Raw genomic sequence first — 52,870 nt, 5'->3', positions numbered from 1 at the left:
AGTCGGTCGCCGCCAGGTCTGCAAATCGCAAGCGTGATAACTTCACAACAAACAATCAGCACACATCGCCATATCAACGAACGCCCCCGTCCTAAAAACGGGGGCGTTCGTGCGTCCGGATTCTGGATGAGGCGAAGCCACGCGGGGTTGTCGGCGCGCGTTTACTGAGCCCGCTTGATACCCGTTGTGGCCGCGATCGGTGGACGATCGCTGGTCAGGCGTGGCATCGCCGCTATTTCGCCTTGTGGGACAGACACATGAGGCGCTCGAAGGGCGTTACCACGGAGTATCCAATATGGTCATCAGATCCGCAGTCATCACGCTTGTCGCAGCGACGCTGGTCGTGTCGGCCGGTTGCAGCCGCACCCAGCGCACGGTTGCCGGCGCCGGCATCGGCGGCGTCTCGGGCGCGCTCATCGGCGATGCGGTGGCGGGTACCGGCGGCGCGGTCGTGGGCGGCGTCGGCGGTGCCGTCGCGGGCGGCGCCATCGGCCGCAACTACTGAGTTTCAAAGGGCTGCTATCGGCCTTTTCGCCAGCGAACAAAAAAGGGGCGGCGTCGCAAGACGCCGCCCCTTTCTCGTTCAGGCCAGGCGCGGTGCGGTCAGCCGGCGGTGAGCGGCGAGATGGCGATCTCGACGCGCCGGTTCTGGGCCCGCCCGGACTCGGTGGCGTTGGAGGCTACCGGCTGCGTCTCGCCGAAGCCCTGCGTGTTCAGGCGTCGGGAATCGACCCCCTGGGTGGCCAGATACTGGCTGACCGAGGTGGCACGCTGCTGGGAGAGCTGGAAATTGTAGGCGTCGGACCCCTGGCTGTCGGTGTGGCCGTAGACGTCGACGATCGAGCGGTCGTATTCCTTCAGCACCAGCGCGACCGAGGTCAGCGTCGAGTAGAAGCCCGGCAGGATCGACGACTGGTCGGTCGGGAAGGTGATGTTCGACGGCATGTTGAGGATGATCCGGTCGCCGACGCGGGTCACCGAGACGCCGGTGCCCTGCAGCTGCGCCCGCAGCTTGGCTTCCTGGTTGTCCATGTAGGCACCGACGCCGGCGCCGCCGATCGTGCCGATGCCGGCGCCGATCAGCGCCGCGCGCCCGGCATCGACGCCGGTGGCGCGGCCGACGAGATAGCCGCCCAGCGCGCCGACGCCGGCGCCGATACCGGCACCGCCCACGGTATTCGAGAGCTGCGATTCACCCGTGTAGGGATTGGTGGTGCAGCCGGCGAGGGCCGTGCTGAGGGCAAGTACGAGAGCGATCTTCTTCATGCGCGTTCCATCCAGCCTGTAGTGGGCGGCGCTCGTCGGCGCGGCCTCGTGGTGCGATCCTGAGGGCGTTAGACAGCACAGATGACTGGAATGGGGCTGGCGCAAGGCGAAAAGCAATATCTGCGGCTTGTTGCCGGGCTGTCACGCCGCGCCTCGTCGCTTGACGCGGATCAAGGCCCGGCGGAACCGACCGCTCGATGATGGGGACATGTCGTCCTTTCGGAGCGCGTCACGATGGACAGCGAACTCGAAGCCAAGATTCTCGACATTCTGGACCGGCATCGCATCATGACGATCGCCACGCTGCGGCCCGACGGGTGGCCGCAGGCGACGACAGTCGGCTATGCGAGCGTCGGGCTGACGCTGTATTTCCTGTGCGCCCTGGACAGCCAGAAAGCCGCCAATCTGGCGCATGACGACCGCGTCTCGCTGACCATCGACCACGATACGCCGGATCTGATGGCGATCACCGGTCTCTCGATGGCCGCGCTGGCCGAAGCCGTGACGGATCGCGCCGAAGCGGAAACGGCGCTGCGGTTGATGCCGGCGAAATATCCCGCCTCCACGACCCTGCCGATGCCGATGCCGGGACCCGATGAGGTGCGGATCTTCCGGCTGACGCCGGTGGTGATTTCGGTACTCGACTATGCCAAGGGATTCGGCCACAGCGACCTCGTCACCGTCTGAGGCGGTAGCCTCCCAACGCGCGGCGCCGCATTGCGGGGCGCCGCGCGGCGCCTCGGAGCCGGCTGGACCGTTCCCCGAGGCCGCTGCATCGCGAGGTAAGAGCCTCAGGCGGCCTTGGCGGACTTCAGCAGGCCGCGATTGACCAGCAGCTCGGCGATCTGGACGGTGTTCAGCGCCGCGCCCTTGCGCAGGTTGTCGGCGACGATCCAAATGTTGAGGCCGTTCTCGAGCGTCTGGTCCTCGCGGATGCGCGAGATGTAGGTCGCGTCCTCGCCGGCGCACTCGTAGGGGGTGATGTAGCCACCGTTCTCGTGCTTGTCGACGACCAGGCAGCCCGGCGCCTCGCGCAGGATGTCGCGGGCCTCGTCGGCGGTGATCGGCTTCTCGAACTCGATGTTGACCGCCTCGGCATGGCCGATGAACACCGGCACGCGCACCGCGGTGCAGGTCACCTTGATCTTCGGGTCGAGCATCTTCTTGGTCTCGACCATCACCTTCCATTCCTCCTTGGTGGAGCCGTCATCCATGAAGACGTCGATGTGGGGAATTACGTTGAAGGCGATGCGCTTGGTGAACTTCCTGGTCTCGATCTCGTCGGCGACGAACACCGCGCGCGACTGCGTGAACAGCTCGTCCATGCCTTCCTTGCCGGCGCCGGAGACCGACTGGTAGGTCGACACGACGATGCGCTTGATCGTCGCGAAGTCGTGCAGCGGCTTCAACGCGACGACGAGCTGGGCGGTCGAGCAGTTGGGATTGGCGATGATGTTCTTGCGCGAGAAGCCGACGATCGCGTCGGCGTTCACTTCCGGCACGATCAGCGGCACGTCCTGGTCGTAGCGGAAGGCGGAGGAATTATCGATGACGACGCAGCCCTTGGCGGCGATGCGCGGCGACCATTCCTTCGAGACGTCGCCCCCGGCGGACATCAGGCAGATGTCGGTGCCGGTGAAGTCATACTGGTCGAGGGGCTTGGTCTTCAGCGTCTTGTCGCCGTAGGAGACCTCGGTGTTGAGGCTGCGGCGTGAGGCCAGCGCCACGACCTCGTCGGCCGGAAAACCGCGCTCGGCGAGGATGTTGAGCATCTCGCGACCGACATTGCCGGTAGCGCCGACGACAGCGACCTTGTAACCCATGAAAGCACCCTTCGCTCTCCCCACCGATCGTCGCACGCTTGTGTACCGCCCCGGGGGAGACCAGCGGGGCAGGCGGCGTCAGATCAACGGCGTTTTGGTGGAGCGCGCGGACATCGTGGCGATATGCGCGGGATCGGCCGGATTGTCAATCACGCGAGCTTTATGCGACGTCGGCGCGCAGCGCGATAGTTGCTGGTGCCAGGCGGCCATGCGGGCAGCATGGCCGGGTTCATCAGCACGGGAGTTTCCGCATGATCCGCAGCAGACTGATACTGCCGGTGGCGCTTGCCGCCACCGCGCTCGCCGCCTTGCCGGCGCTTGCCCATCATGGCTGGGCCTGGACCGAGGACCAGGAGAGCCGGCTGGCTGGCACAATAGAGGCGATGTCTCTCGGCAATCCGCATGCGTATTTCGATATCGCCGCAGAGGACGGCGTCTGGCGGGTCGACCTGGCGCCGCCCTCGGCGACGGCGCGCTCAGGCCTCGTCGAAGGGGTTGCCGCGGTCGGCGACACGGCATCGTTCACCGGGCACCGCTCGCGCGACCCGCAGGAGCGCGTGTTCAAGGCGGAGACGGTCACGGTGAACGGCGAGACCTACGACGTCTATCCGCGCCGCGAGAAGACGCTGACGCCGCAGACGTGAGCGAGGCCCCGCGATGATCGGCGACCTCCTCGCCGGTCTTGGCGCGACGCCGCTGGCAGCGGCCCTGCGGGCCTCGCTCTACGCCTATCCGCTCGTCAACGCGGCGCATATCCTGTCACTGGCGGCGCTGTTCGGCTCGATCCTGGCGCTGGATCTACGGCTGCTCGGCGTGGCGAAGGCCTTGCCGGTCCAGCCGCTGGCCGTGCTCCTGCCGCGCGTCGCCGCGGGCGGACTGGCGATGGCGGTGCTGACGGGAGCGCTGCTGTTCCTGGTGCAACCGGTGGATTATGCCGCTAACCGGTTCTTCCTGGCGAAGATCGGCCTCGTCGCCATCGGTACGGCGCATGCCGTCCTCGTCAGGCGCAGCCGCGGCTGGCAGGTCGTGCGCAGCCCGCTCGGCATCGTCACGCGTGGGCTGCGCCTATCGGCTCTGGCATCGCTGCTGATCTGGACCGCGGCGATCGTTTGCGGACGCTTCATCGGCTTCGAATAGCGGCCAGGCAACGAAAAACGGCGCCCGTGGGCGCCGTTTGGACTATCGGTCACGCAACGGTGACCTCTCGGTGAGCCGCCGGATCAATCCGGGCGGCGCTGCGGAGCGCGATTGCCGCCGAATCCACGGCTGGCCTTCTTCGCGATCCAGCCGAGGAACAGTGCCTTGAGGATGCCTCTGATCATGATCTTATCTCCGGTTTCATGTACCGAAAATGCACGAAACCGCGAAGGGTTGCGCCGCCGGCGCAGCGGATCGGCGCCGATTCCTGGCCCCGCCTCGGTGTTTCAGCGGGAGACTCGCTCGCGGAACCGGGTGACGACCGCGTCGCCCATCTCGCTCGTTCCGACACGCCGGCAGCCGTCCGCCATGATGTCGCCCGTGCGCACGCTCTCCAGAACGTCCGCGATCGAGGCCTCGAGCGCGTCGGCCTCGGCGATCATCGCGAAGGAATAGCGCAGCGCCATGGCGAAGGAGGCGATCATCGCGAGCGGGTTGGCGATGCCCTGGCCGGCGATGTCAGGCGCCGAGCCATGGACGGGTTCGTAGAGCGCCTTGCGCCTTCCGGTGGCCGCGTCCGCCGCGCCGAGCGATGCGGAGGGCAGCATGCCGAGCGAGCCGGTCAACATGGCGGCGATATCGGACAGCATGTCGCCGAAGAGATTGTCGGTGACGATGACGTCGAACTGCCGGGGCGCGCGCACCAGCTGCATGCCGCCGGAATCGGCCAGCATGTGCTCGAGCGTCAGGTCGGCATATTCGTCGCGGTGGATGCGCGTGACGACCTCGTTCCAGTAGAGGCCGGACTTCATGACGTTGCGTTTTTCCATCGACGTCACCTTGCCGCGGCGGGTGCGCGCCAGTTCGAAGGCGGCGCGTGCGATGCGCTCGATCTCGTAGGTGTCGTAGACCTGCGTGTCGATCGCGCGCTTCTGGCCGTTGCCGAGATCGATGATTTCCTTGGGCTCGCCGAAATAGACCCCGCCGGTGAGCTCGCGGACGATCAGGAGGTCCAGCCCCTCGATGATCTCGCGCTTGAGGCTCGAGGCATCGGCAAGCGCCGGATAGCAGATCGCCGGCCGCAGATTGGCGAAGAGCTGCATGTCCTTGCGCAGGCGCAGCAGGCCGGCCTCGGGCCGCATCTCGTAGGCGACGCCATCCCATTTCGGACCGCCGACGGCGCCAAACAGCACCGCATCGGCGGCGAGCGCCAGTGCCATGGTGGCATCGGACACTGGCGCGCCCTCGGCGTCGTAGGCCGCGCCGCCGACGAGGGCCGTCTCGGTGACAAAGCTCGATCCCGTGGCCTCGTTCATCACCGCGACCAGCTTCTCGACCTCCGCCATGGCCTCCGGGCCGATGCCGTCGCCGGGAAGGAGCAGGAGCTTACGGGTGGTCATGGGGCGGGTCCTCTGTGCTGCCGTCAGGTCGCGTCGGCTTTACACCAAAGATCTGCGGCGGACACCCTGCGGGCCGGAAAACCGCTGGAACCCGGACAGGTGAGGTTGCAGCCCGCGATCTGAATAAAGTCTTGCAATGGTCACAATCCGGCAAGTTCCCGTTAACCGCGCCGGGCGGATAAGCGGCAATCAACCCATGACACAACGCCTCGCCGGCCACTGCTCTCCCGGAGAGTTGCCAGCCGGTGCCGGCGTTCGGGAGACGGTTCTTGCCCTTCTTCATTCCTTCCCATGTCGCCGACAACATCACGCTCAGCCTGATGATCCTCGCCGGCGTGACGGTCTCGCGCTGGACGGTCGAATGGGCGGTGACGCGGCGCTGCGACGCGCTGGCCGCGCGGCGGCGCCGCTTCACCATCCGCGCCGTCTGCAACGCCGCCGTTGCCATTGCGCTGCTGGGCATCTGGCTGAGCGAAATCCAGAACATCATGTTCTCGCTCGCCGCCGTCATGGTGGCGCTGGTGGTGGCGACGAAGGAGCTGCTGATGTGCGTTGCCGGCTCGGTGCTGCGTTTCGGCGGACATCTGTTCAAGGTCGGCGACCGGATCGAGCTGACCGGCATCCACGGCGAGGTCATCGACCACGGGCTGTTCTCGACCACCATCATGGAGCTGCCGCCGCATCATCTCGGCCATGCCGGTACGGGGCGGATGGTGATGCTGCCGAACTCGATCCTGCTCACCGGCCCGGTGCGGGTCGAGCCGCAGCCGCGCCAATATGCGCCGCATCGCTTCACCCTGACGCTGGAGGGACAGGCTGCGCCGCGCGAGGTGGTGAACCATATCCGCGCCGCGGCGCTGGCGGCGCTGGCCGGCGATCTCGACCGGGCGACGCGCTTTCACCGGCTGACCGCCGGCAAGGCGGGGGCCGACATCGCCGGTCCCGGCCACGAGGTCGCCGTCGCCACCACCGATCTCGGCAAGCTGCAGTTCCACATCATGATCTATTGCCTGGTGAAGGACGCGCGGGCGCTGGAGCAGACCATCCTGCTGGACGTACTGGAAAAGCTGCCGCTCGGCGAGCGGACGCCGCGGCCGGCGGAGGCGAAGGCCTGGGCGGAGATCGCGCAGCAGCTGCGCGAGGGGGCCGGCCAGCGCCGCGGCGCCGCAGCCTGACGCGGCTGCAGGAGGCCTCGCCGCCTACATGTGGCGCGCCATCTGGCGCCGCAGCTTGAGGCGGGCCCGGCGCGAGCGCAGCTGAAGCGTCTCCACGCTCTGCGGCACAATTCGCACCACGCCATCCCGCGTTTCCAGCGCGAAGTGACGCTCGGCGCCGACCGGGCGATGGCTTGAGCCGTAGAGTGCGACGACGACCAGTTCCAGCTTGGTCACCTCGTTCGGCGTTGGTGCGCCGGGCCGGTCCTGCCCCAGGAGCGTGATCAGATCGTCGAAATGGCCGAGGTCGATATACTGGCCGGTGACGAGGCTGCCCTGCGCCATCGTCGAGCGCGGATCGGCGCCCAGATCCTCCGGCAGGTCGCGCAGGTCGGTGAGCGCCACCTCGTAGTGGCCCTCGGGCGAGAGCATCGTGGCGATCAGGCTGGTCACGTAGATCGGCTCGACGCTCATGTTGGTGACGAGGCAACGCGAGCGAAGCCCGGAGCCGGCGCCGCGGGTGATCAGGATGGAGGAGCGCCGCTGGCGCCGGTAGCCGTTGAGCAGCAGCTGCAGATAGACGATCCAGACGCCGAGCATGGCAACGTTCACCGCCAGACCGAGCAGGTCGACATTGGCCGATAGCCAGGCAGTCATCGAGCGACGCCGGAAAGGCGCAAGGGCACGTAACGTCCGGTCATGCGGATGACGGGCGTGCGCTCATGCCCAGGGCCGGCGTTCGGCAAGGGCGTCCTCGTAACTGCCGATCGCATCGGCCTTCTCCATCGTCAGGCCGATATCGTCGAGCCCGTTGAGCAGGCAGTGCTTGCGGAACGGATCGATTTCGAAGCCGATCGTACCGCCGTCCGGGCCGCTGATGGTCTGCGAGACGAGGTCGATGGTGAGCCGGGCATTGGCGCCGCGTTCGGCGTCGTCCATCAGCAGCGCCAGCTGCTCGGGCGTGACGCGGATCGGCAGGATGCCGTTCTTGAAGCAGTTGTTGTAGAAGATGTCGGCGAAGGACGTCGAGATCACGCAGCGAATGCCGAAATCGAGAAGCGCCCAGGGCGCATGCTCGCGCGACGAGCCGCAGCCGAAATTGTCGCCGGCGACGAGGACGCTGGCCTGGCGATAGGCCGGCTTGTTCAGGACGAAATCGGGATTCTCCGAGCCATCGTCGCGATAGCGCATCTCGGCGAAGAGGCCGCTGCCGAGGCCGGTGCGCTTGATCGTCTTCAGATAGTCCTTCGGGATGATCATGTCGGTGTCGACATTGACCATCGGCAGCGGCGCGGCGATCCCCGTCAGCGTGTCGAACTTCTGCATCCCCGGCATCCTTCCCTGGCGTGGCGTTGCTTGTGGCAAGGGCAATAGCACCTCGCGCGGACGGGGCAAACTCCGCTAGCCGCCACCGCGATTGCCTGTTTCACGTGAATCGGCGAAGAGGGCGCATGACCCTTGCCATCCGTCCTCGCCGGTCGCTGCTGTTCGTGCCCGCCGCCAATTCCCGCGCGCTGGAGAAGTCGGCGTCGCTCGCCGCCGACGGGCTGATCTACGACCTCGAGGACTCTGCTGCGCCGGAAGAGAAGGAAGCCGCGCGCGAGCGGCTGCGCGAGCATCTGGCGGGCAGCCATTTTGGCGGCGCGCGCATCGTGCGCATCAATCCGCTGGACAGCCGCAACGGGACCGAGGATTTCCTGATGGCGCGCGGTGCCGGCGTCGACGCGATTCTCGTGCCGAAGGTGGAAAGCGTCGCCGGGCTCAAGCAGGTGGCCGACGCGCTGGCCGAGACCGACGCGCCGGGGTCGATGCGGCTCTGGGCGATGATCGAGACACCGCGCGGCATTCTCGACGTCGGCGAGATCGCCGCCGCTTCCTCCTTGTGCCGTCTCGATGCGCTGGTGGTCGGGCCGAACGATATCGCCCTGTCGACTGGAATCGAGCCCGGGCCGGACCGGGCCGAGCTGCTGCCCTGGCTGATGCGGATCGTGCTGGCGGCCAAGGCCCATGGCTTGGTCACGCTCGACGGCGTTTATGCAGATTTTCGCGACGCGGCCGGATTCGCCGCTGAATGCGCGGCCGGGCGGCGCATGGGGTTCGACGGCAAGACGCTCATCCATCCGGCGCAGGTCGACGCCGCCAACGCGGCCTTCGGTCCGTCGCCCGAGGCGGTCGCCGGGGCGGAGCGCGTGGTGGCGGCCTTTGCCGATCCGAAAAATGCCGGCAAGGGCGTGATCCAGATCGACGGCCGCATGGTGGAACGCCTGCACCTTGAACAGGCGCGGCGACTGCTGGATCTCCAGGCCGCGATCACGGCGGCTGGGCATCGACGCAACGAAGGGACCGACTTGCGATGAAACTCTATCGACTGCTTACCGGCGAAGACGATGCCGCCTTCTGCCACAAGGTCTCGCTGGCGCTGTCCAGAGGCTGGGAACTGCATGGCTCGCCGACCTACGCCTTCGATGCGGCGAGCGACAAAATGCGCTGTGGCCAGGCGGTCATCAAGACCGTCGAGGGCAAGGACTACGACCCGGCGATGAAGCTCGGCGAGCAATAGAACGCCCTCAGTCGGCGTTCTCCTCCAGCGTTTCCATGTCGTCGTCCGACAGGCCGAAATGATGGCCGATCTCGTGGATCAGCACGTGCCGGACGAGATAGTCGAGCGTCTCCTCGTGCTCGGCCCAGTAGTCGAGCATCGGCCGGCGGTAGAGCAGGATGCGGTTCGGCATCTCGCCGGTCACCGGCGTTCCCAGCTCGCCGACGCCGCGGCCCTCGAACAGGCCGAGAATGTCGAACGGGCTCTCGAGCGCCATCTCCTTGACGACGTCGTCATCGGGAAAGTCGGCCACCAGAAAGCGGATGTCGCCGCAGAGCGCGCGGAACGCCTCGGGCAACTCCGCATAGGCCTCGATCGCCAGCGCCTCGATGTCGTCGAGGCCGGGGGCCATCCGCCCGCGCCAACCGGTGGCGTCGTTCTCTGCCGTCATGCGTCTTGTCCTCCGAGGCTGGTCACGCCGCCCATCTAGGCGCGCGGTGTCGCCGTTGGAAGACGGGGCCTCATCGGCCGGCCGGCAGGGAAGCGTACCAGGCGGCGACGGCGTCGATCTGCTCGTCGGTCAGGTTGATGGCGATCGGCCGCATGAGATGCGAGAATCGGGTGCCGCCGCGATCGTCCTCCTTCCAGAGATGGAGGTGGGTGCGCGCGTACCATTCCGGTTGGCCGGCGAGATACGGATAGAGCGGATTCTGATCCCGTTCCGCCGCCCCGTGACAGCTCTCGCAGGCCGGGATCTTGCGCGAGGGAATGCCGCGCTCGGCGATCAGGCGGCCGAGAGCAAGAAGTTCCTGCCCCTCTTCGGGCAGGCCGCCGGCGGCCGCGGCTGGGACCAGCTGGTTGTCGGTACGCGCCTCGGCCGGCAGGATCTGCGGCGGGATGCCGTCTTCGCGCGCCGCCTGTGGTGCGTCCGTGGCGGCGGTTCCGGGTTCTTCGGGGGATGATGGGGGAAGCCCGGCCTGCGGCGGCGCGACCGGATTGGCCGCTTGACCGCCCGGCGTCGGCCGGCCGGCATACCAGGCGGCAAGACGGCGCAGCACGTCTTCAGGATAGCGCCTGGCTGGCGGCTGCATGAAGCCGGAATGGCGATCGCCTTCCGCAAATGCCTGCAGTGTCGCGAACAGATAGGGTTCCGGCTGGCCGGCGATCACTGGAAAGGCATCCGAGTCCGGGCCCGCGCCCAGTCCGTCGCGACCGTGACAGCGGGCGCAATCGGCCAGCGCTTCCTCGACGATGCCGTCGAGCGCGGCGAGGGTCTCGCCGCCGGCTTCGAGCTCAAGGGTCGGTCGCGCGCCGCCCAGCGCCAGATCGGCATAAATCTGCGGCGTCATCTCCGGCAGGGCGCGCAGGAAGGCAACCTGCGCCCACACCTCGTCGTCGCGATCGAGGGTCGGCCAGGCCGGCATGCCGGAATACTTGATCCCGTGCTTGACGATCCAGAAGAGCTCGCGGTCTTCCCATTCAGGCACCTGCGCTTCCAGCCGGGGCGGTGGCGGCGTCATCGACAAGACCACCGGCGATTGCGGCACGCCGGGCGCGCCATGGCAGGCCGCGCAGCCGGTGGCGAAATGGCCGACGGACCGGCGCACCAGTGCCGGATCGTCGAGGTCGATGTCCTCCGGCACCTCGATCAGCATCGACTGTCGGTCGACGACGTTCTGCATGGTGAAATGCAGGAACCAGCCGACCGGTCCGAAATGTCCGGACGAGGCGGCGATGGGCACGAGGCCCGAAAGGCTGACGGCGAAGGCGAGGACGACCGCGCCGGCGATCGCGGCGAAGAGGGTCTTCCAGGTGGCGACGAAGGCGATCCGCATCACTCGCTCCCGCCGGCTGCGGACGCCGGATCGCGCAGGATCGAGGCGAGCAGCACGAGGCCGCCGGCCAGATAGGCGCTGCCGCCGACCGCCAGCATGATGGCGCCGCCCAGTTGCTGGTCGCCGAGCGGCGTCAGGGTCGCGGCCGGCGAACAGAGCGCGGCGCAGGCATAGAGCGGGCGCGGCGCGAAGAGGAGGAGCCCGCCCAGCAGCGTCATATGCATCGAGGTGACGAGCAGGGCGCCGATGCCGGCTGCCCGCGCCGCCGGCCGCCGGCTGTCCGCCGCACCGATGGCGCTGGTCCAGACCAGCAGGCCGACGGTCAGAAAGGACGCCTGCTCAAGCACGAAGATCGCGGGCTCGACGCGCGCCGCGTCGTGCAGCGCCGGCGCATGCCAGGCCCAGACGGCGGCGAACTCGGCGAAGGAGGCGACGATGGCGACGGAAGGCGTCAGCCTTGCGACGCTGGCGGGAAGCAGGCGGGCGAGACCCACCGCCAGGAGCGGCGCGGCCAGCGCGACGACGCCCATATGCATGACCATGTGGGCAGCGAAGGACCCTTCGGCGCGAATCGGCAGGGGTCCGAGCCAGAGCAGCGCGAGCAGCAGCGCGCCGGCGGCGAGCGGCCAGGCCTTCGCCACCGAATGGCCCGACGAGCCGGGCATGGCCGCCGGTCCAGCGTCGGCGTGGGGCAGGAGCCGGGCGCGGGTCATCGGCAGTCCACGTTGAAGAAGGCCGGCAGGGCGACGAAGATCACCGAGACGAAGGACAAAGCGGCGAGGAGCAGCGTCGAGAATTCCAGGAAGCGCTCCCGGTCGAGGTCGGTGTCGGCGTCGTGCGTGAAGCCGCGATCATGGCCGCGCCATTCGCGCAGGGCCCGCCGGAAGACCACCGCGATGATTGCCAGCGCCAGCACCGTCAGCCCGGCGACGACCAGCCGCGTGACGACGATCGGCTCGAAGATCGCGACATTCGGGGCGCATTCGAAGGCGGCGACGATGTAGCAGAGCAGGAAATGCAGCGCCCAGACGGTGGGCGCGACGATGAGGGTCCAGAGCGTGTCCTGGGTCTGCTTCGGCGTGTCCATCTGCGCCTCCTCAAACCGCCAGGGGGAACAGGGCGACGGTGGCGACGGCAATCGCCGCCGTCGCTGCCATGAAGTGCCAGTAGAGCGCGACATTGGCTATGTCGATGTCGTGTTCCGGCGTCATCCGGCCAGCCAGCGAGCGGGCCAGACAGTAGAACAGCATCAGCGCGCCGACGGCTGCATGGACCGCGGTCCAGATCGCCAGCACCCAGACCGTCGCCGGATAGACGTGCGTCACCGGGTCGAGGCCGGTGACGAAGGGGGCGTAGACCAGCGCCGCGCCGCCGGCGAGCGCGAGGCCGCCGCCGCCTGCCATGAGCAGCTGCGCCTCGGGGACCGCACCGGCCCTGTTGATCCGCAATGCCAGCAGCGCGGCGAGCCAGGCGGCCAGCATCAGCGCCAGCGCAACGAGCGGCCAGAACAGGCCCGGACCGTCGGCGTCGGCGGGCGGGAAATCGGCGTGGATGGTGAAGAAGAAATAATAGCCGAAGACCAGCGACAGGAAGGCCGTGCCGTCGCCGATCATGGTGATCAGCATCGCCCACCAGCCGACCGAATGCGGCCCGGAGGCATAGAGCGGCAGGCTGAGACCCCGCCCGACGTCCTTCACCCGCTTTTCCGGGATGATGGCGGTGCCGCGCCAGAGCCAGAGGATGATGGCACCGGTCGCCAGCACCATCGAGGCCATCGTCGCCAGCCACCAGTGGAAGGTGGCGAGGATGAACACCGCGCCGAGCAGGACCGCCGCGCAGAACGGCATGAAGGACGGGCCGGGCACGCGCAGGCACTGGACGGGCGTCGCGTCGAGCACGCCGGTGACCAGCGTCTCGCGCTTCATCTCCTCGGCATCGGGCAGATAGAACCGGCCCTTGTCGACGTCGTCGACGAAGTTCGGCTGTTGCCAGATCGGGTAGCGGGTGGTGATCAGCGGAATCGAGCGGACGCCCCAGCCCTTGTCCTCGGTGTCGGCCAGCCATTCCAGCGTGCCTGCATTCCAGACATTGCGCGGCGCGAAGGGAAGGTGGCCGCGCGGGCGCAGCGCGTCGAAAACGACGAGCAGGAAGCCGGACGCGAAGACGAAGGCGCCGATGGACGAGAGCAGGTTGGGCAGGTCGAGGGACAGCCCCGCCGGATAGGTCCAGACGCGCCGCGGCATGCCCATGAGGCCCGACCAATGCATCGGCAGGAAGGCGAGGTTGAAGCCGACGAACATCAGCCAGAAGGCGACCTTGCCGACCCGGTCCGACAGGCGGCGGCCGGTGAGCATCGGCCAGTAGTAGTAGATCCCGGCGACGACCGGGAACAGCATGCCGCCGATCAGCACGTAATGCAGGTGCGCGACGACGAAATAGGTGTCGTGCGCCTGCCAGTCGAAGGGCACGATCGCCACCATGACGCCGGTCAGCCCGCCGAGGACGAAGATCGCCAGGGCGCCGGAGACGAACAGCATCGGCACCGAATAGATCACCCGGCCGGTGAGCAGCGTCGCCAGGAAGACGAAGATCTGCACGCCGGTGGGGATCGCCACCGCTTCCGAGGCGGCGGAGAAGAAGCTGAGCGATATCGACGGCAGGCCGGTCGTGTACATGTGATGGGCCCACAGGCCGAAGGAGATGAAGCCTGTGCCGACGGCGGCGAGCACGATCCAGGAATAGCCGAGCAGCGGGCGCTGGGCGAAGGTCGGCACGATCATCGCCAGCAGCGCGATCGCCGGCAGGAAGACGATGTAGACCTCCGGATGGCCGAAGATCCAGAAAAGGTGCTGCCACAGCATCGGATCGCCGCCGCGCTCCGGATCGAAGAACGGCCAGTTGAACAGCCGTTCGAGCTCGAACAATATGTCGCCGGCGATCAGCGGCGGGAAGGCGAAGAGGATCATCCCGGCGACGACCAGCACGTACCAGGCATAGAGCGGCATCAGATTGAGCCGCATGCCGGGCGGCCGGCATTTCAGCGTGCCGACGATCAGTTCAACCGCCGCGGCAATCGACGCCACCTCGATGAAGGATAGGCCGAGCAGCCAGATGTCCGGCCCGTAGCCGGGGGTGAAGCGCTCCTGCGTGGTCAGCGGCGGGTACATGAACCAGCCGCTGGTCGGCGCCGACGAGAAGAAGATCGAGCCGCAGACGAAGACCCCGCCGATCAGGAAGCACCAGTAGCCGAAGGACGACAGTCGCGGGAACGGCAGGTCGCGGGCGCCCAGCATCTGCGGCAGGATGACGATCGCCACGGCCTCGAAGATCGGCACGGCGAAGAGGAACATCATCACCGTGCCGTGCAGCGTGTAGGCCTGGTTGTAGAGATTGGCGGTGAGGAAGTCGTTCTCCGGAACCGCCAGCTGCACCCGCATCATCAGGCCGAGCACGCCGGCAAACAGCATGAAGGCGAAGGCGGTGGCGGTGTACCAGATGCCGACTTCGGTGTTGTTGACCGCCGACCAGTAGCGCCAGCCCTTCGGCGCCGCCCAGACCTCGCCGAGGCGGGCTTCCTGAGCCTCGCGGACCGCCGGGTCTTCCTGGTCGGCATTTGTCGCGCCGGTGATCCCCGGCAGGCCGAAGTCGCTCATCGCAGGTCTCCCAGCCAGCCGGCGATGGCGGCGATCTCGGCGTCGGGCAGGACGCCGAAGGCCGGCATCTCCACCCCAGGCTTGACGTGATCGGGCGAGTGGATGAAGGCGGCGATGTTGGCTTCGCTCGTCTCGAGCAGCCCGGCGCCGATGGTGCGGCGCGCGGCGACATGGGTCAGGTCCGGCCCCACCGCGCCATCGGCCGGCGTGCCGCGCACGGTATGGCATGCGCCGCAACCGCTCGACAGGAAGAGGTCCAGCCCCGGACCGGCGGTGACCGCGGCAGATTCGGCCTGGCGGGCGACATAGGCTGCATAGTCTGCCTCCGGCACGGCGACGACGCGGAAACCCATCTGCGCATGGGCGTCGCCGCAGAACTCGGCGCAGACGCCGTTGTAGACGCCCTCGCGCGTCGGCTCGAGCACCAGGCGGTTGACGCGGCCGGGGATGGCGTCGGTCTTGCCGGCGATGGCCGGCACCCACAGCGAATGGATGACGTCGGGACTGCCGATCAGGATCTCGGAGCGGCGGCCGACCGGCAGCCACAGCTCGTTGGCGCTCTCGACGCCGCCGGAGGGCAGGCTCTTGGCGACGCCCGGCTCGCCTTCGACGTCATAGGCGATGCGCCACCAGAAGCGTTCGGCCGAAACCGCGATGGTGGGACCGTCCGCCTCGCGGCGGAAATCCGGCATGATCGACAGGCCCCAGGTCAGAAGCGCGGCAAGGACGACGACCGGGAAGACGCCGCCGCCCCAGATGATCAGCCTGAGGCCCGCCGCCTCGCTGAAGGCGCCCGGATGCGCCTTGGTGACGTAGATACTAAGGCCGATGACGAGGACCCAGATCACCACGGCGCCGACGACCATGACCCAGAACAGGAAGGCGACGTTTTCGGCCTCGGTGCCGGCTCCGGCGAAGGTGGATTGCGGTCCGGTGCAGCCGGTCATGAGCCCGGCAAGCGAAACGGCGGCAAGGGGCGCCAGGGCAATTGCCCGGGGCGTGGTTTCGGCTGGGCGAACAGCATGGATCGTCGGCTGCGATCGGCTGGACTGCTTTCGCCGCATGATCTTTCTTCCCCTCGCACGGCCCGATTTCTGCCGCATTGCGACAACTAGCAGGCCCAGTGGTTTCGGCCACCCTGGCGGGTCGTCGAAGCCGGCCTACTGGAAATTCCGTCCCTTCGGCAGGACCTGGCGAATCTCGCGGTCGTTGGCGGGGCCGGGCGGGCCGTTGCCGGCGGCGACCATGCGCAGATGGCGGTGCATGAGCTTCTTCTGCAGGCGGCCTTCGTCGACCGGGCGGCGCACCTCGTCGGCTCGCGCCAGTGCGGCGCCGAGCGAGGCGCCGAGAAAGGCCGCATCCGGGCCCGCTTTTGCCGGGTTGGCCTCAACCACGGGCCGGATCTTGGGGCGGTGCAGCGGGCTGCGGACATGGTCGGCCGGCGCAAGGCCCGCATTCGCCGGAAACTCGCCGCGGGCAACGCCCATCAAGAGCGGCGTCAGGTCGGTGATGGTTTCCGCCACGACATGGATGACGCCGTGATCGGCCTGCATCCTGCCATCCACGCGCACGAAGCGAGCACCCAGCACGATCGGCCGGAAGCGCTCGAAAATCTTCGGCCAGACGATGATGTTGGCGACACCGGTCTCGTCCTCGATGGTCATGAAGATGACGCCCTTGGCCGAGCCCGGCCGCTGACGGACGAGGACGAGGCCGGCGACGCTGACGCTTCTGCCGGAGCGAAGTCGCTCCAGGTGCTCGTTCGGCATGACCCGTCTGGCGTCGAGCTCGCGCCGCACGAAGGAGACCGGATGCGCCTTCAGCGACAGCGACAGGAAGCGGTAGTCGTTGATCACCTCCTCGCCGACCGGCATCGGCGGCAGATGCGCGTCCGGCTCGGCCTGCAGCTCGGTCGCCGACACGCGCTCAAACAGCGGCAGCCGCTCGGCGGCGCCGTTCGGATCGAGCGCCCGGCAGGCCCAGAGCGCATCGCGGCGGGAAAGCCCGAGCGAGCCGAAGGCGTCGGCATCGGCCAGGCGCTCGATCGTCGCGCGCTTCAGCCCGGATCGAAGCCAGAGGTCACGGACTGAATCGTAGCCGGCGCCCCGCGCCGCCACCAAAGCCGTCATCTCGGCCTCGCCCAGGCCCTTCACCTGTCGGAAGCCGAGCCGCACCGCATGGCGCGTCTTGATCACGCCCTGCATCGAATGGTGGCGCGGCTTCATGCGGCCGGGATCGAAGGGAGCTTCTTCCAGCGTCTGGTCGAAGGCCGAATGGTTGACGTCGACCGGCCGCATCTCGACGCCGTGTTCGCTGGCGTCGCGGACGATCTGCGCCGGGGCGTAGAAGCCCATCGGCTGGGCATTGAGGAGGGCCGCCGCGAAGACGTCCGGATAATGGCATTTCAGCCAGCAGGAGGCGTAGACCAGGAGCGCGAAGGAGGCGGCGTGGCTTTCGGGAAAGCCGTATTCGCCGAAACCCTCGATCTGCTTGAAGCAGCGCTCGGCGAAGTCGCGCTCGTAGCCGCGATCGACCATGCCCTCGACCATCTTCTTCTGGAAGGTATGGATGGTGCCGACCCGCCGGAACGTCGCCATGGCGCGGCGCAGCCGGTCGGCCTCGTTGGGGGTGAAGCCGGCGGCGACGATGGCGATCTTCATCGCCTGCTCCTGGAACAGCGGCACGCCGAGGGTGCGGCTGAGCACCTCCTCCAGTTCAGGGCTTGGATAGGTGGCCTCCTCCAGCCCCATCTTGCGGCGCAGATAGGGGTGGACCATGTCGCCCTGGATCGGGCCGGGCCGCACGATCGCCACCTCGATGACGAGGTCGTAGAAGCAGTTGGGCCGCAGCTTCGGCAGCATGGTCATCTGCGCCCGGCTCTCGATCTGGAAGACGCCCAGCGTATCGGCCCGGCAGATCATTTCATAAGTCGGCTTATCATCCTGTGACTCGGAGAGCTGGGCAAGGGTCACCGTCCGGCCGTAATGGGCTTCCAGCAGGCCAAAAGCCCGGCGCAGGCAGGACAGCATGCCGAGCGCCAGGATGTCGATCTTGAGGATCCCGAGCTCGTCGAGGTCGTCCTTGTCCCATTCGACGATGGTGCGCCCCTCCATGGCGCTGTGGAGGATCGGCACGACCTCGTCGATGCGCCCCCGCGTGATGACGAAGCCGCCGACATGCTGGGAGAGATGGCGCGGGAAACCGGCGATCTCCTCGGCATATTTCAGCACGTTGGCGGTGGTGGGATCGCTGGCGGAGAGGCCGGCGGCGGCCGCCTCCCGATCGCCGAGATCGCCGGCGTGATAGCCGCCCCAGATCGAACCGGAAAGGGCCGCGACCGCATCCTGCGACAGGCCGAACGCCTTGCCGACCTCGCGCGCCGCGGAACGGGCGCGATAGGTGATGACGGTGGCGGCGAGCGCGGCGTTGTCGCGGCCGTAATGCGCGTAGATGTACTGGATCACCTCCTCGCGGCGCTCGTGCTCGAAATCGATGTCGATGTCCGGCGGCTCGCGCCGGTCCGACGAAATGAAGCGCTCGAACAACAGCCCCGCCCGTTCCGGCGAGACCTCGGTGATGCCGATGGCGAAGCAGACGACGGAATTGGCGGCCGAGCCGCGGCCCTGGCAGAGGATGCCGTGCTCACGGGCATGGCGGACGATGTGGTGGACAGTGAGGAAATACGGCTCGTATTTCAGCTCGGCGATGATCTTGAGTTCGTATTCGATGCGGGTGGTGACGCTTTCCGGCACGCCCTGCGGATAGCGCCATTTGGCCCCCTCGTGGGCGAGGAAGCGCAGCTCGTCTGCCGGGCTGCGGGTCAGGCGAAGGGCCTCGTCGGGATATTCGTAGGAGAGGCTCTTCAGGTCGAAGCCGAGGCCTGCGAAGAAATGCCCGGCATTCTCGACCGCCGCCGGATGGTGGCGGAACAGCCGCTCGATCTCGCGCGGCGCCTTGAGGTGGCGTTCGGCATTCAGGGTCAGGAGGGTGCCCGCCTCGGCGATCGGCACGTGGGCGGCGATCGCGGTCATCACGTCCTTCAGCCGGCGCCGCCCGGGCGCGTGGTAGAAGGCGTCGTTGGTGGCCAGAAGCGGCGTCCGGCAGCGTTCGGCGAGCCGGGCGGCGCGGGCGAGGCGGCGCGAGTCGAGCCCATCATGGGCAGGGGCTGCCGCCAGCCAGACACGCTGCGGAAAAGCTTCGCAAAGCGCCTCGAGGCAGGCCGCGACCGCCGCCTCGACGGGTTCGGCCTCGGCGCCGCCGCCCAGCGCCGCCGGCGCCAGCAAGGCAAGGTTGATGCCTTCGCCCCATTCCAGGAGGTCGGGCAGGGTCAGCAGGCAGTCGCCCTTTTCGGTGCGCAGATTGCCGCGGCTGAGCAGTCGGCAGAGCCGGCCCCAGCCGGCGCGGCCCTGCGGATAGGCGAAGATGTCGGGCGTTTCGTCGGCAAACACCAGCCGGGCACCCGGCGCATAGGGCAGCGCCGCTTCCTTGGCGGCCTGATAGGCCCGGACCACGCCGGCGAGGCTGTTGCGGTCGGCCAGGCCGAGCCCGGCAAGGCCCAGCCGGTGCGCGGTGACGACCAGCTCCTCCGGCTGCGAGGCGCCGGCGAGGAAGGAAAAGCAGCTGGCGACGCCGATCTCGGGAAATGCCCGCGGCGGGCGATAGGGGTCGATCCTCATGCGAAGAGCCCGTGCATGAACCAGGCGGGCCGTCCGTCCGGCACCTGCAGCTCGGGATCGATCCCGGGGTCGGCCCGGCCTTCGCGGAACAGCCAGAAGCGCCGCCCGGCGTCGTCCTCCACCCGGTAATAGTCGCGCGTCGCCGCATCCGCCTCGCGCCACCATTCGGCGGCGATGCGCTCCGGCCCCTCGGCCCGGCGCACCACGTGCAGCGCCCTGCGCCAGCGGAATTTCAGCGGCGCGCCGTCCGGCACCTCGAAGCTCGCCTCCACCGGCTCGGGCACCGCCAGCATGCGCAGCGGCCGCGGCGCGCCCGAGGCGCCGACGGCGGCGGCCGGCCACGATGCCGGCGCCCCGGCCGTCACTGGCCGCCAGCTGCCGGCGCGTTCGGGACGGTGGCTCGCCCCCGGCTTCAGCCGCAGCACCTGCGCCTCGCCGAGTCGCGCGCCGAGCCGGTCGACCAGCCCGGCAAAGGCGTCCTCGCCGCCGCTCTCGCCGGAAAGATCGGTCTGGATCTCGGCCATCGCCTCGGTGTCGTGCACCGCCAGCTTGACGAGGTCGTAGCCGAAGCCGGCGTCGAAATCCTCCCCCACGCCCTTCATGCGCTCGCGGAACAGCCGCAGGATCCGCGCCGGCTCGCGCACCGGCCGGGCGGCGCCGACCATCAGGCGGTTGACCGCCCCGTCGACCCTGAACAGCGACAGTTCCAGCCGCCGCGCGCCCTCGCCGCGGCGTTCCAGATCGATTTTCAGCCGTCCGGCGAGGCCGAACAGGATGCGCTCGACATCCTCGACCAGACTGATCGGCTCGAATAGCGGGCGTTCGGCGAGCAGTGCCGGGACCGGCCGGCGCGGGCCGATCGGGCGCTCGGCGAGGCCCACCGCCTCGTCGAGCCGGTCGAGCAGGCCGGCGCTGAAACGCCGGGCAAGGCCGGCACGCGGCAGCGACAGCAGCGCACCGACATTCTTCAGCCCGAGCCGCTGCAGCATCGCTTGAAGATCCGGCGCAAGGCGCAGCGCGGCGACCGGCAAGGCGAGCACCGCGGCACGCTCGGCCCCGGCCGGCACGCAAAGCCGGTCGCCATGCCCGACCAGCGCCAAAGCCGTGCCGGCATGGCTGGCGATCGCCGAGTTCGCCCGGAAACCTTGGTGGAACAGCCGGGCAAGAAGATCGTCCATCAGCGCCTTTTCGCCGCCGAAGAGATGCGCGCAGCCGGAAATGTCGAGGACGAGCCCGGCCGGCGGATCGAGCGCGACCAGCGGCGTATAGCGGTCGCACCAGTCGGCCACCGCCTCGAGCAGCCGGCGGTCGGCATCCGGCTCGGCCGCCAGCGTCTCCAGCCCCAGGAAGCGCGCCTTGGCCTCGGCGAGCCCGGTTCCGGGGACGAGGCCCAGCGTCTCGGCACGGTCGCAGATGGCGGCGATGTGAAAGGCGCTGCCGACCGGCGCGTAGAGCGCCAGTGGTGCCGGCTCGGCGCCCGCCTCAGCCCGTGCGTCGGAGCGCCAGAACCGCCCCATCCGCGCGCGCCGGATCCGGTCGGTCGACAGTTTCGGCAGCGACACGGCGAGAAAGCGCGGCCGCCGGCTCCCCGGCATCGAAACGTCGTTCATCGGATTTCCACTCCAGGAGAACATCGTGGGGACGGCCGGCGCGGGATTTTTCCACCGCGACGGCAAACACCGGATCGCCGATCAGCCGCCGCTCGCCCGCCAGATCGGCGACAGGTGAGGCCGGGCCCGGCCTGATGCGCAGTCGCAGCGGCGCGGCGGTGGCCTCGGCCCGGGCGCTCTGGCGCAGCAGCAGCAGCGGCAGGCCGGCGGCTCTCGCCCGCAGATGCAGCCGTCGCGTGCCTTCCAGCCCCAGCCGGGCCGGATTGCCGCGGATCTCGAGGATCGCCATCGCCAGCGACGGGGAGGCGGCGGCCTCCTCGGCCGCCCAGGCGGCTTCCTCCAGCCGCCTGGTGCGCACCAGGCAGAGCGAAGCCGGGTCGAGGCCGAAGCCGGCGAGGCCCGGCCCGTAGGGCAGGCCCGCCTCGGCAAAGGCGAGAGCGTCGCCGATCCACAGCAGCGGCCGACCGGGCCGGGCGCCGAAGCGGATGGCGAGCGCCAGGGCAAAGCCCGAGAGCGTGCCACCGTCGCGCGTCTCGTCGAGATGGATCTCGCTGAGGCCGGTCGCGGGAAAGCCGCCGCCGAGCGCGGCGTCCGCCTCGGGGCAGCCGAGCGAGGCCAGTTCCAGCGTGCTGCGCCGCGCCACCTGACCCTGTGTGCGGTCCGGGTTCTCCAGCCGGCAGACCGGCTCGCCCTCGATGGCGGCGATCCGCGCCTTGAGCCCGGCAAGGGCATGATTCCTAGAAACGCCGCCGGCGCCCGGCGGACGCGCAGCGGCGGCACTCCCGGCGCGGTACAGCGAGGAAAGATCGGTCGAGGCCATAGGATTCTCCTTCGTCCGCAGGGCTTTGCGGCCGTTCCGCCTCGGCAAGAGGTTTGTTCCTGATATGTTCTTATGGATTCCAGAGGGCCCGAGGAGAGTCAAGCGGAGTCTGGCCAGGGGACGGATGGCCGCGTCGGAAAGGACTGGATTCCTTGGATTTCAGGAAATAAAAAAGCCGCCGCGGGGGATCGCGGCGGCTTCTAGTCTAGGTCTTCCGATGTGACTTGAGGGTCAGGCGTCCTTGGTCACGTGCGGGCGCTCGCCCGCGAAGAAGAACGGCCGCAGCCGGACGCCGAGGGTCGAGCCGGCGAAGGCCGCGACCAGCCACAGCCAGCCATGCAGGCTGCCCGAGGCGATGCCGCCGAAATAGGCGCCGATATTGCAGCCGAAGGCGATGCGGGCGCCGTAGCCGAGCAGCAGCCCGCCGATGACCGCGGCCAGCACCGAGCGCTTCGGGATGGCGAAGTTCGGCGCGAAGCGGCCGGCCAGCGCCGAGGCGAGCAGGGCGCCGAGGATGATGCCGAAATTCATCACCGAAGTAACGTCGGCAAAGAGGTTGCCGGCGAGCGCCGTCGCGTTGGCCGGCTGCTGCCAGTAGAACCAGGCCGACGGATCGACGCCGACGAACTGCGACAGCTTGGCGCCCCACAGCGCGAAGGCCGAGGTGATGCCCCAGGGCCGGCCGGCCAGCGCCAGCGTGGCGAAGTTGAGCAGCGCCAGGGCGATGGCGCCGGCGACCAGCGGCCAGGGACCGCGGGCGAAGCGCGCCAGACCCTGGCGTTTGGTCGGCTCGGCCTTTTCCAGCCCGCCATGCCGACGCTTCTCGACGAGGATCGTCACCGCCGCGATCACCGCGAAGAGCGCGAAGGACAGGACGATGCCGAGCGGTGCGCCGAAGGTCTCGACGACCGAGATCGGTTCGAAGGCCGGCAGCGCCATCCACCAGTCGAAATGGATCGTCGCGAGCAGCGAGCCGACGATGAAGAAGGCCAATGTGATCAGCATGCGGGCGTTGCCGCCGCCGGCCGTGTAGAGCGTGCCGGAGGCGCAGCCGCCGCCGAGCTGCATGCCGATGCCGAAGATGAAGGCGCCGACCAGCACCGACACGCCGACCGGCGAGACGAAGCCCGACACCTCCTGGCCGAACAGGCTGCCGGCGGCGAGCGCCGGGAAGAACAGCGCGACGGCGATGGCGAGCATCACCATCTGCGCCCGCAGGCCGCGACCGCGGCCGTCGCTGATGAAGTTGCGCCAGGCCGAGGTGAAGCCGAAGGCGGCGTGGTAGAGGACGAGGCCGAAGGCGCCACCGACGACGAAGAGCGCCGCGATGCGCGGGCTCTGGCCGAGGCCAAGCCCGAGCGCGCCGATGAGGCCGAGGCCGAGGGCGACCCAGACGGCGGGGCTCACGGCACCGCCGGGGCGGCCGGCCATGGTGATCTGCGACATGAATGTCTCCGGGATGCTTGTGTCAGGCCATGAGATAGGGTGGGGGCGGGACCCCGACGACGCATGGATTGCTCGGAATTCGTCAGGCAGGCGAAAGTTCTGCCGCGAATCAGCGCGGAATGAGGTGACGGCGCCTCAGGCGCGCGGCATGCCGGTCCGACCCATCGCTCACGATATGACAAGCAAATGCCAGCCACAGGGAGAACTCGATACAATTGCCCGTCGAGTACGGCGATGGCGGACGCGAAGTTTATGCGGATAGACGAAAGGCGACGCGGACCGCTCTCGAGATGGCGACCGGCAACATCGTCATGTGGGTTTCGCCGGGATAGGTCTCGCAGACCACGCTGATCCGCGGCAGGTTTGCCAGGCGAGTGGCCATGGCCTGCGTCAGAGCCAGCGTCTGTATCGTCCTGGCGTGCGCGATACGTTTCGCCGTGTCCTCGCGCTCGTATTGGAAGGGCGCCAGCTCCGGCGACGCGGCGAACAGCTTCTCGCTGTTTAGGAGCAGGCCGTCCTCCCAGGAGATGGTTGGGCTGGCGGCGACATAGCGCGTCTCCACGAACGCCAAGGCTTCGTGCTCGATGAATTGCAGGAAGCGATCGGCGCCTCCCGTGACCACGGCAGGTGCCCCCTCGGCAAACGGCGGATAGGTACGGCCCGGCGGTGGCGACAGGTCGAAGGAACGACGCAGGGGATCGTAGGCGTCGTCGCCGGGGTATCCGATCGCGGCGATGACGCCCGGCTGTACGTCGGTGCCCATCGGATAGGCTGCCTGAACACCGACCGTGTCGACGGCCGTCGCGATCATCGCGTTGCCGTCGGTCATGACCAACAGCGGCCACCCGTCTGGCGGCGAATTGCCGGGCGGAACATGGACGAACAGTCGCCAGATCTCGCCGTCCGCTCCTTCGATGTCGAAGAGACGCGTGTCGGGCAGCAGGGCCCACTCGCCGCTCGATCGTTGCTGGCACGAATCCAATTCTGTGTCCCATCAGCATCAGGCGTCGATCTGGAGCGACTATACGGTTCAGGGCGGACAGGCCAAGGGTCTCGGCGTCGGGGCGGGGCTTCGCTATGTCGGCGAGAGCTGGGGCGACGACACCAACAGCTTCAAGAATGATTCCCGCATCCTCGTCGACGCGTCGCTGTCCTATGATTTCGGTGCGGCCAACCCGAAGCTCGAAGGCGTCAGCGCGCAGGTCAACGCCAAGAACCTCTTCGACAAGCGCGACGCCACCTGTTCATCGGGATATTGCTATCGGGAAGAAGGCCGCAACGTGATCGGATCCCTGCGCTACCGGTTCTGACCCGTTGCGACGGCATCATTCTCGGCGGCACTGCTGGGATTCACGGCGTTACCTCGTTCGAGGATAGCGGCGCCCGCCGAGCGTTCGTCGAGAAGGGTATGCCTTGTCCGACGAACGCGCTCGGCGCAGACCGGTCCCGGCCCGTTCGGTCCGCTGCAGCGGGTCGGCCATCACACCCGGATCCGGCGCAGCGCCGCGTCGGGCTCGCGGCGGCCGCGCCATTGCTTGGGGTAGCCGAAGGAGACTTCCTCGAAGGCGACGCCGTCGATGACGCGCGAGGACGGCATGTGGAGATGGCCGGAGACCACCGCGCGGGCGTTGAACCGGGTGTGCCAGTCCTGCGTGCGCGTCGTGCCGCACCAGATCGAAAAGCGCGGAATGCGTGGCAGGCGGGCCAGCTCCTCGCGCAGCGGCCAGTGATTGACGAGGATGTTGGGGATCGCGGCATCGAGCCCGTCGAGGCGCGCCCCGGTGGCGGCGACGCGGGCAGCGCACCAGTCGCCGCGGCTGGCGTGGGGCGTTGCCAACAGCAGGCTCTCGTCGGCGCAGCGCAAACCCGCCTCCCGTGCCCAGGCGACGGCTGATTCCAGCGCCACGTGCGCCGGCCGGAAGGAATAATCGTAGAGCAGGAACATCGGCACGATGCGCACGAGCGTGCCGTCCACCGCGATGACCGGATAATCATCCTCCGGGGTGAGGACGCCGCGCTCGCGGCAGCGCTGCACGAAGCGCGCGTAGCGCGCCTCGCCCTTCAGCGGCGTGCCGTGCGAGGCGACGGCCCAGAGCTCGTGATTGCCCGGCACCCAGACCAGCTGGCGGAATTTGTCCTGCAGCGCATCGATGGCGAGATCGAGATGCCGCTCGGTCTCGCCGACATCGCCGGCGAGGATCAGCCAGTCGTTAGGGCGCGCCTCGATGGCGTGGATCGCCTCGCGATTGGCGGGATGGCCGAGATGCAGATCGGCGACGGCGTAGAGCTTCACGCCGTGCGCCCGTCGGCCGGCGCATCGAGTGAGACGGCGGCAGGCGTCAGCGCTTCGTCGAAGCCGGTGAGCGGCACGATGCGGCGGAATTGGACGTTGGCACCAGACGCGCCAGGCGAGATCGCGAGGGCGAGCCGGTGGGTGTCTGACACCCCGCCGCGCCAGAAACGCCAGCGCGCCGGATCGTCCGGGCAGGAATCGTGGAATTCGATGGTCGGCTCGGTGCCCGCCAGATCGTAGGAGAAGCCGTCGAGCGGCAGGGCAAGGCCCATGCCGCGGGCCTTGATATAGGCCTCCTTGAGCGTCCAGACGGCGAAGAAGCGCTCGGCCAGCAAGGGGCCGCCAGCGCGCACGAAGTCCGCCTCCGTGGCTGAGAAATACCGGCCGGCGAGATCATGCGTGGCGCTCGGCCGATCGGCGCTCTCGACATCGATGCCGAGATCGCAGTCGCGCGACACGGCGAGTGCGGCCAGCCCGCGCGTGTGGGAAAGGTTGAAGACGAGACCCGGGGCGGCGCCGACGATGGCCGGCCGGCCGTATTCGTTGGCCTCGAAGCGCCAGTCCGTCGGCGCCGTCGGGGCGTAGCGCGACAAGACGGTGCGCACCAGCGCCTTGCCCACCAGAAACTCGCGGCGTGCGCCCTCGACCTTGTAGCGCTGGTGGCGCAGCCGCTCGCCGGGATCCAGCAGGCGTTCATAGGCGGCCTCCAGCGACGTCGGCACGTCGGCGAGGAAGCCGAGCCAGACGTCGACCTGGCCGGCGGGCGGCCCGGGCAAAGAGGTCATCGGCACGGTCAGCGACCGAACAGCTGGAATGGCGCCGACACGGCGACGCTGGGAAGGATCAGCGTGCGGGACATGGGCGGGCAGGTGTAATGGTTCTGGCGCATCGCGCTGATATGGTGAGGCGCGCAGCCGATGGCGAGGCGACCGGCGGAACGGGCGCCCGGTTCACGACGTTTGGCGGGCTCAACAGACAGATGAAAGGCCGACCCATGAGCGAACTGCATTACCGGATCGTCGAGCATGACGGCGGCTGGGCCTACAAGGTCGGCGACGTCTTCTCCGAAACCTTCGCCGACCACGACACCGCCTTCGCCGCCGCCAAGGACGCGGCCGAACGCCAGCGCCTCGCCGGCGAAACCCGCGGCATCAGCTACGAGACCGCCGACGGCAAATGGCACGAGGAAGTCGCCGACGGCGGCGACCGGCCTGAGACCGAAGTGGACGACGTGGCGCCGAAGGGGTGAATCCCGTGCAGCGGGTGCGGCGACAACGTCGCAGCCGCTGCCATTTCGGCTTGCCGCGGCAACATTTATCCGCGGCGTCGGGCTTTGCCCCTTCGATCGGACCTCGGAATCGAGAATTGACGGCGTTGGACCGATGCGTCCGGTGCACTTTAGCGCGCAAGAGTGCCCTTCCGCCCGGCGCTAGAGCATCAGCCGTCTTCACACGGCGGCGTTGAGCCGCATCGAACTGTCAGCGAGGCCGGTGTCTGCAACCGGCGTGTAACCGCGAGTCCAATGTCGCCGGCGGGCGAAGCAGTGGCGCAACTCGCGGTCATCGCTCCTCAAAATCTCTCTCCCCATAAGTGAGCAAATCCTCAAGAATGGTGGCACTTGAGCGAAGGGAAAAAACTATTTCTTTGGTTTTTTCACGGGAGCAAGCTCCGCTTTGACGCTTGCTTGCGAGGCGTTGGGTTTTGGAGGCTGAACCTTCTTCTGCTTACCCTTGCTTTCCTTCATATATCATATCCTTGATTAGCAGTTAAATTTATCTTTAGGAGCTTGTGCTGCCATATTTATATGGCCCAGATCTGGAACGTTAGTCGCCTGGCTTCATCTGAGCAATCGCTGCACTCAGATAATCGTCGGGCATGTCGTAGTGATCATGAAAGCCAATACAGCGATACGGCGTAGTGAGCACACACGGGCGAGGCCGGTGCGCTGTCCGCGCCCTGACATGCGGCGGTGAAAAGGCTCATCTGCCCGGAGTCGAGGTCGGATCCTGATTTTCTCGATGTCATGGCCACGTCGTCGGGAAGGGTAGCGCCTTTCGAATGCGCCATGCGGGCAACCGCATCAGCGTCACGAATCCTTTCTCCGAGATGCGTGCCGCAAGCCTCGCTCATGCCTGGCTGCGGAAAGCCGGCGCATTGATGCCGAATGGTATCCTCCTCAGCTGCATCGAAAGCGTAGAGTTGCTCATGGAGACTGATTCTATGACCCTGCGCTGCGCGCTGACGGCAACCGCTGCCGGACTTTTCGCCTTTCCGGCTCAGGCGGCTGAGCCGTTCGCCATGCAGGCGGAAGACGTGGTCGTGTCGGCGCCGGCAGCCATGGCCGCGCCAGCCCCGTTCCAGATGCTCGCAAGCGACATCACTTATGATGGCACCGCACGTGCCGACGGCGCCATGATAACGCGCAACACTGACGAGAGCGTCTTTTTCCGCGACGAAGCGTCGGCGGCTGATGCTCAGATCGTCTTGAACGAGGGTGGTGCCGCATTCTTCGAGGATCGCAGCACCGCTGAAACTGCCCTGCTGACAGTGAACGGCGAAGCGGCTTTCTCGGGGTCCAGCACGGCCGGCAATGCCTCCATCGTGACGAACGCCTCGGGCCAGACGCGCTTCACGGAAGGCTCAAATGCCGGGGCTGCGACCATCGAGAACAACGGAACGCTGAACTTCGTCGATGCGGCGAGTGCCGGCGCTGCCGGCATCACCAACAATTTCGGCGGGAATGTCGCGTTTGCCGGCGACGCGAATGCCGGCGGCGGCGCTGCGCTGACCAACAGCGGAACCGTCCGGTTCACCGACCAGGCCTCCGCCAACGATCGCTTCATTGCCAACAATGCGACCGGCGAGGTGGTGTTCGAAGGCGCGGCAACCGCCGGGGCAGCCGTCATCGGCAACTCAGGCTCGCTGCGGTTTGCCGGTGCCAGCACGCTGGCGGACGGTCGGATCATCGGCAATCGGACCGGCACGATCGCATTTTCGGAAGACGCCACGGCCGGGGCTGGCGAAATCAGCCATGCCGGCGTCCTGAGCTTCACCGGACGCTCGTCTGCCGGTTCGGCATTGGTCGAAACGCTGACTGGTGGCGCGACTTACTTTTCCGAGAGTGCCTCCGGTGCTCGCGCCGAGATCCGCCTACAGGACGGCGCCGTGGTCGATTTCTCTGGCATCACGACGGGTGCCACCAGCGTCGCCTCGCTCTTGGGGACAGGCCAGGTGTTCCTCGGTGGCATTGCCCTGACCGTTGGCGACGACGGTCCGCAGCGCACCATCGGCGGGATTTCGGATGGCGGCGTCGCGGGAGGTACGGGCGGCTCGCTGATCAAGGTGGGCACTGCCGTGCTCGGCCTCGAGGGCGTCAATAACTACACCGGAGCGACCGACGTTCGGGCGGGAACATTGCTCGGTGCCGCCGTCAACGCTTTCGCCCCCGGCTCGGCCGTGACGGTTGCGGACGGCGCGCTGCTCGACATTGGCGGCTTCGCCCAGGAGATCGGCTCGCTAGCCGGTGCCGGCCGGGTCGATCTCGCCGCGAACACGCTGACGCTCGGCGGGGACAATCGCTCGACGGTGTTTTCCGGCACCTTCACGGGCGCGGGCGGCTTCGCCAAGCAGGGCGACGGCACGTTCACGGTCGCCAATACCAGCGTGATCTTCGGCGCCTCGCAGGTCACCGGCGGCACGCTGCTGGTAGCCGGCGGCCTGCCGCTCGTGCCGCTTTCCGTATTCGGAGGCGGGACGGTGACGGGAGGCGGGACGGTCGGCTCGCTCGCTCTTGGTGCAGGCGGCACGCTCCTGGCTGCCGGGCCCTCGCTGCAGATCGTCAACGACCTGACGTTTGCCCCGGCCGCGATATTTGCCGTGGTGCCATCGGGCATGCTGACGCCGGTCGTCGCCGGCGGGACGGCGAGCCTCGGCGGCGCCAGCGTCGTGGTCACCGGGCTCGATCCGGCGATCCCCTACGAGGAAATTCGCCGGCGGACGATCCTGATTGCGGACGCAGTCACGGGCACCTTCCGGGAACCGATACTAGCCGGCGGCTCGGCCTTCCTCATCCCGTCGCTCGAATACGGTCCGACGACAGTATCCCTGATCCTCGACAGGCTGGCACCCGCCCTGCCGCCCAGCCCGGGCGCGCCCTTACCGGTCTTCGTCGCTGCCGCGCAGAGTGCCAATCAGTTCGCGACCGCGCAGGCCCTCGACGGGCTTTCCCAGATCGCGGGAGCCGAAACGCTCCCCCTCTACAACGCCGTCCTCTTCTCCGACCTGGCCGGAGCCCGGTCCGCCTTCGAACAGCTTTCCGGCGAGGTGCATGCCGCCGTGCGCGGCGCGCTCGTGGATGGCAGCCGTCATGCCCGTGACGCCGTCGCGTCGCGGGTCGATACCGTCATGTCCGGGATCGAACAGGGATCGGACGGTGCGCGTTCGATCGCTCATGGACCATGGGCCTACGGCTATGGGTCGATCGGCGAGGCGAAGGCCACCGACGGCGCGGCTTCTGCGGATCGCGAAGTCGGCGGCGTCTTCCTGGGCGGGGATATTCCGCTCACGGAGAGCGCCCGGCTCGGGCTCTTCGGCGGTTATGGTCACACGCGGGTCAGCGTCGACGCCCGGGGCTCCAGCGCCAGCATCGATACGGCCCACATCGGGGCTTATGGCGCCGGCGCTCTCGGGCCGGTGGAGGCACTGGTCGGGGCTGCCTACAGCTGGAACGACGTGGACACCCAGCGCGCCGTCTCGTTCGCCGGATTTGCGGACAGTCTTTCGGCCAATTACAGCGTCGACGTCTCGCAAATATTCGGCGAGATCGGCCACAGGATCCACCTCGGCGGCATCGACATCAAGCCGTTCGCCGGCATCGCGCATGTGCATCTCGAGTCGGACAGCTTTGCCGAGAACGGCGGCGCGGCGCGACTGAACTCCGGCGGAGGGTCCTCCGACACTCTCTTCACGACGCTCGGTGTGCGTGGCAGCGGCGACCTGACGATTGCCGGCGTCGATCTTTCGGCGCGCGGAATGGTGGGGTGGCGCCATGCATCGGGCGATCGCACGCCCGTCGCGGCGCTGGCCTTCGGCGCGGGTCAGCCCTTCACGGTCCAGGGTGTGCCGATCTCCCGCGATGCTGCCATTGTCGAGGCCAGCGTCTCCACGATAATTGCGCCGAACGTCTCGCTCAGTTTCGACTATCTCGGGCAAATCGGCACTGACGCCACCGACAGCAGCTTTCGCGTCGGGCTCAACAAGCTATTCTGACGTAACTGCTTACGGCGTGACCGTATGGCTACTGCGCACCTCGCGGTTTCTGCAGGTCACTTCACGCACCTTGATGGCGTGCTCGACATTTACGACGGTTTTAGGAGGTCGACGCTTTCAGAAAGCCCATGAGCGGGAGCACCAGACGGCATAGCGAGAGACTCGCTGGCTTTCACGTGGACACCACGGAAGCCTGCGTCTCGCTGCAAGCGATCCGTTGATGTGTAAGTTATGGATAGATCTAGGAAAATTGGAGCGGGCGAAGGGATTCGAACCCTCGACCCCAACCTTGGCAAGAGATTGCTCCGCCGCGAAGCGGGCTCGCTTGAGTACGCTGAAACACGATAATGGCATGCTTTGAAAGGGTTTCTCTACGCCAGACCACGCTACCGTACGCCATGGCTTTCTCCCACCTGCTTCCTTTTCGCTTACCGCTGGCGTAGGATCGCTGCCTGGTAAGCAGGACGCCGCCTATGCCCAAACTCACCAAACGCGCCGTCGAGGCGCTCCGCCCCGAACCGGACCGGGAGGTGTTTGCCTGGGACAACGAACTGCGTGGCTTCGGCGTGCGCCTACGGCCCAGCGGCGCTAGTTCCTACATCATCCAGTATCGCAACAGCGAAGGCCGCAGCCGCCGCCTGACGCTCGGCTCGCTGCAGGTCCTCACCCCCGAGCAGGCCCGCGGTCTCGCTCGCGACAAGCTCGGTTTGGTCTGCAAGGGTGAGGATCCGGCCGACGAGCGCAAGGCGCTGCGCGGGGCGCCAACCGTCTCGCAGGTGTGCGACTGGTACCTCGAAGAGGCTGGCGCTGGCCGCCTGCTCGGCCGCAAGCGCCGCCCGGTCGCCGCCACGACGCTGGCGCTCGACCGCAGCCGGATCGATACCCACGTCAGGCCGCTGCTCGGCACTCGTATGGTTCGCGCTCTCACCATCGCCGATCTCGAGACGTTCCAAGCCCACATCGCGAGCGGGAAGACCGCTAAGGAGCGGGTCGGGCGCGGCGGCGTCACGACGGGCGGCACCGGCGTTGCAGGCCGCACGCTCGGCATGCTGCACACCATCTTCGAGCAGGCGGCGCGCTGGGGTGTGATCGAGACGAACCCCGCCAAAGGCGCGCGCAAGGTGGCAGGTGACAACAAGCGTGAGCGGCGGCTGTCTGCAGCCGAGGTGACGGCGCTTGGCCAGGTGATGCGTAAAGCGCGCGACGAGAGCCCAACGGCGGCCGCCGCCGTCACGCTGATGCTGCTCACCGGCTTCCGGCGCATGGAGGCGCTGGCGCTCCGGCGCGAGTGGATCGACGCCGGGGCAAGCTGCGTGCGGTTTCCCCAAACCAAGACCGGCGCGCAGGTCCGCCCCATTGGGCAGGCGGCGCTGCGCCTCCTGCAGATGCAGCCGATCCTCGGCAACAGCGCCTTCGTGTTTCCAGGCGAGATCGGCAACGACCATTTCGTCGGCGTCTCGCGCGTGCTCACTCGGTTGTCGGTCGCAGCGAAGCTGGAGCCTGTCACGCCGCACCTGCTGCGGCACACCTTCGCGAGCTTCGCAGGCGACCTCGGCTACTCCGAACTCACCGTCGCCGCCCTGCTCGGTCATGCGTCCCGCGGCGTCACCCAGCGCTACGTCCACCTCGACAAAGCCACCCAACTCGCCGCCGATGAGGTCTGTCGAACCATCAGCGAACTGCTAGAAGGTTGAGCAACGGCACGGGAAGCGATCGGTAGGAGCGGCGAGAAGCGGACCGTCAGCTTTCGGGCAGTAGGTGTCGAGAAGCTGCGGTTATCTGCGCGAGATGCACGACCGCTACGGATCGCCGAGCTTCCTCGCAGCCTACAATGCCGGCCCGCGTCGCTATGAACAGCATCTCGCGGGCCGCCCTCTGCCGGCGGAGACACGAGCATATCTCACGACACTCGCGCCTCTCGTTAGTGGCGGCGACGTTACGATGTCCGTTACCGTCGCCGCCACCGATCCCGACGCCTGGATGCGCGCGCCGCTGTTCGTCGGCCGCGCTGAGGACGCTGCGACTGTCGATCCGATGCAGCTCGACGGTCAGTCGGAGGACGGTCCGAAGGCGGTGCCCGTCAGCGATACGTCCACTGTCGCGCCGCAGTCAGACAGGCTGTTCGTCGCCCGGCCAGGTGCAGGACGGCCGCAATGAGCGCGGTTTCCTCGTATCGCAACGTGGCGGGCAGCAGCGTGGGATGGAGCACGTTGAGGCGGGAGACAGGGCGCACGACCGGAGGATGGCAAGATAAAAGAGGCTCGCCGGTCTTCAGCCAAGCCATTGAGATGGCTTGTCTCTCGGCGTGCCTATCGGTCGGGTCGCGTGCCGCGATGATAGAATTCTCCAAAGATATCAACGCTGTTTCCGGCACTGTACGACTTGCGTCCCGATTGGCGGGGCAGGCATGAGCGAGGGCGATAGCGATTTCCGCATCCGGCCAGGGCGCATCCGCAGCACCCGCGCGCCGAGGACAAAGAGCTTTGTCAACCAGGTGCTGCGCGCCGCTAAACGGGCCGGGCATACCGATGGCGCGTCCAGCTCGGGGACGAAGTCCGAGCGATCGCCCGCTTATGGCCGCTCCAGTTTCGGGCGAGGCCGGATCAGCTTCAGCCGGAACCGTCTCTTTTCTCCAACCGGCGTGTCGTCGTCGCCGCTCGGATTGGCCGGCATTCCGGCAAGGCGTTTCGGTCAGCCCCACTGTCCGCACATCTGTCCTATCTGAAGCGCGACGGCGTAACCCGTGACGGCGAGAAGGCCGTGATGTTCGACGCGGGCAGCGACCGCGCCAACGACTTGGCCTTCGCGGATCGATCGAAGGATGATCTCCACCACTTTCGCTTCATCGTCTCGCCCGAGGACGCCAGCGAGATGACGGACCTTCGCGCTTTCACGCGGGACCTCGCCGCGCAGATGGAAGCCGACCTTGGCTCCCGCCTGGACTGGGTCGCCGTTGATCACTGGAACACCGACAATCCGCACGTCCACCTGTTGGTACGTGGCGTCGCCGATACCGGCGCGGACCTGCGCGAGAAGCTTCAGCTCATCAGCCAGAAGACCAAGCTCGCCGAAGCGATCCGCTACACGCTCTCACGCTGGGAGGGCCTCTGCCGCTTCGCCAGCGACGGACGCATCGAGATCGACAACAACACCGTCGAGCGTTCCATCCGCCCGCTCGCTTTGACGAGGAAGAACGCGCTGTTCGCCGGCTCTGACGGCGGTGCCGGCCACTGGGCCGTGATCGCCTCGCTGATCGAGACCTGCAAGCTCAACGACGTCGATCCCCGAGCCTATCTGACGGCGGTCATCACACTGATCGTTCAGGGACATCCCAACAGCGCAATCGACGAGCTGATGCCGTGGCAGTTCAAGCCGTCCGACAGGCTCGCCGCCGTGGCTTGAAGACGACGCTCTTACGACGATGTTGGAGATGATGAGGAGCTCCGACCGTAGTCAGACCCAGCGCACATCTATGTGCTTTCCAGACAAACAGGGGCTCGGAGTGGCCTCCTGATCGGCCGGATGCCCATCGACCTGTGCTTGCCACCAGCTAGGCACCTAGGCGATCCTGACGCATTCGCAGCGTCACGATGACACCATCGGGGTTCCAGTCGTATGCGATGCTTCCCCCAAGTTGGTTGGATATACTCTTGGACACCAACTGGCTTCCGAACCCTGCTTCGGCTCTCAGGGTCGAAACCGGCGGGCCACCTTTCTCGGTCCAGGTCATGGTGACGTCGCCGTTCTCCGTCACGCAGCCGACAACGATGGATCCGGTCTCCGTAGCGAGAGCACCGTACTTCAGTGAGTTTGTGGCCAGCTCATGGACGATGAGGGCCATTGTCGTCGTCGATGCATCGCCTACGACTAGATCCGGAACGGCCACGCGGATGCGGCCCGCACCTCCTCCATCTCCGATGTAAGGATCGAGGAGAACGCTCAGCAACTCGCCAAGCGATACCGCTTTCCCAGGACCTGTGAGGCCGGGTCTCACCAGTTCGTGCGCCTTGTTGAGCGCCGTTAGACGGCGCGACAGATCGAGCGACATTTCGGCCGACGTCGTGGTCGAGCGTGCGGAGATGTTGGTCAGGGCGGCCGCGATGGCAAACAGGTTCTTGACCCGGTGCCCCATCTCGGTCGCCAGCATCTCCCGCGCTTCCTCGGCCCTCATCCGCTCGGTGATGTCGAGGAAGACGCCGAACATGATCCTGCCGACGGCGTCGAGATTGTCGCCCATTCCGCGGACCGATACCCATTGGATCTCATCGGAATGCAGGATTCGGAAGTCCGCCTCATAGGCGCCGAGAATTTTCCGTGCTTTCGTGAACGCAGCCCTGACCCTCAGGAAGTCGTCGGGATAGATGCGTGCGGACAGATCCTCGAAGGTGATCCGCCCGCTGCCGATCCCCCACAGCTCGTGCGAGCGTTCGTCCATGGTGAAGAGGTCGGCGTCGATGTTCCACGACCACAGTCCCACGCCCGCAGCGTTCGTGGCGGTTCGCAGGCGGTTCGCGTCCCATACCGGGTTCTCGGAGCTCGGCTCCGGAACGACCGTTCGGCCCAGGGACAGCAAGTTCGCGAGTTGACTGCCCAGTACCGAGCGCTCGTAGGGCTTCTGAAGCATGGGGAGCGAGCGGTAGGCGGCCCGCATGCCGCTCTTATGGTACCCGGTCGAGAAAACGAATGGCACGCCGCGCGCTGCCAGAGCATCGGCGACAGGGTAGCTCTCCTCACCGTTCAGATTGATGTCGAGAACCGCCGCGTCCACCTCGACCGTGTCGATGAGCGCCAGCGCTTGATCGACACGGGCGGCGGGACCGACGACGGCACATCCCAACTCAGCGAGCATGTCCTCCAGCGCCCACGCGACCATCACCTCGTCTTCTACGAGGAGGATTCTGCGCCCTGATAGTGCGCTACTCATTCTTCATCCAGCCAGCTTCCTGCGATATCGGCATGACGATGCGGCAGACGACTCCGTCCGTGTCGAAGGCGAGACTGACCTCGCCGTTCACTTCTTGCGCCAGGCCGCGCTCGATCAATCTGGAGCCGAAGCCTTTGTGACTGGGCTGGTTGACCCGTGGCCCGCCGCTTTCCTGCCATTGAAGCGTCATTCGTTCACCGCTCGGCCCACCTTCGACTTGCCAGGAGATGTCGACCTTGCCGGAGTATCCTCCTGAGAAGGCGCCGTGTCGCACGGCGTTTGTGGCCAGCTCGTGGAACACCATGCCGAGGGTCAACGCCGTCTTCGGCTCCAAGCGAACGCCATCGCCCTTCATCGAGAAGCGTGGCACCGAAGAATCGTCCAACTCGAAGGGTCCTAAGACCTGCTCGAGGACTTCTCGGATCCCGACGCGATCCCAATCCTGCGCCCCGAGGATGCTGTGGGTCTTGGACAGGGCCAGTATGCGCCCTTCCAACGTCTCGATCGTTTCCCTGTCGGTCATGCCGTTGAGGGTCCGGCCGATGATCGACAGGACGGTCGCAAGGGTGTTCTGCGCACGATGGTTGAGCTCGTTCAACAGAAACCGAAGCCGATCCTGCTCCCGGCGATGCCTGGTGACGTCTACGAACGACGCGAAATGCTGGACGACGACGCCTGCATCGTCCTTCACCGGGGAGACAAAGACCGAGGCCCAGAAAATGCTGCCGTCGCGGCGGTGATAGCGGATCTCCGGATCGACATCGGAGCTGCCGTCAAAGGCACTTTCGATGTCGGCAACGCTGTCGGGATCGGCTCCCTGCGCCATCAGGAAATTGAAGCTCTGGCCGAGAACCTCGTCTCTCGAATAGCCGGTGAGGTCGAGAAAGGCATCGTTCGCGAAGGAGATCGGCTTGTCCGGCTCTTTTGCGTCGGTAAAAACCATGGCCATCCGCGTCGTCTCGGCAGCCACCACGAACGGCCCGAGGTCCTGCCGAAACCCTTCGACCTCAGACTCCGCGTCCTTTTGGTCTCCAGACTTGACGTTCTCGTCAGGCATGATCGAGCTCCTTGTCATGCCGCGTTGAAACGCAATCAACCAAATCGAGCGTCCCGTGCGGACCGAGACGCTGCCGTGGGATCCAGGGCCCGCACGAGCGCTGGGCCCGGCCACCGATGCATAGCATTTAGCGTGGCTTTCGGAGGAATCGACCTGTCGTCTGCTCATTTCATGCAACGTCATGGCCCTGACCAGCTTGGCACCGATCCTGCTATCTTTGAACTCTATGCGCGGCGTGAGGAGACGCGACGGGAACACGCGCGCGAGATCGTCGCCGAGCTTGGGCTGTGTCCTGTGCGGGCAGGCGATTACCGCCTTTTCATTGCGGCCGCTGCGCACACGGCAGCAGCCACGGAGAAAGGCGGCCCGATCGTTCAGGCCATTATCGAGAAACTCAAGGACGAGGGAACCCTCGTTCCCGGTGCCGAGCTTCTTGAGCGCCTTGCCCTTGCAGGTCGGGCAGCCGCACGCAGGCACGCTTATCGAGACCTGATCCAGGGACTGGGCAAGGTGTCCCTCGATGCGCTCGATCAGCTGATCGTCGGTCGCGCCGGCGACCGCACGCTGCTCGGCTGGATCGCAGAAGCGCCGGAAGGGGCGAAGCTGAAGAACCTCAAGGCTGCGATCGTGCGGCTGGAGGTGTTGCGCGGCGCCGGCATCCTCGACGAACGGCGCAAGTCCATCCATGCCAACCGCTATGGCATCATCGCGAAGGAAGCACGGATCCTCCATGCCCGCGAGATGCTGCGCCTTTCGACCGAACGCCGGCACGCCACGCTGACCGCGTTCGTGATCGAGCGCCAGGCCGCGATCACCGATCTTGCGCTCGACATGTTCAGCAAGCTCATCGGCAGCGCCCGGCGCAAGGCCGAGATTAGCCGTAAGGAGCGACTGCTGAAGGAGCCCCGATCCTCGCCGGCGTCGCGGTCAGTCACATGCAGCTCGGGCAAGCGCTGATGAAGGCGCGCGAGACCGGCGCCGATCTGTCGGCCGCGGTCGCCGGCACCATCGGCTGGGATGGGCTTGCGGCCAGCGTGACGGTCGCGGCCGGGATGGTCGGTCCTGGCCGAAGCGACGAACTCGATGAAATCGTCGATCGGCGGAAGTCGTTACGCAAGCTCGCCAAACTCGTCTTCGAGGCGTTCCGCTTCCAGTCTTTCCGGTCCGACGACCCCATCCTCGCTTCGGTCGAACTGCTGCGCGCCCTCCACCGGGGACATCCGCTGCCGCAGCAGCTGCCGCTTTCCTTCCTCACCCGCAAATGGCGGCGCCGTGTCCGCGAGCGCAACGGCGACGTCGATGCCCACGCCTGGGAGGTGGCGGTTCTCGTCCACCTGCGTGACCGGCTGCGGGCCGGTGATGTCTGGGTCGAGGGCAGCCGCGCCTGGCGGAGCTTCGAGGACTATCTCCTGCCGCGTTCCACCTTCGCCGTGATGCGCGCCGAGCAGCGCCTTGGCCTGGCCGTGCCGGACAGCTTCGCCGCCTGGCGCACCGAGCGTGTCGCCACTCTCGATGCGAAACTGCAGGCGCTCGCCCAAGCGGCTGCCGCCAACAGGATTCCCGATGCCAGCATTACGGACAAGGGCCTGTCGGTGTCGCCGATCCGCGAGGAGGAACGGGACCGGGTCACCGCGCTCAGCCGGCGCCTCTACACCCTCGTTCCGCGCGTGCGGATCACGAGCCTGCTCGCCGAGGTCCACAGCTGGACCGGCTTCCTCGACAGCTTCACCCATTATCGGACCGGTGCCGGCGCGGGCGACGAGGCCGCGCTGATGGCCGCGATCCTTGCTGACGCCACCAATGCCGGCGCCGAGCGCATGGCCGAGAGTTCGCGCGGCGTCACCATCCACCGGATGATGTTGATGGTCGATCGGCATCTTCGGCCCGAAACCTACGCCGCCGCGACCGCCGTGCTGGTCGATGCCCAGCAAGCCCATCCCTTCGCTGCGATCTGGGGCGATGGTCACGTCTCCTCCTCGGACGGCCAGTTCTTTCCCGCCGGCGGACGTGGCGAGGCCAGCCTCGATTATAATGCCAAATATGGCACCCGGCCTGGCGCCTCGCTCTACGGCTTCCTCTCCAACCGCTTTGCCTCCTTCTTCTCGCGCCTGATCCAGGCGTCGGAAACTGAGGCGCCCTATGTCCTTGACGGGCTCCTCCACAACGAAAGCTCGGTCGAGATCCACGAGCATGCGACCGATACCGCTGGTGCGACCGAGACGGTCTTCGCCATGTTCCAGCTGTTCGGTTACCTGCTCATCCCGCGCATCCGAAATCTCGGCAGCCGCAGGCTGTTCGTGATCGATCCCAGCGCAGACTATGCTCCGCTCGGTCCGCTGATCGGAGGCAGCGTCAATATGATGGCCATCGAACAGCATTGGGACGAGGTGCTGCGCCTGGCCGCCTCGGTCGGTTCCGGCCTTGTGCCGCCATCCGTGATCCTCAAAAAGATCGCCGCCTCGCCTCGTCAAAACGGGCTGTCCCAGGCGTTGCGCGAAATCGGGCGGATCGAGCGCTCGATCTTCATCTGTGACTGGCTGCTTGACCCGAAGCTGCGACGCCGCTCGCATGCCATCCTCAACAAGGGAGAAAGTCGCCATGCACTCGCGCGCGCCATCTTCCTCCACCAGCTCGGCGAGCTGCGAAACCGCATGGCCGAGACGATGACCTATCGCGCTTCCGGCCTCAACCTCGTCGTCAACGCGATCATCCTGTGGAACACTGTCTATCTCAGCCGCGCCGTCGGCTTCGTGCGGGGCCAGAATGTCGCCATACCCGGCGATCTCCTCGCCCAGGTCGCGCCGCTGCCCTGGAGCCATATCGCGCTCACGGGCGACTACCTCTGGAACGAGATTGACCGACCCCTCGAACGCTTCCGCCCGATCCGCGCCAACCGCTTCAATCCCAGGAACTTCCTCTTCCCTTAGCGGGTATCATTGCAGAGATTCCCACGGAGCCCCTCCAACACGGTCGAGCGGACGATGCGCCCGATCGCCCTTGGAAGAAAAAATCATCTTTTTGCCGGCAGTGAGGGCGGAGCGCAGACGTGGGCAATCCTCGCTTCGTTGATCAACACGGCCAAATTGAACGAGATCGATCCTTATCTCTGGCTCGTCGATGTCGTGGAGCGGATCGTCTCCGGACGGACACCGATCAATCGGATCGATGAGCTTCTCGCCTGGAACTGGAAGCCGGCGGTGACCGTCGATCTCCAGACGGCGGCCTGATCGTCAGCGGGCGCCGATCGGCGTCGGCACCGTCTCGGCGTCCGTCGTGTCCGAATGCACCGCTTCGCGGATCAGCCGATCCGTCGTCTCCTCGAAGTGCATCCAAAGGTCCGTGTGCATATCGGAGAACTGGCGCCAGACCACTGCATCGAAGAACCCCCGCGACGCCCGCACCATGATCGTCGTCCGACGCTGACGCCGATAGCGGTAGGGCCGGATCCCATAGCGCCGGCACAAAGCGACGAACAACCGCACGGCCCAAGGGTCCGGCATCGAGAATTGCATCTCGACCGGCGGGTCCTGCCGGCCGATCTCTGCGAGCTTCGCCTTCAGCCGCAGGACAGCAGCCCCCGCAGCGTCCCGTTCACCCGCCGTCCCGGCGCCGAAATACAGAGCCTCGACCTTCTCGATCTTCTCGCGAAGCTGCTCCTGGATGACCATGGTCCGCCGCCCCCTCAAGCGAGGGCATCATTCCAGACACGGCCCCGTCAACATAGACGCTGGCCTACTCCACAGACTTCAAGGTGGAGCGCTCGCGGCGCTTACGGTCAACCGATCTGCCGCCTTATCTCGCGCATGACGCGATCCTGGTAACGTCCGCGCCGTTCGAGGCGGCGTGGGCAAGGCGGCTGCTGACGCATCCGTCCAGTTCATTGCACCTATTGCACCACTCGGCGGCTCCGGTCCTTGCCACGTTCGGGACCGAGGGCAAGAAGCCGAACTGCTCTTGATGCGGAAAGTCAGATATTGATGCCGCTCGCCAGCGAGCCTCGCCCATCGCCCAACGCGGTCGAATAATTTCCTGCTTGCTCCTCTAGCTACTAGAGGACGTAAGCTTGCGTCGAAGACGACGCAAGGAGAGCGCCATGAGCGCGACAAAGGGCGAGAGCCGCTACCGTGTAACCGGCATGGATTGCGCGGCCTGCGCCAACAAGGTCGACACTGCGATCCGACGAATTCCGGGAGTCGAGGACGTAGCCGTTTCCGTGTCAGCCGGAACGGTAAGGGTCCGTTACGCCGATGGCTTCGAAGGGTCTGCGGTGGTCAGGCAGGTCCGGAACCTTGGCTATGGTGCCGAGCCCGCGACCGAACGCAGTTCGGGATCTGCCAACCACGCGTCCGGCGAGCATGGCCTCGCACTGGCGGATGCCAGTAATTCCCATGGCGGTCCAAGTGAAGCTGAACTGGCGTGGTGGCGGACGCGGAAGGCTCAGCTGACGGCCGCCTGCGGGGTCGCGCTCCTTGCGGCCTACGTACTCGGCAACCTCGTTCCATCGCTGGAGCGTCCCGCCTTTCTGGCCGCACTCGCGGTAGGTCTCGTACCCGTCGCCTGGCGAGCGATCACCGCCGCCCGCTTCGGCACGCCGTTCTCGATCGAGACGCTGATGAGCATCGCCGCCATCGGCGCCGTCTTCATCGGTGCCGAGGAGGAGGCCGCGACCGTCGTCCTCCTGTTTCTCGTCGGCGAGATGCTCGAGGGCGTCGCGGCGGGTCGTGCCCGAGCCAGCATCGAGGGCCTCTCCGCCCTCGTGCCGAAGACGGCTTTCCTCGAGAGGGACGGCCAGACGACGGAGGTTCCGGCCGACAGCCTTGCCGTGGGGTCGACCATCCTCGTCCGTCCTGGGGATCGTATCCCGGCGGATGGCACCGTGGTGGAAGGATCCGGCGAGGTCGACGAGGCTCCGGTTACCGGTGAGAGCGTCCCGAAGCGCAAGGCCGTCGGCGATCCCGTCTTCGCCGGCACGGTCAACGGCGGATCCGTCCTGCGCGTGAAGGTCACGGCGGCCGCATCCGACAACACGATCGCGCGCATCGTCCGGCTTGTGGAGGAGGCCCAGGAGTCGAAGTCGCCGACCGAGCGTTTCATCGACCGCTTCTCGAAGGTCTACACCCCCGCCGTGCTTGTCGTCGGCGCCCTCGTCGCCGTCGTCCCGCCGCTCGCCTTCGGTGGCGACTGGGGCGAGTGGATCTACAAGGGCCTCGCCATCCTGCTGATCGGCTGCCCGTGCGCGCTGGTAATCTCGACGCCCGCCGCCATCGCCGCGGGCCTCTCCGCCGGTGCCGGTCGCGGTCTGCTGATGAAGGGTGGGGCGGTACTGGAAAGCCTCGGCACGATCACCGCCATCGCTTTCGACAAGACGGGGACGCTGACCGCGGGTAGGCCGGTCGTCACCGACATCGTCCCCGGAAGCCGCTCGTCCCATCAAGTGCTGTCCCTGGCCTCGGCCCTCGAGAGGGGCTCGAGCCACCCGCTGGCTATGGCGATCCTCGACCGAGCAAAGACCGACAAGGTGCCCACCCCACCGACGTTCGACGCGAACGCCGTTCCCGGGGAGGGCGTCGAGGGCAGCGTCGGCGGAGAGCGGGTGTTCCTCGGATCGCCGCAGGCCGCTTCCTGGCGCACGGCGCTCACCGCCGATCAGGAGAACGCGATCGCGGCGCTGAACGCCGAGGGCAAGACGGTGTCCGTCGTGGTGGTCGCCGGGTCGATCGCGGGTTACCTCGCCATGCGCGACGAAGCCCGGCCCGACGCGATGGCGGGGCTTGAGAGCCTGAAGGTGTCCGGCATCCGGACCATTATGCTGACCGGCGACAACAGGCGCACGGCCGAAGCCGTTGCGGCGGGTCTTGGGATCGAGGCGCGCGCGGAACTCCTGCCGCAGGACAAGCAACGCATCGTCCGTGAACTCCAGGCGGAGGGCTTCAAGGTCGCCAAGATCGGCGACGGCATCAACGACGCGCCGGCACTGGCGGCTGCCGACATCGGCATCGCCATGGGCGGCGGCACCGACGTCGCGCTGGAGACGGCGGACGCCGCCGTGCTGCACGGGCGGGTGAAGGACATCCCGGACATGATCGCGCTCTCGAAGAGCGTCATGGGTAACATCCGGACGAACATCGCCATCGCGCTGGGGCTGAAAGCCGTGTTCCTCGTCACCACCATCATGGGGATCACCGGCCTCTGGCCCGCGATCCTTGCCGACACGGGCGCGACCGTCCTCGTGACCGCCAACGCCATGCGGCTGCTCGGTTGGAGGCCGTCATGAGCGAAGCTACCGACCTTCTGCTTCGCCATGGACCGCTGATCGTGCTCGCCGTCACCGCGGCGTGGCTCGCCATCGCCACCCGCCGGACATCGTCCCTGATCGGCGGGCGGGCCTATGGCTTCGGCGCAAGCCTGCGGCAACGGCTCGCACGGCTGCTCTTCGCCGGCTCCATCGTCGGCGCCGCGGTAGCCCTCGGAGCGCATGCGGCCGGGTACGCAACGGCGCTCTTCTCACCCGTTGCGGGCGAAGCTGCGGTCATCCGCCTCGTCGGGCTGGCGCTGGCCGTTGCCGGGCAGGGGCTGACGCTGTTCGCTCAAGGCGCCATGGGACGGCGCTGGCGTGTGGGCCTGCCGGAGACGGCGCCAGATGCATTGGTCTCGACGGGTTTATTTGGCCTGTCCCGCAACCCGGTGTTTCTGGGAATGCTCGCGATGGGAGTTGGATCGGCGGTGGCGGTTACATCCCCCGCCATGATCGCCTGCGCGGTCAGCTTCTGGATCGCTTGCGAGATCCAGATCCGGGACGAGGAGCGCTTCCTCCAGCGCTCGTTCGGCCCCGACTATCTCGACTACCGAAGCGTCGTGCGACGCTGGATCTGACAACAACGAAAGGATGAACCGATGATGTCCAAGCGGACGACATTCCTCGCCGGCGCGCTTGCCCTCCTGTCCACTTCGGTCCTCGCGGCCGAGAACGTCGAGATGTTCTCGACGTCGGGGTGCGGGTGTTGCATCGGCTGGATGAAGCACCTCGAGGATACCGGGTTCGAGGTTACGAACGAAAACCTCGCGATGGCGGATCTTTACGCCAGGAAGATGGAGGCCGGGCTAAAGCCGGGCCAGACTTCGTGCCACACGGGTTACGTTGGCGGCTACGTCGTCGAGGGGCATGTCCCCGCCGCAGAGATCAAACGACTTCTCGTCGAGAGGCGCGACGCGATCGGCATTACCGTTCCGAACATGCCCGCCGGCAGCCCAGGGATGGGTGAGAGCGACGAACCCTACCAGGTGCTGCTCGTCATGAAGGACGGCTCGACCGAGACCTTCGCGAGCTACCCCAAGTGACGGCGGTGCTCCGAACCGCAATCCTCGCTGCCTGCCTCGTCCTCCCGGCACTCGTGTCGGCTCACCAGTTCACGGCGGGGTCGATCACTATCGATCATCCGACATCGCGCCCGACACCGAAAGCGGCGAAGACGGGGGTTGGCTACCTCTCGATTTTCAACGCCGGAACCCAAGCCGACCGCCTCGTCGGAGGATCCGCGGAGGCGTCGGAGCGCTTAGAGCTGCACGTCACCGAGATCGTCGACGGCGTCGCGCGTATGCGTCCAGTCGAGGGCGGTGTCGTGATCGAGCCGGGGGCAACGATCGACCTCGCTTCAGGGGGCATCCACATCATGCTCGGCGGCCTTAAGGGGCCGCTCGTCGCAGGGGAATCCTTCCAGGGCGAACTCGTGTTCGAGAAGGCCGGCGCGATTTCCATCGAATTCAACGTGGAGCGGCCCGGCGTCGTCGCCCCAACCACGCACGAGGGCCATCCTATGGGCGAGAGCCAGTGAACCTCGCTTTGATCCGGTTGATGCTCTGGAGCCTGCTCGCCGGAGTTACCGTACTGCTTGCTTTTGCGCTCACGGGCCTCGTGGATCTCCGCTCGGGCATCGGGCCCGTTAAGTATGTGACCACGGGTGTCTCGACGATCGGCGCCGAGTTCGCGCTCGTCGACCAGGATGGCGCGGCGCGGACGTGGTCGTCCTTCCGGGGCAAGCCCGTCGCCGTATTTTTCGGTTTCACGAACTGCCCCGACATCTGCCCGACGACGCTCGCCGAACTATCCCTGCTCCTCGAGGGCATGGGTCCGGAAAGCGACAACCTCACCGTCGTCCTCGTCAGCGGCGATCCAAAGCGCGACACGCCCGCTGTGCTGAAGGAATACCTCACGTCCTTCGATCCCCGCATCACGGCCCTGACCGGTGAGGAGGGGCAGATCGACGCCGCCTTTTCCGCCTTCAAGGCCTACCGGAAGGTCGTGCCGCTGGAGCGTGACGAATACACGGTGGACCACTCGGCGGGCGTCTACCTTTACGACCGGGAGGGGGCCTTCGTCGGCACGCTCGACATGCACGAGCCGCAGGAAGTGCGGATGGAAAAGCTCGAGCGCCTAGTCTCCGTATAACATCAGCTCCCAGGAACCCCACCCGCTGCTTCACAGAAGAAATGACGCATGGTCGGAACGGTCGACTTCGTCCTCCGATGCACCCTCGCCGTCGTCTATGCGGCGCTGGGGCGCTGTTCGGCGCCGTGATGACCTTCGTCGCGACAGTTCCGGCGGATTTGAGGCGAGAGATCGTCCCCGAAGCGCGACACGCCGGTTCTGCCTATGCTCGACACGGGCCGTCGCGGACGCTTGACCAGCCTCGCCGTTGCCCGTACGTCCTCCAGTCGCTGGAGCAGCGGGTGAGAATCATGACCGAGCGTGGATATTCCATTGGGGAGGCTTCTGAGCGCAGCGGCGTGAAGGTTACGACCATACGATTCTATGAGAACATCGGACTGATCTCGGCCCCGGAACGCACCGGCGGCAATCGCCGGCTGTACGGCGCCGCGGAGGTGGACCGAATAACCTTCATCCGGCACGCCCGCGAGCTTGGTTTCGAGATCGAGGACATACGAGGCCTACTTGCCATGGCAGAGAAGCCCAACGCTTCATGCCAGGAGGCCGACAGGATCGCCCGTCACCACCTCAAGGGTGTCAACCACCGCCTGAGGCAGCTTGAGCTGATGCGCAAGGAGCTTCACCGGATGATCGAGGAGTGCGAGCACGGGCGCGTCTGTGACTGCCGCGTCATCCAGACCCTCGCCGACCATGGCCAGTGCCAGCACCACCGCCCAGAGAGCTGAGAACGCCGGGAAGGCGGGAATAGGGGGCCGTCGTTGCAAGACACCTGGCTGGTGCAGGGGGACATCGTCCCGGGCGTCACCAGACGCCGACCTGCTCCGACTGCCGAAAATCGCACCCGGCCGAAGAGCCAATTCCTCATCCGAAGGGCGGCTTGAACGCAGGCTTCCCGAACCGGATGCAAACCAGCAATTTCGCCCTAGATGCCGTAATGGGCCGGCCTTCGCGAGCATAGCCAAGTTGGGTGGCTGTCCCTCAGAATGATGGTGTTGAAACGGAGTCCGAGTGATCGGCTCCACGCATCACGAGAGGAACAGCCATGGAATATTATGCGGGAATTGATGTCTCTCTGGAAGAGAGCAGCATATGCGTTGTGGACGCGACCGGAACGATCGTGCGCGAGGTCAAGATCGCCAGCGAGTCAGAGGCGCTGGTCCGCTATTTCGACGAACTGGCATTGTCTGTCAGCCGCATTGGGCTTGAGGCCGGACCGTTATCGCAGTGGCTGCATGCCGGGCTTGCTGCCGCCGGACGCGACGTGGTTTTGCTGGAGACGCGGGACGTGAAGGCTGCGCTCTCGGCGATGACGGTGAAGACCGACCGGAAAGATGCACGCGGGATCGCCCAGCTTCTGCGGATGGGATGGTACCGCCCGGTTCATGCCAAATCGATGACTTGCAAGGATAGCCGAGCCCTTCTTGTTGGACGCAAGCTTCTGCAAGGCAAGCTCCTCGACGTCGAGCTGAGCATCCGCGGAATCCTGCGCGGCTACGGGCTGAAGGTCGGCGAAGTGAGCCGTGGAAGGTTTGAGGCGCGTATCCGGGAACTGACGGCAGGCCACGTCACTCTGGAGACGGTGATTGGCGCGATGCTGGCGGCGCGGGCGGCGTTGTGGAGCGCCTTCACCAAACTGCATCGCGAGATGCTGAAGATCGCGCGCGTCGATAAGGTTTGCCGGATATTGATGAGCACGCCCGGCGTCGGCGCCCTGGTCGCCCTGACCTATCGCTCGGCGGTGGATGACCCGACGCGGTTTGGAAAATCCAGCGCGGTCGGAGCCTACTTCGGGCTCACGCCCAAAAAATATCAATCCGGCGAGACCGATCGGGACGGCGGTGTCAGCAAGGTCGGCGACGCCATGGTGCGAACTGCGCTCTTTGAAGCTGCGCACGTCATGCTGACGCGTGCGACCCGCTTCTCGAGCCTTAAACACTGGGCTCTCGACGTCGCCAAGCGCCGGGGCATGAAGCGCGCCAAGGTGGCCCTTGCCCGCAAGTTGGGCGTCGTGCTCCATCGCATGTGGATGGACGCGGCCGAGTTCCGCTGGAGCAAGACCGCTACGGCTGCATAGGAGGTAAAGCAGGTTCGGAGCGAGCCGACACGGCATCGCTTCTACAAAGGTCCCGTCGCTGGGACGAGGGCTTGGCAAGGTCGTGTGTAGTGCTGTGAATGCTTCGGCAAACCACGCTTCCTAGATTGACCTGCCGGCTCTGGATCTGATGGCATAGTGTGGCGGCCTTCGCGCTGACCACGGACAGAAGCATGATCCTGGCGACGAGATGCATTCAGAGGGGCTTGACGAACGAGGGCCCATTACAGAAGCATTACAGTTGGGGAGGAACTCGACCGGCCGAAGCTGAAGCCGCTGCCGGTGGAGCCGTATTTCTTTGCCGAATGGCGCCTCCGGCGCGTTGGCATCGATTACCATGTCGAGGTCGAGAAGCACTTCTACAGCGTTCCCTTCCGCTTCGCCCGCCAGGAGGTCGAGGCACGGATCACAGCCCGCACGGTCGAGGTCTTTGCCAGGGGCGAGCGGATCGCCGCCCACATTCGCTCGAGCGGCAACGGCGGACACACCACCCTTCGCGATCACATGCCCTCCAGCCATCGCCGCCATGGCGACTGGACCATTGATCGGATTCGAAAGGAGGCTTGCCTCGTCGGCGTGGCGACCGGCGTCCTTTGCGAACTCATCCTCGAGCGAAGATCCCATCCCGAACAGGGCTTTCGCACCTGCATCGGCATCCTGCGACTGGCCAAACCCGCCGCGCCCTGCGGCTCGAAGCGGCCGCCGAGCGAGCGATCGAGATCGGAACGCTGTCCTACGGCTCGGTCCGCTCGATCCTCGACAAGCGTCTCGACCAAACTGGGAAGAGACAAGAGCCCGGATCGGATGCCGCACCGATCCTTCACCCCAACATCCGCGGCCCCCGCTATTACCAATAGGAGACCATCATGCTGTCGCACCCCACCCTCGAGCAGCTCCATCAGCTCGGCCTTGCCGGCATGGCCGAGGCTTTCGCCGAGATCGAGGCCTCCAGCCAGGTCGGCAGGCTGACCCATCCCGAATGGCTCGGTCTCCTGATCGATCGGGAGGTCACCCATCGCCGCGACAAGCGTCTCGCCGCCCGACTTCGATACGCCAAGCTCCGCCATCAGGCCGTCGCCGAGGATGTCGATTACCAGGCACCGCGAGGTCTCGACCGCACCCTCTTCCAGAAGCTCTGCGGCGGCGCCTTCATCGCCGCCCACGACAATCTGTTCCTCACCGGGCCGACCAGGGTCGGAAAGAGTTGGCTGGCGTCCGCCATTGGCCACAGCGCCTGCCGCGACAATCGCTCCGTCCTCTATCAGCGTGTGTCCAAGCTCTTCGCCGACCTCGCCACGGCACGCGGCGACGGTCGCTACGCCCGGATCATGCGTACCATCTCGGGGGCGCAACTCCTGATCCTCGATGACTGGAGTCTCGAGCTTCTCGACGATGCCGGGCGCCATGATCTGCTGGAGATTCTCGAAGACCGATACGGACGCAAATCGACCGTCGTCACCAGCCAGATCCCTGTTGAGCGCTGGCACGAGGTCATCGGTAATCCGACCTACGACGACGCCATACTCGATCGCCTCGTCCATAACGCCCATCGCATCGAGCTCTCCGGTGACAGCATGCGGCGAACGCGCCTCAAACCCGCTTTGAGAGATTGACCGAGCAAGCTCTGGGTGACAGGAAAATCAGAGGCCAGCAGCGCTCGAAAGGGCGGGCGACATCATCCCGGAATCCCGGGCGACTTGATCTCGGAATGGCCGGGCGACTTCGTCGGAATACGCAGATTGCGGTAGCGGTCGGCGCCGACGATCCATATCTCCTTGGCACGGATGCTCTCCCGCAACGGGCTGAGGACACAAAGCTCGTAGCTGATGCGATTGACCCGGCCGTCCTTGTCGATGACGGCGCCGCGCCATTTGGCTGGAACGACCTTGTCGATCGGCACGTCCTGCCAGGAAACAAAACGGCGGCCGTCATCGACCATCGTCCTCATCCAGTTCACGGCGTCAACGACAGGTCGCCAGGCCGCGTTGTTGGAGCGAAACTCCAGGACCGAAAGCAGCCTCGGCACCATGCGGCGGTACTGGCTGGCATAGGAACCGCGCATCACCTTGTAGATGCGCCGGTCGAGCGCCCCTTGCGCGCGATACTCGTTGACGATCGCCGCCAGCTTCGTCTCACCCGCAACGGGAAAGATTACGTCGCAGACCCGTCCAGACGGATTATCGATGGCCGCGCCGGCGATATCGACCAGCAGACACTCCTTGCCGTAAACTTTCTCGATGTCGCGGGCGATGCCGGCGATCACCTTGCGCCTGGAACGCGTCGTGATCCGATGAACCGTCTCGATCAGAAGGTCGATCATGGCGTCAATGATCTTCGACTGACGCGACATCAGGGAGACTGCGTAAAGCCCCAGTTGCCGCGTCCGCGGATGACGGCGCATCTCCGAGGCCTTCTCGCCCCCAACCCGTCGCTCGATCTGTTCGATCCATGCTGTTCCGGGCACCGACAAAAGGTCACCCGGCAGGTCGAGCGTTCGAATGAAGGCCAGGCGATCTGTCACGGCGATGATGTTGTCGAGCGAGGCCTGACCCGCATCGCTCTTGATCGAATGAAACCCCGTCTCGTTGTCGGGATCGGCGAGCGAAGCTTCCATCGACGCCTGGGCTTCGGGATGAAGGCGATCGGTGACACAGCCGAGATAGGCATCGAGAAACCGCTGACGTTCCGATCGCGCAAGCCGCTCCAATTCCTTGCGCGACGAAGCGAAGATTTTGCCGTCCCGACACCAGAGAAACACCCGCTCCATCATCGCGCCGACCGTCATGCCGGACGGACAAAGCTCGGTCGATATCCAGGCGGCAAGCGCTTCGCGGTCCGCCGGCTTGATGCGGCGAAAGCCGAGATAGCGAAGGATCTCGGAGCGATGACGCCGGCCTGAACGTCCTGCGAAATCGTAACCGGCAAGATCGCCGCCGCCGAGCTGTTCAACGACATACCCGATCGCATCGCCCGGCACACTGTTGGCCGCATCGGCGAAAAACCCATGCGCGGCGAAGAACTTCAACTGGACGGCGAAGCCAGCTCTCGCAACGAGGGGCTTGGTGTTCACGAAACCGATGTCGGAAAAGGAAAGGCTCCACACGCCAGCCAGGTCCTCAGCTAAAATCCTGCCATCCATCCGCCCGCTCCTCAAAAGCGGAAATCTCAATGGCCACTCGTCAGCGAGTCAATCTCACCGGCCATGTTCACTCATCGTTCCTCAAGTTGGCCGAAATCGCAGCTTCGGGCCGATTGGGCCTGATCGTCGGCAGCATCGACACGGTGTTCCATACCTATCGTATCACCCACGATCCTGGGTCAGTCGCGCGGGGCGTCGGCGCCATTCGTCACGACCGGGATCGACCCCGCGACCGGTGCCATGCTGGCCCGCAATCCCTGGAACACTTCCTTTGTCGGCCGGGTCGCGTTCGCCGACATCGGCGGCCGACAGACCGGTTGGAGCGGCGACCGCTGCGCGTTCCTGGGCCGCAACGGGTCGCTCGCGGACCCTGCGGCCCTGCGAGGGCGGGCGGCGCTCTCGGGCCGGGTCGGCGCTGGCCTCGACCCGTGCTCCGCGCTGCAGGGCATGGTCGAGCTGCCGGCGGGCGGCTCGGTCGAAATCCTGATCCTCCTCGGCGAAGCCGGCTCGGTCGAGGACGTCGGGGCGTTGATCGCGCGCTATCGCGCAACCGACCTGGACGCCGTCCTCGCCACGGTCGAGGAGCATTGGGCGGACATCCTCGGCGCCGTCCAGGTCAAGACGCCCGACCGAGCGATGGACATCATGCTGAACGGCTGGCTGCTCTACCAGACGCTCGCCTGCCGCATCTGGGCCCGCTCGGCCTTCTACCAGGCGAGCGGGGCCTATGGCTTCCGCGATCAGCTTCAGGACGGAATGGCGCTGACCTTCGCGCGGCCGGAGATGACGCGCAGTCACCTTCTCCGCGCTGCCGCTCGACAGTTTGTCGAGGGCGACGTCCAGCATTGGTGGCTGCCCTCGTCCGGTCAGGGCGTGAGGACACGCATCTCCGACGACCGCGTCTGGCTTGCCTATGGCGTGGCGACCTATATCGAGGTCGCCGGCGACGAGGCGATCCTCGACGAGGTCGTGCCCTTCCTGGACGGCCCACCGCTCGCCGAGGGGAAGCACGACGATTTCTTCTTGCCGAGAACCGCGGACGAGTCCGCTTCGCTGTTCGAGCATTGCGCCCGCGGCCTCGACCAGTGCCTCACGCTGACAGGAGCGGACGGCTTGCCGCTGATCGGGACCGGCGACTGGAACGACGGCATGAACCGCGTCGGCGAAGGCGGACAGGGCCAGAGCGTCTGGCTGGGGTGGCTGCTGCTCAAGACCATCGATCTGTTCGCGCCGTTGGCGCAAACGCGCGATCCGAACCGTGCCCGGATCTGGCGGGCGCATGCAGTGACCGTGAAGGCTGCGCTCGAGGAGAGCGGCTGGGACGGAGAGTGGTATCGGCGCGGGACGTTCGACGACGGTACGCCGCTCGGATCGGCCATGAGCGAGGAATGCCGGATCGACTCGATCGCCCAGTCCTGGGCGGTGCTTTCGGGTGCTGCGGACCCGGCACGCGCCGCCACGGCGATGGCCTCCGTAGACGCCCATCTCGTCAGGCCGGAGGATGGCTTGGCGCTGCTCTTCACGCCGCCGTTCGACAAGACGCCGCTCGACCCCGGCTATATCAAAGGATATCCGCCGGGCCTGCGGGAGAACGGTGGCCAGTATAGCCATGCCGCGATGTGGGCCGTGATGGCGTTCGCCGCGCTCGGGGAGGGGGCGCAAGCAGGCGCGTTGTTCGCTCTGCTCAATCCGATCAATCATGCCCGCACTCCGGCCGAGACGGCGCGGTACAAGGTCGAGCCGTACGTGGTAGCCGCAGACGTCTATTCGGTCGAACCTCTGGTCGGGCGCGGGGGCTGGACCTGGTACACCGGATCGGCGGGCTGGATGTACCGCGCCGGGATCGAAAGCATCCTGGGCCTGCGGCAGCGCGGCAGGTTCCTGACGATCAACCCGTGCATCCCCGCCGGGTGGCCACGCTTCGACGTAAAGCTCAGGCAGGGCGGGACGCAGTACGACATTTCCTTCGAGAACCCGTCAGGCGTTTGCGTGGGCTTTGCTCGGGTCGAGCTTGATGGCGCGGAGATCCCTGCTGGACCCAATCCGTTGCAGCTTCCTCTGGACGGTGGCACGCATGCGATGCGGATCACCCTCGGAGCGGCAGTTTCGATGGTGAATGCGTGAGCTTCAGGCAGCTGCGCCGAAGAGCCAGCCGATCAACGCCGTGTTGATTTCCACTGAGAGCTGACCCAGGCAGCAGCGGTTTTTCCATCGAGAACTGACCCATGTTTGAACTCGTTCCCACGCCATCGGTGCGGGGGACATCGGAGTGATCGACATGGAGTTATTGAG

At 66.6% G+C, this 52,870-nt stretch carries 45 protein-coding genes and 4 pseudogenes; 27 read left to right on the top strand and 22 right to left on the bottom strand.

Going from position 1 to position 52,870, the window contains the following annotated elements; genetic code table 11:
• Window positions 1–295: 295 nt before the first annotated feature.
• Window positions 296–505, top strand: coding sequence for a hypothetical protein (locus GTW51_RS19545; RefSeq protein WP_163045730.1), 210 nt, complete (start codon window positions 296–298; stop codon window positions 503–505).
• A gap of 98 nt (window positions 506–603) precedes the next feature.
• Here GTW51_RS19545 and GTW51_RS19540 read toward each other — a convergent pair whose 3' ends face one another.
• Window positions 604–1,266: a YiaD family glycine zipper/OmpA-like lipoprotein gene (locus tag GTW51_RS19540; RefSeq protein WP_163045729.1), complete on the bottom strand. Its 663-nt coding sequence runs from the start codon at window positions 1,264–1,266 to the stop codon at window positions 604–606.
• A 234-nt stretch (window positions 1,267–1,500) separates the two neighbouring features.
• On the opposite strand from GTW51_RS19540, the gene GTW51_RS19535 reads away from it, so the two are divergent.
• Window positions 1,501–1,953 carry a pyridoxamine 5'-phosphate oxidase family protein gene (locus tag GTW51_RS19535; protein WP_163045728.1) on the top strand — a complete coding sequence of 151 codons (453 nt, stop codon included), beginning with the start codon at window positions 1,501–1,503 and terminating at the stop codon, window positions 1,951–1,953.
• Window positions 1,954–2,057: 104 nt separating this feature from the next.
• On the opposite strand, the gene GTW51_RS19530 is transcribed toward GTW51_RS19535, so the two are convergent.
• Window positions 2,058–3,089, bottom strand: coding sequence for an aspartate-semialdehyde dehydrogenase (locus GTW51_RS19530; RefSeq protein ID WP_163045727.1), 1,032 nt, complete (start codon window positions 3,087–3,089; stop codon window positions 2,058–2,060).
• 251 nt (window positions 3,090–3,340) lie between these two features.
• On the opposite strand from GTW51_RS19530, the gene GTW51_RS19525 reads away from it, so the two are divergent.
• Window positions 3,341–3,733, top strand: coding sequence for a DUF6152 family protein (locus tag GTW51_RS19525; RefSeq protein WP_163045726.1), 393 nt, complete (start codon window positions 3,341–3,343; stop codon window positions 3,731–3,733).
• A 13-nt stretch (window positions 3,734–3,746) separates the two neighbouring features.
• Window positions 3,747–4,226, top strand: a complete 480-nt coding sequence (locus tag GTW51_RS19520) for a DUF6644 family protein (RefSeq protein WP_163045725.1) — start codon at window positions 3,747–3,749, stop codon at window positions 4,224–4,226.
• Between the two features lie 287 nt (window positions 4,227–4,513).
• Here GTW51_RS19520 and leuB read toward each other — a convergent pair whose 3' ends face one another.
• Window positions 4,514–5,626 (bottom strand): 3-isopropylmalate dehydrogenase, encoded by a 1,113-nt coding sequence (gene leuB, locus GTW51_RS19515; RefSeq protein WP_163045724.1) that lies wholly within the window; start codon window positions 5,624–5,626, stop codon window positions 4,514–4,516.
• Between the two features lie 269 nt (window positions 5,627–5,895).
• On the opposite strand from leuB, the gene GTW51_RS19510 reads away from it, so the two are divergent.
• Window positions 5,896–6,801, top strand: a complete 906-nt coding sequence (locus tag GTW51_RS19510) for a mechanosensitive ion channel family protein (RefSeq protein ID WP_246233284.1) — start codon at window positions 5,896–5,898, stop codon at window positions 6,799–6,801.
• A 24-nt stretch (window positions 6,802–6,825) separates the two neighbouring features.
• Here GTW51_RS19510 and GTW51_RS19505 read toward each other — a convergent pair whose 3' ends face one another.
• Entirely contained in the window at window positions 6,826–7,437 is a 612-nt protein-coding gene (locus GTW51_RS19505) for a hypothetical protein (RefSeq protein WP_246233283.1), read from the bottom strand.
• A gap of 63 nt (window positions 7,438–7,500) precedes the next feature.
• On the bottom strand, window positions 7,501–8,106 hold the full coding sequence (gene leuD, locus GTW51_RS19500) for a 3-isopropylmalate dehydratase small subunit (RefSeq protein WP_163045723.1): 606 nt from the start codon (window positions 8,104–8,106) through the stop codon (window positions 7,501–7,503).
• A gap of 125 nt (window positions 8,107–8,231) precedes the next feature.
• Here leuD and GTW51_RS19495 point away from each other — a divergent pair, with 125 nt between their 5' ends.
• Both GTW51_RS19495 and GTW51_RS19490 read left to right on the top strand, forming a co-directional pair.
• On the top strand, window positions 8,232–9,137 hold the full coding sequence (locus GTW51_RS19495; RefSeq protein ID WP_163045722.1) for an HpcH/HpaI aldolase/citrate lyase family protein: 906 nt from the start codon (window positions 8,232–8,234) through the stop codon (window positions 9,135–9,137).
• Window positions 9,134–9,340, top strand: coding sequence for a DUF1737 domain-containing protein (locus GTW51_RS19490; protein WP_163045721.1), 207 nt, complete (start codon window positions 9,134–9,136; stop codon window positions 9,338–9,340). Before GTW51_RS19495 ends, GTW51_RS19490 begins: the two co-directional genes overlap by 4 nt.
• 7 nt (window positions 9,341–9,347) lie before the next feature.
• Here the strand turns inward: GTW51_RS19490 and GTW51_RS19485 are convergent, their stop codons facing one another.
• The 11 genes from GTW51_RS19485 to GTW51_RS19435 all read right to left on the bottom strand — a co-directional run bounded on the left by GTW51_RS19485 (window position 9,348) and on the right by GTW51_RS19435 (window position 24,341).
• Entirely contained in the window at window positions 9,348–9,770 is a 423-nt protein-coding gene (locus GTW51_RS19485) for a metallopeptidase family protein (RefSeq protein ID WP_163045720.1), read from the bottom strand.
• A gap of 70 nt (window positions 9,771–9,840) precedes the next feature.
• Entirely contained in the window at window positions 9,841–11,154 is a 1,314-nt protein-coding gene (locus GTW51_RS19480; RefSeq protein ID WP_163045719.1) for a c-type cytochrome, read from the bottom strand.
• Window positions 11,154–11,867, bottom strand: a complete 714-nt coding sequence (locus tag GTW51_RS19475; protein WP_246233282.1) for a cytochrome c oxidase assembly protein — start codon at window positions 11,865–11,867, stop codon at window positions 11,154–11,156. The genes GTW51_RS19480 and GTW51_RS19475 overlap by 1 nt, the downstream gene beginning before the upstream one ends.
• The gene (locus GTW51_RS19470; protein WP_163045718.1) at window positions 11,864–12,241 is read right to left on the bottom strand and encodes a hypothetical protein; all 378 of its coding nucleotides are present in this window, start codon (window positions 12,239–12,241) and stop codon (window positions 11,864–11,866) included. The genes GTW51_RS19475 and GTW51_RS19470 overlap by 4 nt, the downstream gene beginning before the upstream one ends.
• A 10-nt stretch (window positions 12,242–12,251) precedes the next feature.
• Window positions 12,252–14,807: a cytochrome c oxidase subunit I gene (ctaD, locus tag GTW51_RS19465; protein WP_163045717.1), complete on the bottom strand. Its 2,556-nt coding sequence runs from the start codon at window positions 14,805–14,807 to the stop codon at window positions 12,252–12,254.
• Window positions 14,804–15,871, bottom strand: coding sequence for a c-type cytochrome (locus GTW51_RS19460; RefSeq protein ID WP_163045716.1), 1,068 nt, complete (start codon window positions 15,869–15,871; stop codon window positions 14,804–14,806). Before GTW51_RS19460 ends, ctaD begins: the two co-directional genes overlap by 4 nt.
• Before the next feature lie 96 nt (window positions 15,872–15,967).
• On the bottom strand, window positions 15,968–19,483 hold the full coding sequence (locus GTW51_RS19455; RefSeq protein ID WP_163045715.1) for an error-prone DNA polymerase: 3,516 nt from the start codon (window positions 19,481–19,483) through the stop codon (window positions 15,968–15,970).
• A complete protein-coding gene (locus tag GTW51_RS19450; RefSeq protein WP_246233288.1) occupies window positions 19,480–21,000 on the bottom strand; it encodes a Y-family DNA polymerase in 1,521 nt (506 codons plus the stop codon). Before GTW51_RS19450 ends, GTW51_RS19455 begins: the two co-directional genes overlap by 4 nt.
• A complete protein-coding gene (locus tag GTW51_RS19445) occupies window positions 20,966–21,913 on the bottom strand; it encodes an ImuA family protein (RefSeq protein ID WP_203566191.1) in 948 nt (315 codons plus the stop codon). Before GTW51_RS19445 ends, GTW51_RS19450 begins: the two co-directional genes overlap by 35 nt.
• A 231-nt stretch (window positions 21,914–22,144) precedes the next feature.
• Window positions 22,145–23,359, bottom strand: a complete 1,215-nt coding sequence (locus tag GTW51_RS19440; RefSeq protein WP_163045714.1) for a YeeE/YedE family protein — start codon at window positions 23,357–23,359, stop codon at window positions 22,145–22,147.
• Window positions 23,360–23,609: 250 nt separating this feature from the next.
• A complete protein-coding gene (locus GTW51_RS19435; protein WP_163045713.1) occupies window positions 23,610–24,341 on the bottom strand; it encodes an alpha/beta hydrolase in 732 nt (243 codons plus the stop codon).
• A 4-nt stretch (window positions 24,342–24,345) separates the two neighbouring features.
• Between GTW51_RS19435 and GTW51_RS19430 the strand changes: the two genes are divergently transcribed.
• On the top strand, window positions 24,346–24,669 hold the full coding sequence (locus GTW51_RS19430; protein ID WP_203566194.1) for a TonB-dependent receptor domain-containing protein: 324 nt from the start codon (window positions 24,346–24,348) through the stop codon (window positions 24,667–24,669).
• A gap of 170 nt (window positions 24,670–24,839) precedes the next feature.
• Here GTW51_RS19430 and GTW51_RS19425 read toward each other — a convergent pair whose 3' ends face one another.
• The gene (locus GTW51_RS19425; protein ID WP_163045711.1) at window positions 24,840–25,652 is read right to left on the bottom strand and encodes a metallophosphoesterase; all 813 of its coding nucleotides are present in this window, start codon (window positions 25,650–25,652) and stop codon (window positions 24,840–24,842) included.
• Window positions 25,649–26,437, bottom strand: a complete 789-nt coding sequence (locus GTW51_RS24070) for a 4'-phosphopantetheinyl transferase family protein (RefSeq protein ID WP_163045710.1) — start codon at window positions 26,435–26,437, stop codon at window positions 25,649–25,651. Before GTW51_RS24070 ends, GTW51_RS19425 begins: the two co-directional genes overlap by 4 nt.
• A 209-nt stretch (window positions 26,438–26,646) precedes the next feature.
• Here GTW51_RS24070 and GTW51_RS19415 point away from each other — a divergent pair, with 209 nt between their 5' ends.
• The 6 genes and pseudogenes from GTW51_RS19415 to GTW51_RS19390 all read left to right on the top strand — a co-directional run.
• Window positions 26,647–26,901, top strand: coding sequence for a DUF2188 domain-containing protein (locus GTW51_RS19415; protein ID WP_163045709.1), 255 nt, complete (start codon window positions 26,647–26,649; stop codon window positions 26,899–26,901).
• A 971-nt stretch (window positions 26,902–27,872) separates the two neighbouring features.
• On the top strand, window positions 27,873–30,920 hold the full coding sequence (locus GTW51_RS19410) for an autotransporter outer membrane beta-barrel domain-containing protein (protein ID WP_163045708.1): 3,048 nt from the start codon (window positions 27,873–27,875) through the stop codon (window positions 30,918–30,920).
• A gap of 473 nt (window positions 30,921–31,393) precedes the next feature.
• Complete coding sequence (locus GTW51_RS19405) at window positions 31,394–32,614, top strand: site-specific integrase (RefSeq protein WP_163045707.1); 1,221 nt, start codon at window positions 31,394–31,396, stop codon at window positions 32,612–32,614.
• 247 nt (window positions 32,615–32,861) lie between these two features.
• The gene (locus GTW51_RS19400) at window positions 32,862–33,077 is read left to right on the top strand and encodes a hypothetical protein (RefSeq protein WP_163045706.1); all 216 of its coding nucleotides are present in this window, start codon (window positions 32,862–32,864) and stop codon (window positions 33,075–33,077) included.
• 250 nt (window positions 33,078–33,327) lie between these two features.
• Window positions 33,328–33,947 (top strand): annotated as a pseudogene (locus GTW51_RS23625) (type VI secretion protein); the annotation flags it as partial.
• A pseudogene (locus GTW51_RS19390) lies at window positions 33,945–34,322 on the top strand (IS66 family transposase); the annotation flags it as partial. The pseudogenes GTW51_RS23625 and GTW51_RS19390, both read left to right, overlap by 3 nt.
• A gap of 148 nt (window positions 34,323–34,470) precedes the next feature.
• On the opposite strand, the gene GTW51_RS19385 reads toward GTW51_RS19390, so the two are convergent.
• Together GTW51_RS19385 and GTW51_RS19380 are read right to left on the bottom strand one after the other, a co-directional pair.
• Complete coding sequence (locus GTW51_RS19385; protein WP_163045705.1) at window positions 34,471–35,844, bottom strand: HWE histidine kinase domain-containing protein; 1,374 nt, start codon at window positions 35,842–35,844, stop codon at window positions 34,471–34,473.
• Window positions 35,837–36,901: an HWE histidine kinase domain-containing protein gene (locus GTW51_RS19380; RefSeq protein ID WP_163045704.1), complete on the bottom strand. Its 1,065-nt coding sequence runs from the start codon at window positions 36,899–36,901 to the stop codon at window positions 35,837–35,839. Before GTW51_RS19380 ends, GTW51_RS19385 begins: the two co-directional genes overlap by 8 nt.
• Window positions 36,902–37,033: 132 nt before the next feature.
• Between GTW51_RS19380 and GTW51_RS23620 the strand changes: the two genes are divergently transcribed.
• The 3 genes and pseudogenes from GTW51_RS23620 to GTW51_RS19370 form a co-directional block, all read left to right on the top strand.
• On the top strand, window positions 37,034–37,858 hold the full coding sequence (locus GTW51_RS23620) for a DUF4158 domain-containing protein (RefSeq protein ID WP_203566190.1): 825 nt from the start codon (window positions 37,034–37,036) through the stop codon (window positions 37,856–37,858).
• Window positions 37,837–39,828 (top strand): Tn3 family transposase, encoded by a 1,992-nt coding sequence (locus GTW51_RS19375; protein ID WP_203566189.1) that lies wholly within the window; start codon window positions 37,837–37,839, stop codon window positions 39,826–39,828. Before GTW51_RS23620 ends, GTW51_RS19375 begins: the two co-directional genes overlap by 22 nt.
• Before the next feature lie 33 nt (window positions 39,829–39,861).
• Window positions 39,862–40,128 (top strand): annotated as a pseudogene (locus GTW51_RS19370) (transposase domain-containing protein); the annotation flags it as partial.
• Window positions 40,129–40,131: 3 nt separating this feature from the next.
• Here the strand turns inward: GTW51_RS19370 and GTW51_RS19365 are convergent.
• The gene (locus GTW51_RS19365) at window positions 40,132–40,569 is read right to left on the bottom strand and encodes a hypothetical protein (protein ID WP_163045703.1); all 438 of its coding nucleotides are present in this window, start codon (window positions 40,567–40,569) and stop codon (window positions 40,132–40,134) included.
• 425 nt (window positions 40,570–40,994) lie between these two features.
• Between GTW51_RS19365 and GTW51_RS19360 the strand changes: the two genes are divergently transcribed.
• From GTW51_RS19360 to istB, 9 genes and pseudogenes are all read left to right on the top strand, one after another.
• Complete coding sequence (locus GTW51_RS19360) at window positions 40,995–43,175, top strand: heavy metal translocating P-type ATPase (RefSeq protein WP_163045702.1); 2,181 nt, start codon at window positions 40,995–40,997, stop codon at window positions 43,173–43,175.
• Window positions 43,172–43,774, top strand: a complete 603-nt coding sequence (locus tag GTW51_RS19355) for a methyltransferase family protein (RefSeq protein ID WP_163045701.1) — start codon at window positions 43,172–43,174, stop codon at window positions 43,772–43,774. Before GTW51_RS19360 ends, GTW51_RS19355 begins: the two co-directional genes overlap by 4 nt.
• 21 nt (window positions 43,775–43,795) lie before the next feature.
• Window positions 43,796–44,239 (top strand): DUF411 domain-containing protein, encoded by a 444-nt coding sequence (locus tag GTW51_RS19350; protein WP_203566188.1) that lies wholly within the window; start codon window positions 43,796–43,798, stop codon window positions 44,237–44,239.
• Window positions 44,240–44,244: 5 nt separating this feature from the next.
• On the top strand, window positions 44,245–44,733 hold the full coding sequence (locus GTW51_RS19345; protein WP_163045700.1) for a copper chaperone PCu(A)C domain-containing protein: 489 nt from the start codon (window positions 44,245–44,247) through the stop codon (window positions 44,731–44,733).
• A complete protein-coding gene (locus GTW51_RS19340; RefSeq protein WP_343034065.1) occupies window positions 44,730–45,347 on the top strand; it encodes an SCO family protein in 618 nt (205 codons plus the stop codon). Before GTW51_RS19345 ends, GTW51_RS19340 begins: the two co-directional genes overlap by 4 nt.
• Window positions 45,348–45,637: 290 nt before the next feature.
• On the top strand, window positions 45,638–46,072 hold the full coding sequence (locus GTW51_RS19335) for a MerR family transcriptional regulator (RefSeq protein ID WP_163045731.1): 435 nt from the start codon (window positions 45,638–45,640) through the stop codon (window positions 46,070–46,072).
• Window positions 46,073–46,389: 317 nt separating this feature from the next.
• The gene (locus GTW51_RS19330; protein WP_163045699.1) at window positions 46,390–47,421 is read left to right on the top strand and encodes an IS110 family RNA-guided transposase; all 1,032 of its coding nucleotides are present in this window, start codon (window positions 46,390–46,392) and stop codon (window positions 47,419–47,421) included.
• A gap of 264 nt (window positions 47,422–47,685) precedes the next feature.
• Window positions 47,686–48,296, top strand: a pseudogene (locus tag GTW51_RS24060) (Mu transposase domain-containing protein); the annotation flags it as partial.
• Window positions 48,297–48,305: 9 nt separating this feature from the next.
• Complete coding sequence (istB, locus tag GTW51_RS19325; protein WP_163045698.1) at window positions 48,306–49,052, top strand: IS21-like element helper ATPase IstB; 747 nt, start codon at window positions 48,306–48,308, stop codon at window positions 49,050–49,052.
• A gap of 62 nt (window positions 49,053–49,114) precedes the next feature.
• Here the strand turns inward: istB and GTW51_RS19320 are convergent, their stop codons facing one another.
• Entirely contained in the window at window positions 49,115–50,578 is a 1,464-nt protein-coding gene (locus GTW51_RS19320; RefSeq protein ID WP_163045697.1) for a DUF4158 domain-containing protein, read from the bottom strand.
• A 240-nt stretch (window positions 50,579–50,818) separates the two neighbouring features.
• Between GTW51_RS19320 and GTW51_RS19315 the strand changes: the two genes are divergently transcribed.
• On the top strand, window positions 50,819–52,702 hold the full coding sequence (locus GTW51_RS19315; RefSeq protein ID WP_163045696.1) for a glycoside hydrolase family 94 protein: 1,884 nt from the start codon (window positions 50,819–50,821) through the stop codon (window positions 52,700–52,702).
• Window positions 52,703–52,870: the final 168 nt, after the last annotated feature.

The organism is Aurantimonas aggregata (assembly GCF_010500835.1).
Classification (GTDB): Bacteria; Pseudomonadota; Alphaproteobacteria; order Rhizobiales; family Rhizobiaceae; genus Aurantimonas; species Aurantimonas aggregata.
This window is presented reverse-complemented; position numbering and strand designations above follow the sequence as displayed.

Coding starts and splice junctions, on each gene's coding strand:
- GTW51_RS19450 (WP_246233288.1), bottom strand. CDS start 21,000: ATGGGGCGGTTCTGGCGCTCCGACGCACGGGCTGAGGCGGGCGCCGAG.
- GTW51_RS19410 (WP_163045708.1), top strand. CDS start 27,873: ATGACCCTGCGCTGCGCGCTGACGGCAACCGCTGCCGGACTTTTCGCC.
- GTW51_RS19405 (WP_163045707.1), top strand. CDS start 31,394: ATGCCCAAACTCACCAAACGCGCCGTCGAGGCGCTCCGCCCCGAACCG.
- GTW51_RS19460 (WP_163045716.1), bottom strand. CDS start 15,871: ATGCGGCGAAAGCAGTCCAGCCGATCGCAGCCGACGATCCATGCTGTT.
- GTW51_RS19335 (WP_163045731.1), top strand. CDS start 45,638: ATGACCGAGCGTGGATATTCCATTGGGGAGGCTTCTGAGCGCAGCGGC.
- GTW51_RS19520 (WP_163045725.1), top strand. CDS start 3,747: ATGATCGGCGACCTCCTCGCCGGTCTTGGCGCGACGCCGCTGGCAGCG.
- GTW51_RS19495 (WP_163045722.1), top strand. CDS start 8,232: ATGACCCTTGCCATCCGTCCTCGCCGGTCGCTGCTGTTCGTGCCCGCC.
- GTW51_RS19540 (WP_163045729.1), bottom strand. CDS start 1,266: ATGAAGAAGATCGCTCTCGTACTTGCCCTCAGCACGGCCCTCGCCGGC.
- GTW51_RS19365 (WP_163045703.1), bottom strand. CDS start 40,569: ATGGTCATCCAGGAGCAGCTTCGCGAGAAGATCGAGAAGGTCGAGGCT.
- GTW51_RS19470 (WP_163045718.1), bottom strand. CDS start 12,241: ATGGACACGCCGAAGCAGACCCAGGACACGCTCTGGACCCTCATCGTC.
- GTW51_RS19415 (WP_163045709.1), top strand. CDS start 26,647: ATGAGCGAACTGCATTACCGGATCGTCGAGCATGACGGCGGCTGGGCC.
- GTW51_RS19315 (WP_163045696.1), top strand. CDS start 50,819: ATGCTGGCCCGCAATCCCTGGAACACTTCCTTTGTCGGCCGGGTCGCG.
- GTW51_RS19530 (WP_163045727.1), bottom strand. CDS start 3,089: ATGGGTTACAAGGTCGCTGTCGTCGGCGCTACCGGCAATGTCGGTCGC.
- GTW51_RS19400 (WP_163045706.1), top strand. CDS start 32,862: ATGTCCGTTACCGTCGCCGCCACCGATCCCGACGCCTGGATGCGCGCG.
- GTW51_RS19505 (WP_246233283.1), bottom strand. CDS start 7,437: ATGACTGCCTGGCTATCGGCCAATGTCGACCTGCTCGGTCTGGCGGTG.
- leuB (WP_163045724.1), bottom strand. CDS start 5,626: ATGACCACCCGTAAGCTCCTGCTCCTTCCCGGCGACGGCATCGGCCCG.
- GTW51_RS19480 (WP_163045719.1), bottom strand. CDS start 11,154: ATGCGGATCGCCTTCGTCGCCACCTGGAAGACCCTCTTCGCCGCGATC.
- GTW51_RS19445 (WP_203566191.1), bottom strand. CDS start 21,913: ATGGCCTCGACCGATCTTTCCTCGCTGTACCGCGCCGGGAGTGCCGCC.
- ctaD (WP_163045717.1), bottom strand. CDS start 14,807: ATGAGCGACTTCGGCCTGCCGGGGATCACCGGCGCGACAAATGCCGAC.
- GTW51_RS19485 (WP_163045720.1), bottom strand. CDS start 9,770: ATGACGGCAGAGAACGACGCCACCGGTTGGCGCGGGCGGATGGCCCCC.
- GTW51_RS19490 (WP_163045721.1), top strand. CDS start 9,134: ATGAAACTCTATCGACTGCTTACCGGCGAAGACGATGCCGCCTTCTGC.
- GTW51_RS24070 (WP_163045710.1), bottom strand. CDS start 26,437: ATGACCTCTTTGCCCGGGCCGCCCGCCGGCCAGGTCGACGTCTGGCTC.
- GTW51_RS19360 (WP_163045702.1), top strand. CDS start 40,995: ATGAGCGCGACAAAGGGCGAGAGCCGCTACCGTGTAACCGGCATGGAT.
- leuD (WP_163045723.1), bottom strand. CDS start 8,106: ATGCAGAAGTTCGACACGCTGACGGGGATCGCCGCGCCGCTGCCGATG.
- GTW51_RS19355 (WP_163045701.1), top strand. CDS start 43,172: ATGAGCGAAGCTACCGACCTTCTGCTTCGCCATGGACCGCTGATCGTG.
- GTW51_RS19535 (WP_163045728.1), top strand. CDS start 1,501: ATGGACAGCGAACTCGAAGCCAAGATTCTCGACATTCTGGACCGGCAT.
- GTW51_RS19525 (WP_163045726.1), top strand. CDS start 3,341: ATGATCCGCAGCAGACTGATACTGCCGGTGGCGCTTGCCGCCACCGCG.
- GTW51_RS19380 (WP_163045704.1), bottom strand. CDS start 36,901: ATGCCTGACGAGAACGTCAAGTCTGGAGACCAAAAGGACGCGGAGTCT.
- istB (WP_163045698.1), top strand. CDS start 48,306: ATGCTGTCGCACCCCACCCTCGAGCAGCTCCATCAGCTCGGCCTTGCC.
- GTW51_RS19385 (WP_163045705.1), bottom strand. CDS start 35,844: ATGAGTAGCGCACTATCAGGGCGCAGAATCCTCCTCGTAGAAGACGAG.
- GTW51_RS19545 (WP_163045730.1), top strand. CDS start 296: ATGGTCATCAGATCCGCAGTCATCACGCTTGTCGCAGCGACGCTGGTC.
- GTW51_RS19375 (WP_203566189.1), top strand. CDS start 37,837: ATGCAGCTCGGGCAAGCGCTGATGAAGGCGCGCGAGACCGGCGCCGAT.
- GTW51_RS19475 (WP_246233282.1), bottom strand. CDS start 11,867: ATGACCCGCGCCCGGCTCCTGCCCCACGCCGACGCTGGACCGGCGGCC.
- GTW51_RS19440 (WP_163045714.1), bottom strand. CDS start 23,359: ATGTCGCAGATCACCATGGCCGGCCGCCCCGGCGGTGCCGTGAGCCCC.
- GTW51_RS19350 (WP_203566188.1), top strand. CDS start 43,796: ATGATGTCCAAGCGGACGACATTCCTCGCCGGCGCGCTTGCCCTCCTG.
- GTW51_RS19455 (WP_163045715.1), bottom strand. CDS start 19,483: ATGAGGATCGACCCCTATCGCCCGCCGCGGGCATTTCCCGAGATCGGC.
- GTW51_RS19330 (WP_163045699.1), top strand. CDS start 46,390: ATGGAATATTATGCGGGAATTGATGTCTCTCTGGAAGAGAGCAGCATA.
- GTW51_RS19320 (WP_163045697.1), bottom strand. CDS start 50,578: ATGGATGGCAGGATTTTAGCTGAGGACCTGGCTGGCGTGTGGAGCCTT.